51 protein-coding genes, 1 tRNA gene, 3 rRNA genes and 1 other annotated feature (1 of these 56 cut by a window edge) are annotated in these 57,671 nt (G+C 69.8%); of the genes, 6 read left to right on the top strand and 49 right to left on the bottom strand.

Translation table 11 applies throughout. The annotated features are described in order from the left end of the window. Window positions 1-7: 7 nt before the first annotated feature. The 4 genes from DEI88_RS04960 to DEI88_RS04945 all read right to left on the bottom strand — a co-directional run bounded on the left by DEI88_RS04960 (window position 8) and on the right by DEI88_RS04945 (window position 2,261). Window positions 8-772: an IS3 family transposase gene (locus DEI88_RS04960; protein ID WP_181441283.1), complete on the bottom strand. Its 765-nt coding sequence runs from the start codon at window positions 770-772 to the stop codon at window positions 8-10. Next, window positions 683-811: a sequence feature (AL1L pseudoknot), on the bottom strand. (Overlaps the previous gene by 90 nt.) After that, window positions 769-1,095 carry a transposase gene (locus DEI88_RS04955; RefSeq protein WP_111072620.1) on the bottom strand — a complete coding sequence of 109 codons (327 nt, stop codon included), beginning with the start codon at window positions 1,093-1,095 and terminating at the stop codon, window positions 769-771. Its footprint overlaps the feature before it by 43 nt. The genes DEI88_RS04960 and DEI88_RS04955 overlap by 4 nt, the downstream gene beginning before the upstream one ends. A 169-nt stretch (window positions 1,096-1,264) precedes the next feature. Beyond that, window positions 1,265-1,338, bottom strand: a tRNA-Pro gene (locus DEI88_RS04950). 131 nt (window positions 1,339-1,469) lie between these two features. After that, on the bottom strand, window positions 1,470-2,261 hold the full coding sequence (locus tag DEI88_RS04945; protein ID WP_111072632.1) for an alpha/beta fold hydrolase: 792 nt from the start codon (window positions 2,259-2,261) through the stop codon (window positions 1,470-1,472). A 79-nt stretch (window positions 2,262-2,340) separates the two neighbouring features. Between DEI88_RS04945 and DEI88_RS04940 the strand changes: the two genes are divergently transcribed. Next, window positions 2,341-2,634 carry a DUF503 domain-containing protein gene (locus DEI88_RS04940; RefSeq protein ID WP_111011354.1) on the top strand — a complete coding sequence of 98 codons (294 nt, stop codon included), beginning with the start codon at window positions 2,341-2,343 and terminating at the stop codon, window positions 2,632-2,634. 82 nt (window positions 2,635-2,716) lie between these two features. Then, entirely contained in the window at window positions 2,717-4,861 is a 2,145-nt protein-coding gene (locus DEI88_RS04935; protein ID WP_111072621.1) for a RecQ family ATP-dependent DNA helicase, read from the top strand. 59 nt (window positions 4,862-4,920) lie between these two features. Here the strand turns inward: DEI88_RS04935 and DEI88_RS04930 are convergent, their stop codons facing one another. The 20 genes from DEI88_RS04930 to DEI88_RS04835 form a co-directional block, all read right to left on the bottom strand. Beyond that, window positions 4,921-5,505 carry a hypothetical protein gene (locus DEI88_RS04930; RefSeq protein WP_111072622.1) on the bottom strand — a complete coding sequence of 195 codons (585 nt, stop codon included), beginning with the start codon at window positions 5,503-5,505 and terminating at the stop codon, window positions 4,921-4,923. 162 nt (window positions 5,506-5,667) lie between these two features. Then, on the bottom strand, window positions 5,668-6,126 hold the full coding sequence (locus DEI88_RS04925) for a hypothetical protein (RefSeq protein WP_146242950.1): 459 nt from the start codon (window positions 6,124-6,126) through the stop codon (window positions 5,668-5,670). Window positions 6,127-6,200: 74 nt separating this feature from the next. Then, on the bottom strand, window positions 6,201-7,961 hold the full coding sequence (locus tag DEI88_RS04920; RefSeq protein WP_111072623.1) for a coiled-coil domain-containing protein: 1,761 nt from the start codon (window positions 7,959-7,961) through the stop codon (window positions 6,201-6,203). Next, complete coding sequence (locus DEI88_RS04915) at window positions 7,958-8,251, bottom strand: hypothetical protein (protein WP_111012816.1); 294 nt, start codon at window positions 8,249-8,251, stop codon at window positions 7,958-7,960. Before DEI88_RS04915 ends, DEI88_RS04920 begins: the two co-directional genes overlap by 4 nt. A 228-nt stretch (window positions 8,252-8,479) precedes the next feature. Beyond that, the gene (der, locus tag DEI88_RS04910) at window positions 8,480-10,027 is read right to left on the bottom strand and encodes a ribosome biogenesis GTPase Der (protein ID WP_111012817.1); all 1,548 of its coding nucleotides are present in this window, start codon (window positions 10,025-10,027) and stop codon (window positions 8,480-8,482) included. Window positions 10,028-10,030: 3 nt separating this feature from the next. Continuing rightward, window positions 10,031-10,747, bottom strand: a complete 717-nt coding sequence (gene cmk, locus DEI88_RS04905; RefSeq protein ID WP_111012895.1) for a (d)CMP kinase — start codon at window positions 10,745-10,747, stop codon at window positions 10,031-10,033. Between the two features lie 239 nt (window positions 10,748-10,986). After that, on the bottom strand, window positions 10,987-12,147 hold the full coding sequence (locus DEI88_RS04900; RefSeq protein WP_111049763.1) for a prephenate dehydrogenase: 1,161 nt from the start codon (window positions 12,145-12,147) through the stop codon (window positions 10,987-10,989). 123 nt (window positions 12,148-12,270) lie between these two features. Further along, window positions 12,271-13,014 carry a pseudouridine synthase gene (locus tag DEI88_RS04895; protein WP_111072633.1) on the bottom strand — a complete coding sequence of 248 codons (744 nt, stop codon included), beginning with the start codon at window positions 13,012-13,014 and terminating at the stop codon, window positions 12,271-12,273. A gap of 898 nt (window positions 13,015-13,912) precedes the next feature. Next, window positions 13,913-14,629, bottom strand: a complete 717-nt coding sequence (gene scpB / locus DEI88_RS04890) for an SMC-Scp complex subunit ScpB (protein WP_111072625.1) — start codon at window positions 14,627-14,629, stop codon at window positions 13,913-13,915. Continuing rightward, window positions 14,619-15,473 carry a segregation and condensation protein A gene (locus tag DEI88_RS04885; protein WP_111012821.1) on the bottom strand — a complete coding sequence of 285 codons (855 nt, stop codon included), beginning with the start codon at window positions 15,471-15,473 and terminating at the stop codon, window positions 14,619-14,621. The genes scpB and DEI88_RS04885 overlap by 11 nt, the downstream gene beginning before the upstream one ends. Next, window positions 15,457-16,320: a ParA family protein gene (locus DEI88_RS04880; RefSeq protein WP_111011364.1), complete on the bottom strand. Its 864-nt coding sequence runs from the start codon at window positions 16,318-16,320 to the stop codon at window positions 15,457-15,459. The genes DEI88_RS04885 and DEI88_RS04880 overlap by 17 nt, the downstream gene beginning before the upstream one ends. A gap of 86 nt (window positions 16,321-16,406) precedes the next feature. Beyond that, entirely contained in the window at window positions 16,407-17,408 is a 1,002-nt protein-coding gene (locus tag DEI88_RS04875; protein ID WP_258375157.1) for a site-specific tyrosine recombinase XerD, read from the bottom strand. Window positions 17,409-17,541: 133 nt separating this feature from the next. Beyond that, the gene (locus tag DEI88_RS04870; RefSeq protein WP_258375158.1) at window positions 17,542-18,147 is read right to left on the bottom strand and encodes an NUDIX domain-containing protein; all 606 of its coding nucleotides are present in this window, start codon (window positions 18,145-18,147) and stop codon (window positions 17,542-17,544) included. Window positions 18,148-18,295: 148 nt separating this feature from the next. Further along, window positions 18,296-20,020 (bottom strand): CTP synthase, encoded by a 1,725-nt coding sequence (gene pyrG / locus DEI88_RS04865; protein ID WP_284158620.1) that lies wholly within the window; start codon window positions 20,018-20,020, stop codon window positions 18,296-18,298. A 177-nt stretch (window positions 20,021-20,197) separates the two neighbouring features. After that, window positions 20,198-21,892, bottom strand: coding sequence for a DNA repair protein RecN (gene recN, locus DEI88_RS04860; RefSeq protein ID WP_111072626.1), 1,695 nt, complete (start codon window positions 21,890-21,892; stop codon window positions 20,198-20,200). Continuing rightward, the gene (locus DEI88_RS04855; protein WP_111011366.1) at window positions 21,889-22,812 is read right to left on the bottom strand and encodes an NAD kinase; all 924 of its coding nucleotides are present in this window, start codon (window positions 22,810-22,812) and stop codon (window positions 21,889-21,891) included. Before DEI88_RS04855 ends, recN begins: the two co-directional genes overlap by 4 nt. Next, the gene (locus DEI88_RS04850; RefSeq protein WP_258372098.1) at window positions 22,809-23,696 is read right to left on the bottom strand and encodes a TlyA family RNA methyltransferase; all 888 of its coding nucleotides are present in this window, start codon (window positions 23,694-23,696) and stop codon (window positions 22,809-22,811) included. Before DEI88_RS04850 ends, DEI88_RS04855 begins: the two co-directional genes overlap by 4 nt. A gap of 166 nt (window positions 23,697-23,862) precedes the next feature. Further along, entirely contained in the window at window positions 23,863-24,012 is a 150-nt protein-coding gene (locus tag DEI88_RS04845) for a hypothetical protein (protein WP_181435248.1), read from the bottom strand. A gap of 10 nt (window positions 24,013-24,022) precedes the next feature. Next, window positions 24,023-25,009, bottom strand: coding sequence for an HAD-IIA family hydrolase (locus DEI88_RS04840; RefSeq protein ID WP_258372097.1), 987 nt, complete (start codon window positions 25,007-25,009; stop codon window positions 24,023-24,025). Window positions 25,010-25,106: 97 nt separating this feature from the next. Beyond that, window positions 25,107-25,847: a tetratricopeptide repeat protein gene (locus DEI88_RS04835; protein WP_258376547.1), complete on the bottom strand. Its 741-nt coding sequence runs from the start codon at window positions 25,845-25,847 to the stop codon at window positions 25,107-25,109. 42 nt (window positions 25,848-25,889) lie between these two features. Here DEI88_RS04835 and DEI88_RS04830 point away from each other — a divergent pair, with 42 nt between their 5' ends. Beyond that, complete coding sequence (locus DEI88_RS04830) at window positions 25,890-26,957, top strand: hypothetical protein (protein ID WP_284183588.1); 1,068 nt, start codon at window positions 25,890-25,892, stop codon at window positions 26,955-26,957. Window positions 26,958-27,295: 338 nt separating this feature from the next. Here DEI88_RS04830 and rrf read toward each other — a convergent pair. The 18 genes from rrf to infC form a co-directional block, all read right to left on the bottom strand. Continuing rightward, window positions 27,296-27,412, bottom strand: a 5S ribosomal RNA gene (gene rrf, locus DEI88_RS04825). A gap of 107 nt (window positions 27,413-27,519) precedes the next feature. Next, window positions 27,520-30,648, bottom strand: a 23S ribosomal RNA gene (locus DEI88_RS04820). A gap of 502 nt (window positions 30,649-31,150) precedes the next feature. Beyond that, window positions 31,151-32,670, bottom strand: a 16S ribosomal RNA gene (locus DEI88_RS04815). The 16S, 23S and 5S rRNA genes sit together here, the layout of an rRNA operon. A gap of 600 nt (window positions 32,671-33,270) precedes the next feature. Then, on the bottom strand, window positions 33,271-34,581 hold the full coding sequence (gene tyrS / locus DEI88_RS04810; protein ID WP_111037315.1) for a tyrosine--tRNA ligase: 1,311 nt from the start codon (window positions 34,579-34,581) through the stop codon (window positions 33,271-33,273). A gap of 37 nt (window positions 34,582-34,618) precedes the next feature. Then, on the bottom strand, window positions 34,619-35,278 hold the full coding sequence (locus tag DEI88_RS04805) for a DNA-3-methyladenine glycosylase (RefSeq protein ID WP_258370218.1): 660 nt from the start codon (window positions 35,276-35,278) through the stop codon (window positions 34,619-34,621). Beyond that, the gene (gene argH, locus DEI88_RS04800; protein WP_111013996.1) at window positions 35,275-36,714 is read right to left on the bottom strand and encodes an argininosuccinate lyase; all 1,440 of its coding nucleotides are present in this window, start codon (window positions 36,712-36,714) and stop codon (window positions 35,275-35,277) included. The genes DEI88_RS04805 and argH overlap by 4 nt, the downstream gene beginning before the upstream one ends. Before the next feature lie 14 nt (window positions 36,715-36,728). Next, the gene (locus DEI88_RS04795; RefSeq protein ID WP_111011138.1) at window positions 36,729-37,925 is read right to left on the bottom strand and encodes an argininosuccinate synthase; all 1,197 of its coding nucleotides are present in this window, start codon (window positions 37,923-37,925) and stop codon (window positions 36,729-36,731) included. A gap of 56 nt (window positions 37,926-37,981) precedes the next feature. Next, complete coding sequence (argF, locus tag DEI88_RS04790) at window positions 37,982-38,911, bottom strand: ornithine carbamoyltransferase (RefSeq protein WP_111072315.1); 930 nt, start codon at window positions 38,909-38,911, stop codon at window positions 37,982-37,984. Then, window positions 38,908-40,104, bottom strand: a complete 1,197-nt coding sequence (locus DEI88_RS04785; RefSeq protein ID WP_111011136.1) for an acetylornithine transaminase — start codon at window positions 40,102-40,104, stop codon at window positions 38,908-38,910. Before DEI88_RS04785 ends, argF begins: the two co-directional genes overlap by 4 nt. Then, entirely contained in the window at window positions 40,101-41,078 is a 978-nt protein-coding gene (gene argB / locus DEI88_RS04780; RefSeq protein ID WP_111049626.1) for an acetylglutamate kinase, read from the bottom strand. The genes DEI88_RS04785 and argB overlap by 4 nt, the downstream gene beginning before the upstream one ends. After that, window positions 41,078-42,274, bottom strand: coding sequence for a bifunctional glutamate N-acetyltransferase/amino-acid acetyltransferase ArgJ (argJ, locus tag DEI88_RS04775; protein ID WP_258375128.1), 1,197 nt, complete (start codon window positions 42,272-42,274; stop codon window positions 41,078-41,080). Before argJ ends, argB begins: the two co-directional genes overlap by 1 nt. After that, a complete protein-coding gene (gene argC / locus DEI88_RS04770; protein ID WP_111011134.1) occupies window positions 42,271-43,329 on the bottom strand; it encodes an N-acetyl-gamma-glutamyl-phosphate reductase in 1,059 nt (352 codons plus the stop codon). Before argC ends, argJ begins: the two co-directional genes overlap by 4 nt. Window positions 43,330-43,406: 77 nt before the next feature. Then, window positions 43,407-45,899: a phenylalanine--tRNA ligase subunit beta gene (gene pheT, locus DEI88_RS04765; protein WP_111072316.1), complete on the bottom strand. Its 2,493-nt coding sequence runs from the start codon at window positions 45,897-45,899 to the stop codon at window positions 43,407-43,409. After that, entirely contained in the window at window positions 45,899-46,939 is a 1,041-nt protein-coding gene (gene pheS, locus DEI88_RS04760; protein ID WP_111072317.1) for a phenylalanine--tRNA ligase subunit alpha, read from the bottom strand. The genes pheT and pheS overlap by 1 nt, the downstream gene beginning before the upstream one ends. A 98-nt stretch (window positions 46,940-47,037) precedes the next feature. After that, window positions 47,038-47,859 carry a TrmH family RNA methyltransferase gene (locus DEI88_RS04755; protein WP_111011150.1) on the bottom strand — a complete coding sequence of 274 codons (822 nt, stop codon included), beginning with the start codon at window positions 47,857-47,859 and terminating at the stop codon, window positions 47,038-47,040. A 184-nt stretch (window positions 47,860-48,043) separates the two neighbouring features. After that, window positions 48,044-48,430 carry a 50S ribosomal protein L20 gene (rplT, locus tag DEI88_RS04750; RefSeq protein WP_111011131.1) on the bottom strand — a complete coding sequence of 129 codons (387 nt, stop codon included), beginning with the start codon at window positions 48,428-48,430 and terminating at the stop codon, window positions 48,044-48,046. Window positions 48,431-48,476: 46 nt separating this feature from the next. After that, complete coding sequence (gene rpmI, locus DEI88_RS04745; protein ID WP_111011130.1) at window positions 48,477-48,671, bottom strand: 50S ribosomal protein L35; 195 nt, start codon at window positions 48,669-48,671, stop codon at window positions 48,477-48,479. An 88-nt stretch (window positions 48,672-48,759) separates the two neighbouring features. Next, on the bottom strand, window positions 48,760-49,392 hold the full coding sequence (gene infC, locus DEI88_RS04740; RefSeq protein WP_111014025.1) for a translation initiation factor IF-3: 633 nt from the start codon (window positions 49,390-49,392) through the stop codon (window positions 48,760-48,762). Between the two features lie 324 nt (window positions 49,393-49,716). On the opposite strand from infC, the gene DEI88_RS04735 reads away from it, so the two are divergent. Next, a complete protein-coding gene (locus tag DEI88_RS04735) occupies window positions 49,717-50,064 on the top strand; it encodes a DUF1844 domain-containing protein (protein WP_111011148.1) in 348 nt (115 codons plus the stop codon). 144 nt (window positions 50,065-50,208) lie between these two features. Here DEI88_RS04735 and DEI88_RS04730 read toward each other — a convergent pair whose 3' ends face one another. The 6 genes from DEI88_RS04730 to DEI88_RS04705 form a co-directional block, all read right to left on the bottom strand. Continuing rightward, the gene (locus tag DEI88_RS04730; RefSeq protein ID WP_111072377.1) at window positions 50,209-50,964 is read right to left on the bottom strand and encodes an SseB family protein; all 756 of its coding nucleotides are present in this window, start codon (window positions 50,962-50,964) and stop codon (window positions 50,209-50,211) included. 72 nt (window positions 50,965-51,036) lie between these two features. Further along, window positions 51,037-51,783 carry a bifunctional 1-(5-phosphoribosyl)-5-((5-phosphoribosylamino)methylideneamino)imidazole-4-carboxamide isomerase/phosphoribosylanthranilate isomerase PriA gene (gene priA, locus DEI88_RS04725; RefSeq protein WP_111013998.1) on the bottom strand — a complete coding sequence of 249 codons (747 nt, stop codon included), beginning with the start codon at window positions 51,781-51,783 and terminating at the stop codon, window positions 51,037-51,039. Window positions 51,784-51,804: 21 nt separating this feature from the next. Continuing rightward, window positions 51,805-52,440, bottom strand: a complete 636-nt coding sequence (hisH, locus tag DEI88_RS04720; protein WP_111072318.1) for an imidazole glycerol phosphate synthase subunit HisH — start codon at window positions 52,438-52,440, stop codon at window positions 51,805-51,807. Continuing rightward, a complete protein-coding gene (gene hisB, locus DEI88_RS04715) occupies window positions 52,437-53,042 on the bottom strand; it encodes an imidazoleglycerol-phosphate dehydratase HisB (protein ID WP_111013999.1) in 606 nt (201 codons plus the stop codon). The genes hisH and hisB overlap by 4 nt, the downstream gene beginning before the upstream one ends. Beyond that, complete coding sequence (locus DEI88_RS04710; RefSeq protein WP_111072319.1) at window positions 53,039-54,133, bottom strand: histidinol-phosphate transaminase; 1,095 nt, start codon at window positions 54,131-54,133, stop codon at window positions 53,039-53,041. The genes hisB and DEI88_RS04710 overlap by 4 nt, the downstream gene beginning before the upstream one ends. Before the next feature lie 84 nt (window positions 54,134-54,217). Continuing rightward, complete coding sequence (locus DEI88_RS04705) at window positions 54,218-54,571, bottom strand: LysM peptidoglycan-binding domain-containing protein (RefSeq protein WP_258368719.1); 354 nt, start codon at window positions 54,569-54,571, stop codon at window positions 54,218-54,220. A gap of 255 nt (window positions 54,572-54,826) precedes the next feature. Here DEI88_RS04705 and lexA point away from each other — a divergent pair, with 255 nt between their 5' ends. Next, window positions 54,827-55,480, top strand: coding sequence for a transcriptional repressor LexA (gene lexA / locus DEI88_RS04700; RefSeq protein WP_111011124.1), 654 nt, complete (start codon window positions 54,827-54,829; stop codon window positions 55,478-55,480). A gap of 90 nt (window positions 55,481-55,570) precedes the next feature. On the opposite strand, the gene hflX is transcribed toward lexA, so the two are convergent. Beyond that, window positions 55,571-57,118, bottom strand: a complete 1,548-nt coding sequence (gene hflX / locus DEI88_RS04695; protein ID WP_181434949.1) for a GTPase HflX — start codon at window positions 57,116-57,118, stop codon at window positions 55,571-55,573. Between the two features lie 59 nt (window positions 57,119-57,177). On the opposite strand from hflX, the gene DEI88_RS04690 reads away from it, so the two are divergent. Continuing rightward, window positions 57,178-57,671, top strand: the 5' portion of a protein-coding gene (locus tag DEI88_RS04690) for a class I SAM-dependent methyltransferase (RefSeq protein WP_111011123.1). The gene runs 118 nt beyond the window's last position; the window shows 494 of its 612 coding nt (coding positions 1-494); it begins with the start codon at window positions 57,178-57,180; its stop codon lies beyond the right edge, outside the window.

The following is a 57,671-nucleotide window of genomic DNA, read 5'->3' as shown; positions in this document are numbered from 1 at the left end:
GCAAGGGTCAGGCCGCCGCGGCCAGGACTTCCAGATCGAGTCTCGACCCAGCAGAAACAGACTGACAATCGTACGAATCACCCACGGTCCCGATCGATGCGACCGCGCCAACCTCGGCGAGACGGTCGGAGTAGCACAGCGCCGCGTACTGCGACCCGGCATCCGAATGTTGCACGACGCCCGTGATGTCCTCGCCGGCGCGATCGCGGACCCACAGCGCCATCTCGAGCGCGTCGAGCGGCAGGTCGGTCGGCATCCGGTTCATCGTCCGCCACCCCACGATCCGGCGCGAGAACACGACCGTGACGAAGGCAGTGAACGCCATCCCCGACCACGTCGGCACATAGGTGAAGTCAACGACCCAGAGTTCGTTCGGCCGATCCGCGCGGAAACAGCGCTGCACGTGATCCGGCGGCCGCAGCGCACGTTCGTCCGGTTTCGTCGTGACGAACTGCTTGCTCCGCCGAACATCCCGCAGCCCCTGCCGACGCATCAGCCGCTCCACGGTGCAGCGGGCGACGGTGGTGCCTTCACGGCGCAGCAGCCGCCAAATCTTCCGCGCGCCACTGATGCCACGGCCCAGGTTCCGGTCCCAAAATACCCGCTCGATCTCCACCAGCAGGTCATCGTCCGCGATGGACCGGGCAGAGCGGGGCCGGGTCTTGAACGCGTAGTAGCCGGAAGGGGCGATCGTGACGCCGTGCTCGGTGAGCACGCGACAGATCGGCTCGACCCCGAACCGGTTCCGGTGTTCGTCAATGAACTGGGTCACCACGGCAGTCGCGGGTCGAGCTCCCGCGCGAAGAACGAGGACGCCGCCAACAAGATCTCGTTGGCGCGTTTGAGTTCCCGGTTCTCCGCCTCGAGCGCTTTGATGCGAGCCGCGTCGGTGCTCGTGGTCCCGGGACGCTCACCGGCATCGATCGAGGCCTGCTTGCACCAGCCGCGCAACGTGTCGGGGTTCACCCCCGTGCGCGACCCGATCCGGATCACGGCCGCGTTCAACGACAGCGAAGAGTCTTCCTTCTGCGCCTCTTGCACGAGCCGCATCGCACGCTCCCGCAGTTCTTGCGGATACTTCCTCGGTGCTGGCATGGTCCGATCCTCTCGGGGAATCAGAGCCTCCACCAGACCCGGGGCGATTCACAACAGGAACCCCGCACGCCAGCACAAGCCCACACAAGACGAAGAAGCCCACCGAGATTCTCGGTGGGCTTCTTCGTTGTGAACAGTTCTTAAGACGATTACTAACTCGCCCCTTCGGTCGGGCTGACAGGATTTGAACCTGCGACCCCTTGACCCCCAGTCAAGTGCGCTACCAAGCTGCGCCACAGCCCGAGAGCCCGACGAGCGGACTCTGGTGCCGCTCCGACCAGAGCGACCCGACAAGCATAGCGGACCGGCGCCTCCCGGCCGCGCACGCCAGCCAGCGGGCGCTCGGCGGGCCAGACCGCCGGGGAGGACCGTCCTCAGCCGCGGAGGAACGACGCAGCTCTCGCGCCCCACCCCCGGATCGTGTCCGGCGTCCCAGCGACCTCGAGCGTGGCGGACGGCAGCAGCTCGGCGAGCCGTTCGGCCGTGCTCACCGGATGCCCCGAGTCCGTCGCCCACGGCAGCAGCAGCGTCTCGTATCCGATCGTGGCGACGGCGTCGGCATCGGGGAAGTCCGACCCGGCGGCGCCGCGGAACACCGACGGCAGCAAGTCCGCACGCACATCGGGGTCGCGATCGAACGCCCACCCGCCCTGCTCCAGGATCGGCACCGACGGAGCTGCCGCCATGGCACGGCGCCACCCGTCCATCCCCTCGCGTTCGACGAGGTCGGCACCCGCCCGGTACAGGTTGCCCTGGTTGGCCCGTGTCTCCCACGCCGTCGGCGGGATGCTGAGCACGAGGCGACGGAACCGTTCTGGGCGTCGCGTGGCTGCCCAGATGATCGTCGCTGTGCCCATCGACGCACCGATGGCATCAACTGGTGCATCCGGAGACACGGCGTCCGCGAGCGCCAGCAGGTCGTCGGCGAGCGCCGCCCATCGGTAGTCGGACGGCTGCGCACGACCGGTGGAGACCCCGTGGCCGCGAGCGTCGTACCGGACGAGGCGGGCGTCCGCGGCGACCGCGGACCAGTCGAACACGCCCTCGGCGTCCTCCGCCGCCCGGCTGGCGCCGAGGCCGTGCGCGACGATGACGACGCGGTCACCGGCGCCCGAGATGTCGTACGCGAGCCGGGAGCCGGGGATGTCGAGGTGTCGATCGCTCATGCCACCACGGTAGGACGAGTCCGCGACGAGCGCCGTGCCTCCCGACGGATCCTGTGGACTCCGGTGGAGACTGGAGCGCATGTGGACGGGGACCTTGGAGTTCGACCTGCTGCTCGGTGATGTGCATTCCCTCAAGGAGAAGCGTGCGGTCGTCCGTCCCATCGTCGCGGAGCTCCGCCGCCGTTTCGCCGTGAGCGCTGCGGAGACCGACCATCTCGACCTGCACCGCCGCGCGGGCGTCGGGCTGGCGGCCGTGGCTGCCTCCGCCGGGCACGTCGTCGAGGTACTCGACGCGGCCGAGCAGTGGATGGCCGAGCGGCCGGAGGTCGACCTGCTGTCGGCACGACGCCGCCTGATCAGCTCCGAGGACTGATCCCACAGAGCGCCTACCCGCCTCGTTGTCCACAGGATGGCCGGGAGGCCCAGGTGTTGTCGGCCCCGCCTGTCACCATGGAGTGGTGACCAGCGATCCCGCCACCGTCGTGGCCCCGTCCGAAGCCCTCCGCGCCGAGGCGCTCGAGGCGCTGCACGCCCTGACCGGGCGGCAGGACGCCGTGTTCCACGACGGCCAGCTCGAGGCGATCAGTGCGCTCGTCGAACACCGGCAGCGTGCGCTCGTGGTGCAGCGAACCGGGTGGGGAAAATCGGCGGTCTACTTCCTCGCCACGTTGTTGCTGCGGCGCCGCGGCGCCGGTCCGACCGTCCTCGTCTCGCCACTGCTGGCGCTCATGCGGGATCAGGTGGCGGCCGCGGCACGGGCCGGCGTTCGAGCGATGGCGATCAACTCGGCGAACGCGCACGAGTGGGGCGACATCACCGCCGCGCTCCGCGCCGACGAGGTCGACGTGCTCCTCGTCTCCCCCGAACGCCTCAACAACCCGCGCTTCCGAGACGAACAGCTCCCGACCCTGGTCGAACGGCTCGGCCTGCTCGTCGTCGACGAGGCCCACTGCATCTCCGACTGGGGTCACGACTTCCGCCCCGACTACCGGCGTCTCGCCGACCTGATCCGAGCCCTGCCGGACGGGGTTCCCGTCCTCGCGACGACCGCGACCGCGAATGCCCGGGTGGTGGCCGACGTCGAGGAACAGCTCACGGTCACACCCGACGCACCGGTGTTCACGATCCGGGGTTCGCTCGCGCGAGCGTCGCTGCGTCTCGGTGTGCTGGACCTCCCGGACGCGCGTGCTCGCCTCGGTTGGCTCATCGCGCACCTGCAGGACCTGCCGGGCAGCGGGATCATCTACACGCTGACGGTGTCGGCGGCCGAGGACATCGCTCGCCTCCTCCGCGAGGCCGGCCATGCCGTCCGGGCCTACACCGGTCGCACCGACGCCGAGGAACGCGCGCAGCTCGAGCAGCAGCTGAAGGACAACGAACTCCGCGCCCTCGTCGCCACGAGCGCCCTCGGGATGGGGTTCGACAAGCCGGACCTGGGGTTCGTCGTCCACGTCGGGGCGCCGTCCTCGCCGGTCGCGTACTACCAGCAGATCGGGCGTGCAGGTCGGGCCACCCCGAACGCCGACGTCTTGCTGCTCCCCGGTCGCGAGGACCGCGAGATCTGGCAGTACTTCGCGAACGCCTCGATGCCGTCCGAGGACCGTGCGAACGCTGTGCTCCGGCAACTCGAGCGGGATCGGGCGTTCTCGACGGTGGCGCTCGAAGGCCTCGTCGACATCAAGCGATCGACGCTCGAGCTGTTGCTCAAGGTCTTGGACGTCGATGGCGCGGTCCGCCGCGTGTCCGGCGGCTGGGTCGCCACGGGTGAACCGTGGCAGTACGACGCCGAGCGGTACGCACGAGTCGCGCAGGCGCGCATCGCCGAGCAGGAGTCGATGATCCGGTACGAGCACGCGACGACGTGCCGGATGCAGATGCTGCAGCAGGACCTCGACGACCCGACGGCGGAACCCTGCGGCCGCTGCGACATCTGCGCAGGCGCGTGGTACCCGACCGATGTGGCTGCAGCCGCCTCGTCCGAGGCGGCTCGCACGCTCGACCAGGTCGGCGTCGAGATCCCGCCGCGACTCCAGTGGCCGTCCGGGATGGACCGGCTCCACGTCCCCGTCAAGGGCAAGATCACTCCAGCCGAACAGGTCGCGACGGGCCGGGCCGTCGCGCGCCTCACCGACCTCGGCTGGGGTGGCCCGCTCCGCGCGCTGTTCGCGCCGGACAGCGCCGACGCCCCGATCAGCGCGGAGCTCATGCAGGGCTGCGTCCGCGCGCTGCGCGACTGGCCCTGGGAGGCCCGACCCACCGGTGTCGTCGCGCTTCCGTCACGGACGCGACCGCTCCTGGTCGCTTCGCTCGCGGGGGAGCTCGCGCGGATCGGCAAGCTGCGGTTCCTCGGGACTCTCGAGCGGACGGGCGGCACCATGCGCGCGGACGGCGCGACGAACAGTGCGTATCGACTCGCCGGCATCTGGGACAGCGTGCGCGTCGGACCAGACCTCGGAGCCGCGCTCGAGGAACACCACGGGCCGGTGTTGCTCGTCGACGACCTCGTGGACAGCCGGTGGACCATGACCGTCGCCGGACGAGTGCTGCGGCAGGCCGGAGTCGAGCAGGTCCTGCCATTCGCACTCGCTGTGGTGGCCTGACCGAGCACCCGGAACGCCAGCGCGACGGATCAGCGCGAGCCGCATCAGCTCCGGCTGCCTCAGCTCCGTTCCCGCCGGCTCCTGATCCGCGGCGCGGGCTTCGGGAACGCGGCGCGCATGTGGTCCGACGTCAAGAAGTCACCGATCCCGATCATGAGCAGCGAGAACAGGATCTGCTCGACGACCATCCAGAACGGGTACAGGCCGGGGATCGCGGCGATGACGAGCGTGACGACGGGGAAGATCCTGCTGAACAGCCGCAGCCGTGAGTACGCCCAGTAGTACCCGAGCTGCGCCCGCCACGCGAACACGGAGAGGGTCAGGGTGATCAGGAGCACAACGGTCGCCCGGAACCACACTGCCCATGGAACGGCGACGCCGGCCCGTGTGAGCACGACCGCGATGACGATGGCGGTGAGCCCCACGAGCGTCTCCGTCACGAGGAGCCAACGGATCCATCGGAACGCGCGCACCGTCCGCGGATGCCGCCGCATGTCCTCACGGATCACGTACCCGGCCTGACGCCCACCGGCGAGGCGGTCGAGGCGCAACCGGCACCACGCCCGGTCCGCGAGCGCTGCGAGTCCGTGCAGACCGTTGCGCTGGCCGTGGCCGAGTGCACCGCCGTGCGACGCCTGCGTCATCCTCGTTCTGCCCTCCGGGTCGATCCCGAGCATCAATGGTGCCGCATCGGTCGCTGAGAGAACGGTTGACACGGGTGGTCGCGCGACCGGCGACGCGAGCCAAGCGTCCGCACGACCCCCAGCACGATGACCGGCCGCACGGCACGGCACGGCAGCGATGCATCAGTAGGAGTCGCCGGGCAGCACACCCCCCGGCAGCACGACGCACCGCGAGAACGAGTCGATCCAGATCGCCGTCGGGTCCGAATCCGGCCCGGGTCCGATCAGGTACTGCTCGTCGTGGGGCAGGGTCAAGGTGACCCCGCGATCACCGGCAGCGTCCGTTCGTATCGACACGACGCCGTCTCCGGCCTCGACGAGCGCCCGCCGGATCATCTCGACCGCAGGGCGGACCTGATCGGCGTCATGCAGGTACACCCACGTCCGGCCCGTCCAGGATTGTCGGCCGTCGGCGCAGCTCAGGAATGAGCCCTCGTCCAGCGACCGCGTGCGGTCGACGAGTTCGGCGGGGACGAGATCAGCGATCTGGTGCTCCCGGCGCTGCACGCCGGCCTTGACCTCAGCGATCGTCGGTTCGCCCGGGGTCCGGGTCGGCGTGGGTGGCGAGGGTGGTTGGATCACGGCGCAGCCTCCGAGTGCGGTCAGTACGGCGATCGCGCAGACGGTACCGGCGAACGAGTTCGTCAGCGGACCGGTCAACGCAGCACCTGCCGGTCGAGGTCCTGGAGGAGCGGGCGGTTGGCCGGCGCGTTCGACGCAACCAGCGAATGGTTGCTCGTGAGGGCACCGAGCTCTGCTTCGACCCTCGCGGCGAGCCCGGGTGTGCGATCCGCGGCGTCGTCAGCGGGGCTGCGGTAGTACGGACCGTGCTCGAACGCCGGCTCGTGCCGCGGGTTGACACCCTGCCAGACGGCATCGAGCACGGGCGCCTGGAGCACCTGCAGGACGTCGTTGTACGAGTAGTCGAAGTACTCGGTGGCCGGGTCCGCGCGCCAGTCCAGCGGCATCCCCGCACCGGAGAGGGAGACGACGGCGTCGTACCGACTTCCGGCGACCTCGGACGCGGCGACGTTCGCCAGGCCCCAGCTGTGTCCGATCGCCGTCGACCGGGCAGCGGCGAGGACTGGGTCGGACTCAACGCCGCGGGTGAACGACGCCAACTGTCGGCCACTGCGGAGCGCGAAGGCCGTGTCGTTGGCCTCGATCACGAAGCCCCTCGCGGTCGTTGTCCCGTCGGGCTCCACGACTCCGGGGAATCGGCCGTCCTTGTACACGAACACGACCGCGTCCTCCTGGTGTCGCCTCGACAGGTACGCGGGCACCTGCCGCACTCCCCCGCCGTACATGGCGTCGAGGTTGGTGAAGGTCCCGGGCACGTAGGTGATCACGTGCCTCGTCGCGGGGCTCGGCGTCCCGAGGACCTCGATGATGCGGCTGTGGTCGATGTCCAGCAGGTACGTCCGTCGGCGTCCGGCCACGACGAGTGCCAGGTACGCGCGTTCCGCGTCGAGCTGGGCGATGCGCTGTCGGAGGTCCCCCTCGCCGCGGCGGCCACGCGCGACGAGGGCGGCACGCTCATGGTCCAACCGACGGATGCGGCGCACCGCCACGTGCCGGTTCGCGGCGACGCGCGCCTCCACCGGGACCCCGTCGCGCGACCCGAAGAACGACGGCAGTGCTGCGAGCAGCGCCGACTGGACGGCCGTGGTGCCATCACTGACGCCCATGCTGTCCCAGCGGCGCCTGACCGCGTCGGCGCCGCCGGAGAAGGCAGCCCGCACGAGCGCACGGTGCGCGTCTGCGTAGGACCTCACCTGCTCAGGCGTCATCGCGGCGAGCAAGGCGACGAGGTCCGTGGCCGATGCCGCCACGCCTGCGCGCCGGACCACGGCGTTCGCATCGTCAGCGTCGTGCAGCGCCTCGACGAAGGCGCCGTCGAGGCGACGCCTCCGGACGCGGAGGTCCTCAAGCGCCGATTCCACGTCTGCGCGCTCCCGTTCGGCGAGCGCCGCCGTGTCCTCGGCACGAGCGCGCTGCTGACGGAGGTCCGCGAGGTCCCCGGGTTCACCCGCACCGAGTGCCGTGACGCGGTAGAACTGGTCGTCGAGGTCCAGGAGCCATGTCCGCTCGGACCCGATGGTCGCCTCGGCCTCGGCGAGCTGACGGAGGGCTTCGCGCTGTTCCTCCTGGATCGCAGCGACGCCGTCCGCGTACCGGGCGAGCGCCGTTTCGTGGAACTGGAGACCGGCCTCCAGGACGAGTGCCGAGGCCAGGACGGACGGCACGGTCGCGGCGAAGGCGTCCGCGGCCGACCCCGCCCATGCGGTGTGGTCGAACTCGGTTGCCGAGCGGACGGCGCGGACCGCAGCCGAGGTGGCACGCAGGACCGCATCACGGTTGCGCGCCAACGATCGGAGCTGACCTGGGTCTCCCGCGCCCGGGTCGTCGTCGGTCATCGCGCCGCGACGGCCAACAGCCCGTCGCATTCCGCCATCCGGTCAGCGGTGGTCCGCGCAAAGGCACCGAGGTGGTGGAGGTCGTCGGCACACGCGCGCGATCGCGCCACCTGTCGAGCGACCACGTCGTCGAGTTCCGCGACCACGTCGGCTCGCCCGACCGCGTCGTCGTGCGGGCCGAGCATGCGCGGGTCGATCAGCACGCGGTCCGCGGCCTCGTCCAGCGTGCGTGCGAGTGCCTCCAGTTCCGCGCGGCTGATGCGGAGTTCGTCCGTCGTCGATCCCGCCATGGTTCCCCCTCGTCCCGTCGCCCACGTCTGCTGTGCTGCCGGGCCGGTGACAGACCCGGCAGCACCCGCGGGGCCCCCGTCCCGCTCCCTCAGGCTAGCCGACCGATCGACTGATATTTGACCAACGGCTGCGAGGACATCGAGCAGGCGGGACAGCCGAGGACGCCCGCGGGCATCGAGGAGGGGGTGCCGTCGTGACGACGGCACCCCCTCCTCGATGTTCCGGACCTACGGCCGCTTCCGCCGCTCGCGCACGCGCATGTTGACGGTGATCGGGGTCCCCTCGAAGCCCCAGACCTCACGGAGGCGTCGGGTGATGAAGCGCCGGTACTGCGGGTCCAGGAACCCGGTGGTGAACAGGACGAATGTCGGGGGTCGCGAGGACGCTTGCGTCCCGAACAGGATCCGCGGCTGCTTGCCGCCGCGGACGGGGTGGGGGTGTTCTTGGACGAGTTCCGCGATGAAGGCGTTGACCTTCCCGGTGGGGATGCGCGTGTCCCACGAGTCGAGCGCGACCGTCAGCGCGGGCACCAGCTTCTCGAGGTGCCGACCGGTCCGAGCCGAGATGTTGACACGCGGCGCCCAGGCCACGTGTGCCAGGTCCTGCTCGATCTCACGCTCCAGGTACCGCCGGCGGTCGTCATCGAGCAGGTCCCACTTGTTGAACGCGAGCACGAGCGCGCGGCCGGACTCGAGGACGAGGTCGATGATCCGCAGGTCCTGCACCGAGATCGGCTCGGTCACGTCGAGGATGACGACCGCGACCTCGGCCTTCTCGAGCGCCGCCGTGGTGCGGAGCGACGCGTAGAAGTCGGCGCCCTGCTGCATGTGCACCCGCTTGCGGATGCCCGCCGTGTCGACGAAGCGCCAGACCCGGCCGCCCAGCTCGATCTGCTCGTCGACGGGATCGCGCGTCGTCCCGGCGAGGTCGTTGACCACCACCCGTTCCTCGCCCGCCGCCTTGTTGAGCAGCGAGCTCTTGCCGACGTTCGGTCGGCCGAGGATCGCGACGCGACGGGGGCCGCCCACCTCTTGCTTGGCGACCGCGGAGGTGTCGGGCAGCGTCGTCACGACGAGGTCCAGCAGGTCGGCGACGCCGCGACCGTGCAGGGCCGACACCGGGTGCGGCTCGCCGAGGCCCAGGTTCCACAACTCGTGGACGTCGAGCTCGCGGCGCTCGTCGTCGACCTTGTTCGCGGCGACGATGACCGGCTTGTCGGTTCCCCGGAGCATCCGCACGACGTGCTCGTCCGTCGCGGTCGCGCCGACGGTGGCGTCCACGACGAACAGGACGGCGTCCGCCAGGTCCACGGCGACCTCTGCCTGCGCCGCCACGGACGCGTTGATGCCCGTGGCGTCGGGCTCCCACCCGCCGGTGTCGACGAGCGTGAAGCGCTTGCCGTTCCATTCCGCCTTGTAGGAAACCCGGTCGCGCGTCACACCCGGGACGTCCTGGACGACTGCTTCGCGGCGGCCGAGGATCCGGTTGACCAGCGCCGACTTGCCGACGTTCGGACGTCCCACGATCGCGAGCACCGGCAGGGCCGGCAGATAGGTCTGGCCGTCCTCACCGAGTTCGGCGCCGTCGAGGAGCTCGATGTCCTCCTCGTCGAGGTCGTAGTCCTCGAGTCCAGCCCGGAGCGCGTTCGCCCGCTGTTCCGCGTCGGCGTCGTCGAGCTGGTCGAGCCGCTCGCCGAGCGCGCGGTCGTACTCGGGGAACGAGTCCCCGCCGGAGGAGTCGGCGACGTCGTCGCTCAGGTCGTCGGGATGCGCCATGTGTCAGTCCTGTGGGGTGGTGGCCGTTCGGGCCAGATCGACCACCGCCTGCACGGTCTGGTCGAAGTCGAGATCGGTGGAGTCGACGGTGGTGACACCGTCCGCGGCGTTCATGAAGTCGACGACCCGAGCATCGGCCTGGTCACGTCGCGCCAGGGCACGGGCCGTCTCCTCGGGTGTCTGCGTCGTCACCTCAGCAGAACGTCGGGCCATTCTAACCGACTCGTCCGCCGTGAGCAGGATCCGCACCTCGGCGTCCGGCGCGACGACCGTCGTGATGTCGCGCCCCTCGGTGATGATCCCCGGCGCGTCCGCACGGCGCATCACGTCGCGGAACAACTGCACGAGCTTGGCCCGGACGGCCGGGAGCTTGGCGATGTGCGCAACCGCAGCGGTCACCTCGGGTGTCCGGATCGCCTCGGTGACGTCCGTGTCGCCCACGCGGACGAAGTAGTCGTCGGGGTCGGTGCCGATCTGGTAGCGGAACGTGTCCCAGGACGCCACGACGGCTGCCGGGTCGTCCAGGTCGACGCCGGACCGGAGCGCGTGCCACGCGAGCGCCCGGTAGGCGGCTCCCGTGTCCTGGTAGTCGAAGCCCAGCACCCGCGCCGCCGCCCGCGACACGCTCGACTTGCCGCTCCCCGCCGGACCGTCCACGGCGACCACGAACTTCGCGACGTACGCGCCCTGCGGCAGACCCGCGGGCAGGGGGTCCCGCATCGAACCCGGCTCGCCGGCCGGACCGTCCGGAGCGCCGCCGAGCACGTCACTGATCCCGCCACCGGGAGCACCGCCGCCCGGTGTCGCCGGACCGGGCGCACCACCCGGAGTCGGGAGGCCGGCGTCGGGGCCGTCCGGACCACCGGTCACGCCGCTGTCGCCGAGCGCCGTGTCGCCCATCGCCGCGGTGCCCGTCTCGTCGGTGCCCATCTCGTCGGTGCCCATTTCGTCGGTGCCGTTCATGCCCATGCCGCTGCGATCCTCCATCCACGGCGCTCGAGCTCGTCGAGCAGCCGCTGTTCTTCCTCCGGTACCACCGAGACCTCGACGATGCCGATGGGCGCTCCCGGAGAGTGCTCGAGGCGCAGGTCCTCGAGGTTGACGCCGATCTGCCCGATCTCGGTCAGCAGGCGGGCCAGTTGGCCGGGCTGGTCATCGATGAGCACGACGACCTGGCTGTACCGCCGGGTCGTGCCGTGTTTGCCGGGCAGCCGGGCCACGCCGAGGTTGCCGGCGGCCATCGCGCCCGCGATCGTCCTGGGGGCTCCCGGAGCGGTGGGCTCGGCGAGCGCGGCGATGACGGCGTCGAGTTCAGCGCGGAACGCCTCGAGCACCGGCCGGATCCGCGGCGCGTTCGCACCGAGGATCTGGACCCAGAGGCCGGGATCGCTTGCGGCCACCCGGGTGACGTCGCGAACGCCGCCACCCGCGAGACCGAGCGACGTGTCAGGAGCGTTGCGCAGCTGCGAGGCCATCAGCGTCGACACGAGTTGGGGCGCGTGGGACACCAGGGCGACGGCCTCGTCGTGGGTGTCGACGTCCATCTCGACGACGGTCGCGCCGAGGTCCAGCGCGAGGTCCTCGACGGCCACGGCACGCTGATGCGTGATGCCGTCGTGGCCCGCGATGACCCAGGGCCGTCCGATGAACAGGTCCGCGCGCGCGGCGATGGCGCCGCTGCGCTCGCGACCCGCCATCGGGTGCGATCCCACGTATCGGCTGACGTCCGCTCCGCGCTGTCGGAGCGCTGCCAGCGGACCAGCCTTGACGCTCGAGACATCGGTGACGACCGCGTCCGGGTGTGCGTCCAACTCGCGTGCGACGACCGACGCGGTCACGTCCGGTGGCACCGCGACGACGACGAGGCCGGGGCGGTCACCGTCGGACGCGAGTCGACCGGCCCCGTAGTCCGCGGCGAGCGCGAGCGCTGCAGGCGAGGCGTCGTCGAGGACGACGTCCACGCCCTGTTGCCGGAGCGCGAGTCCGATCGATGCGCCGAGGAGCCCGGTCCCGACGATCCGGACCTGTCCGCTGACCCGACGCTGGCCGGTGGACTCGGGCGCGGCGGTCGGGGCGGTGCGGGAGGGCCCGGACGAGGCCGACGGATCCGTTCGGGTCACGGTCGTGTCCTCTCCATCACACGCAGGGGCCCGAGGACGACGGCGCTCGGGGCGCCCCGGTACCGCGGGCACCACCCGAGCCTACCGATGCCCGACGCGACGGCTCGTCGTGGCCGCAGCGCGTCAGTCCTCCGGGTCCCGCTCCACGCGGTCCGATCCACGGTTCCGATGCCGTCGCGCGATGGTGAGCAGCGCTCCGAGCTCCTGCGCCGTCAACGCACGCTGCCGGCCCACGCCGAGCGTGCCGAGGTGGAGCGGCCCGAACGACCGACGCACGAGCTCCTCGACCGGGTGACCGACCGCGTCGAGCATGCGACGCACGATCCGGTTCCGTCCGGAGTGCAACGTGATCTCGACCAGGGAGGACCCGCGCGCGTTCTCGAGCAACCGCGCCTTGTCCGCCGCGATCGGACCGTCCTCGAGTTCGACACCGTCGATGAGGCGCTGGATCGTCGCGGGCGTGACGCCGCCCTCGACCTTCGCGATGTAGGTCTTGGTCACGCCGAACGACGGGTGGGCGAGGACGTGCGCGAGCGCACCGTCGTTCGTGAGGACTAGGAGGCCCGAGGTCTCGGCATCGAGCCGCCCGACGTTGAACAGTCGCTCGTCGTACCGGTCGGCGTACTGCGACAGGTCGGGCCGTCCGTGCTCGTCGTGCATGCTCGAGACGACGCCCGTCGGTTTGTTGAGCATCACGTATCGACGCGAGGTGTCCACCTGCACCGCGAGACCGTCGACGGCGATCTCGTCGTGCTCGGGGTCCACGCGTCGGCCGAGAGCATCGACGACCTCGCCGTTGACCGTGACGCGTCCCTCGGCGATGAGGTTCTCGGCCACCCGCCGACTCGCGATCCCCGCTGCCGCCATCACCTTCTGCAGGCGCTCTCCCTGGGGCAGATCGCCGGCCGGGAGGCCCGCCCCATCCGGACCTCCACGCCCGGTTCCCGAGCCGGTCGCGTCGTCCCACTCGGGGATGATGGGGCGCTCCGGCGTCCCCTCGAGCGGGAGCCCTCGTTCATCCACGGCACCAGGCCGGAGCGGGGTGGTGTCCGGCCGAGCGGCGGGAGTGCGGCGCCCCGGTCGTCCATCGTCGTCACGGCGCTGGTTCCGTGGGTTCGCGGTGCCGCCGACGTACCGACGACCGTTGTGCCACACCCGCGAGTCCGCGGGGTCGGACCGCTGCGCGTCGCGTCGAGGGTCTTGCCCGCGGCCGGCCCGGGGGTCCCGCTCGCGGCCGCCCCGGTCGTCCTGTCGGCGATCGTCACGCCCGGCTCGCGGCCGGGAGTCGTCCCCGCCGTGTCGCCCGCCACGGAATCGCTCGTCGCGCGGAACACCCGAACGGTCGCTCTGGTCGTCCCGACGTCGCTCGGGGCCGCCCCCACGGCGACCCTCGCCGCGCGAACCGAAGCCTCCCGTCGGACGGTCGCGGGACGGACGCTGGCCGTTCGGCCGCTCACCGCGGGCGCTGTCGCCGCGACCACGGTCGCCGTACGGCCGACCGTCGTTCGGCCGCTCGCCACGGGCGCTGTCGCCGCGACCACGGTCGCCGTACGGCCGACCGTCGATCGGCCGGTCACCACGGGCGCCGTCACCGCGTCCACGGTCGCTGTACGGCCGGCCGCGATCGGGACGGCCGCGATCCGGACCGTCTCGATCCGGACGACCACGATCAGCGCCTCCGGCACCGGGACGAGCGCGGCCGTGCCCGTTCCGGTCCGGCCTCGATCGGTCGGACCGATCCCGCCCCCTCGGGTCCCGGTCGTCGTCATGCGCGGCCATCGGCGAATCCTTCCGTGCCGTCCTCGAGGAGCGGCGAGATGAGCGGCAGCTCCTCGAGCGTGTTGATCCCGAGCTGGGTGAGCAGCAGGTCCGTGGTCACGTAGTTGATCGCGCCGGTCTCGCTGTCGGTGAAGGACTCCGCGATGAGTCCGCGAGCCACGAGGGTCCGAACGACACCGTCCACGTTCACGGCGCGGATCGACGCGATCTGAGCACGTGTGATCGGTTGCTTGTAGGCGACGACCGCCAGGGTTTCCAGCGCTGCTTGCGAGAGACGGGCGGGACGTTCGGCGCGCACGAACTGCTCCACCACCGGGTCGAGTTCGGACCGGACGTAGAAGCGCCAACCGCCGCCGACCTCACGGAGTTCGAACCCGCGGCGGACCCCGCCGTCCGCCCCGTCGAAGTCATGGACGAGGCGCTCGATGGCCTGCCGGACCGCGGGCACGGGCGCGCCGACCGCGGTCGCGAGCGCGATCGGGGTCTGGGGTTCGTCCGCGATCATCAGGATCGCCTCGATCTGACGGTCGATCGGCACGTCGAGGCCTGCCGCGCCACTCCGAGCATCGTCGGCGCCGTTCGCGGCGTCCGCTGCCTCGCCGTCACGAAGCTCCTGCTCGGCGAAGCGGGCCTCGGCGATCTCGTCGGCGCCGCCGGGCTCGTCGGAGCCGCCGGCACGACCGCCGCTGCTGTCATCCGTCATAGTCGGCTCCCAAGTTGGCGAGGCTCTCGTCGGACCAGTGGTCCGCGGTCCAGCGGATGGTGAGCTCCCCGAGGGGCTCGAGCTGTTCGAACGCGATGGAGGCGTTCCGGTACAACTCGAGGATCGCCAGGAAGCGAGCCACCACGATACCCGTCTCGGTCACGCCGGCGATCAGTTGCCGGAACGTCACCTCGCCGCCGTTGCGGAGCATCGACACGACGATCGCGGCCTGCTCGCGGATGCTGACGAGCGGCGCGTGGAGGTGGTCGAGCCCCACCGTCGGGATCTCCCGCGGGGCGAGTGCGACGGCCGCGAGCGCCGCGAAGTCCTGCACGGACAGTGTCCAGACGAGCTCCGGGGTCCGAGCCCGGAACCGCTCCTCCAGCCGCACGGACCGGACGTGCCGGCGCACCTCGGTGTCCCACTGCGCCCCGAACCAGTGCGCGGCCTGCTTGAACGCCCGGTACTGCAGCAGCCGCGCGAACAGCAGGTCGCGTGCTTCGAGCAGGGCGACGTCCTCGGCATCGACGAGTTCGCCCTGTGGCAGCAGCCCCGCGATCTTCAGGTCGAGCAGGGTGGCGGCGACGACCAGGAACTCGCTCGCCTCGTCGAGCTCCTCAGCGCTCTCGGCCGCCCGCACGTATGCGATGAACTCGGTGGTCACGGCGCTGAGCGCGACCTCGGTGATGTCGAGTTCACGCTTGGTGATGAGCGACAGGAGCAGGTCGAACGGCCCGTCGAAGTTCGCCAGCGTCACCCGGAACCCCGGGCGCCCGTCGGTCTCGGTGGCCGACGCGGTCAGGGCCTCCGGTGCCGTCCGCGTCGGGTCAGGCGACGGCGCCACGGAAGACGAGTTCCCGCGCGAGCGCCCGGTACGCAGCCGCTGCGGGGTGGTCGGGCGCGGTCTGGGTGATCGGTCGCGCGGAGACCGTGGCGTCGGGGAACTTCACGGTGCGCCCGATGACGGTCTCGAACACCTTGTCGCCGAACGCGTCGACGACCCGCTCCATGACCTCGCGCGAGTGCAGCGTCCGGGAGTCGTACATGGTGGCGAGGATGCCGTCGAGCATGAGCGCCGGGTTGAGCCGGTCGCGCACCTTGTCGATGGTCTCGATGAGCAGCGCCACCCCGCGCAGCGCGAAGAACTCGCACTCGAGTGGGATGAGCACGCCGTGCGCGGCCGTGAGGGCGTTGACGGTGAGCAGTCCGAGCGAGGGCTGGCAGTCGACGAGGATGACGTCGTAGTCGCGCGAGACCTTCCGCAGGACCCCGGCGAGGATCTGCTCGCGAGCGACTTCGCTGACCAGGTGGACCTCGGCTGCGGACAGGTCGATGTTCGCGGGGATGACGTCGAGCCCGGGCGTCCCCGTGCCCTGGATGATCGTGTTGGGGTCCTTCACCGTGCCGATGAGCAGGTCGTAGACGGTGGGGACGTCGTGCGTGCGGACACCGAGTCCCGCCGACAGCGCACCCTGCGGATCGAAGTCGACGGCGAGCACGCGGCGTCCGTACTCGGCGAGCGCTGCGCCGAGGTTGATCGAGGTCGTCGTCTTGCCGACGCCGCCCTTCTGGTTGCACAGGGTGATGATGCGGGCGGGCCCGTGGCCGTCGAGTTCTTCGGGCACGGGGAACGTCCGAACGGGTCGCCCGGTCGGACCGATCGCGGGCTGGGTCGTCGGGTTCGTGGGCACGCTGCAATCGTAGCGGCGGCCGACGACGCGGCCGGGAGGCGCACCCCACCCCGCCCCGCGCCGCACGCTCGGCGACGCGTGCCCGATCAGGCCCGGGTGCCGCCGGTGTGCACACCTGTCGGTCGTCGCGCCCGCGGGTGGCTCGTGACGTAGACGTCGTGGAGCATGTCGGCGGTCACGAGCGTGTAGATCTGCGTGGTCGCCACCGACGCGTGGCCGAGCAGCTCCTGCACGACCCGGACGTCGGCCCCGCCTTCGAGCAGGTGCGTCGCGAACGAGTGCCGGAACGTGTGGGGCGAGACGTGCGCGGTCAGGTGGGCGCGTTCGGCAGCGGCCTGGATCACCAGCCATGCACTCTGCCGGGACATGCGCGCCCCGCGAACGCCGAGGAACAGCGCGGGGGTCGCCGTGCCGCGCGCGGCGAACACCGGCCGAGCCCGGACCAGGTAGGCGTCGATGGCGGCTCGCGCGTAGCTGCCGAGCGGCACGATCCGCTGCTTGTTGCCCTTGCCGGTCACCCGGACCACGGCGATCTCCGACTCGTCCCCGTCCTCGTCGTCATCGTCGGGCGGCAGGGCCGTGACGTCGTCGACGCTGAGGCCGACCGCCTCGGAGATCCGGGCCCCCGTCGCGTACAGGAGTTCGAGCAACGCGCGATCGCGGAGCTGCACGGGATCGTCTCCGTCGACGGCGGCGAGGAGTGCGCCCATCTGGTCGATCGTGATCGCCTTCGGCAGTCGCATGGGGGACTTCGGCGGTCGCACGGACGCGGCGGGATCCGCGGGCAGGACGCCCTCCGCAGCGGTGAACGCCGAGAACGACCGGATCGACGACAGCATCCGGGCGATGCTCCGGGGCGCGAGCGGCCCCTCGGGCCGGGTGGCCAGGGAGGTGACGAAGTCGGACACGTGCGACTTGGTGAGACGTCGGACGTCCTCGACCACGACCGCCCCGTCCGGGTCCGACTCCAGCCACTGTCCGAACGCCGTCAGGTCTCGTCGGTAGGCCGCGAGCGTGTGCTCGGACAGTCCCCGCTCCACGGCGACGTGGCGCAGGTAGCTCCCCACGGCAGCGTCGTACGTCGTCACGGCATCCAGGCTAGGCGACCGAGGTCCCGGTCCGCCCGACGCGGACCCACCCCGCGGACCCACCCCGCGAGGTCGAGCGGGCCTCCGACGTGGCCCGAGCCCGCGATCCCGACCCTGCCCTCGGTCCTCCGCGTCAGCGGGACTCGACCCGGTCCACGGCGAGCGCCGCCAGCGACAGGATCGCGTTGCCGAGCCGACCACCGAGCACGCCCTGCACGACGTCCTCGCGCGGCACCCACCGCTTCACGATGTCGGCCTCCTCGAAGGAGCGCTCGAACGCCTCGTCCTTGGCACGGACGCCGCGGGCACGGTAGACGATGATCACCTCGTCGCTGCCGCCCGGCGAGGGGGTGAAGCGGAGCAGTTCCGACCAGTCGTCGGCCTCGAGGTCGGCTTCCTCGCCGAGTTCGCGCTTCGCGGCGTCGAGCGGGTCCTCCCCCTGCTGGTCGAGCAGCCCGGCGGGCAGCTCCCAGTCCCGCTTGCGGATCGGGTGCCGGTACTGCTGGATGACGAGGACCCGGCCTTCGTCGTCCTCGGCGTAGATGGCGACGGCGCCGGTGTGCGCGATGTACTCGCGCACCATGTCCTCGCCGTTGTAGTCGACCGTGTCCTTCCGGATGTCCCAGACGGCGCCCTCGTACACGACCTCGGACGCCTTGAGCGGTGGTTCCAGGTGCTCGTCGGCGAGCGGGGTCTCAGCGGGCGTGGGTTCGGGGTCGTTCGTCGCGGTCTCGGTCACCCGTCCATCCTGCACCTCGTCGGCAGGACGGCGCCCGCCCGCTGCGAGCGGCGGTGGAGCGAGCGGCACGGCGGGGAGCTGTGGACGACGAACGACGGGAGGGACGACGCCAGCCGGCACCGTCCCTCCCGTCACCGTCGCACGACGGTCAGACCGATTCGGTCTCCGGCTCCTGCACCTCGAACAGCCGCGAGGCCTCCTGACGGTCCAGCGCCGCGGCGACGAGGCCGGCGAAGAGCGGGTGCGCGTGGTTCGGCCGCGACCGCAGCTCCGGGTGCGCCTGGGTGCCGATGTAGAAGGGGTGCACGGACCGGTCGAGCTCCACGTACTCGACCAGCGTGCCGTCGGGCGACGTCCCCGAGAACACGAGACCGGCGTCGGCGATCTGGTCGCGGTACTTGTTGTTCACCTCGTAGCGGTGACGGTGTCGCTCGGATGCCTCCGCCGCGGCGTACAGGTCGCGGGCGAGCGTGCCCTCGCCGAGCTCGGCCGGGTACAGGCCGAGCCGCATCGTCCCGCCGAGGTCGCCGCCGGCGATGATGTCGACCTGCTCGGCCATGGTGGCGATCACGGGGAACGGCGTCTCCGGGTCGAACTCGGACGACGACGCGTGCGGCAGACCCGCCTCGTTGCGCGCGTACTCGATGACCATGCACTGCAGACCGAGGCACAGACCGAGGGTCGGGATCCCGTTCTCGCGGGCGAACCGCAGCGCACCGAGCTTGCCCTCGATCCCGCGGACGCCGAAACCGCCCGGCACACAGATGCCGTCGACGTCACCCAGGTGCTTCGCCGCACCCTCGGGCGTCTGGCACTCGTCCGACACGACCCACTTCAGCAGCACCTTGGTGTTGTGCGCGAAGCCGCCGGCCCGCAACGCCTCGGTGACGGACAGGTAGGCGTCCGGCAGGTCGATGTACTTGCCGACCAGTCCGATGGTGACCTCACGCTTCGGCTCGTGCACCGCGCGGAGCACCTCGTTCCAGCTCGACCAGTCCACCGGGCCCGCGGACAGCCCGAGCGCGTCGATGATGTACGCGTCGAGGCCCTGGTTGTGCAGCATGGTCGGGATGTCGTAGATCGACGGCACGTCCACCGCGTTCACGACCGCGCCCTCGTCGACGTCGCACATGAGCGCGATCTTCCGCTTGTTCGAGTCCGACACGGGGCGGTCCGAGCGGAGCACGAGCGCATCGGGCTGGATCCCGATCGAGCGCAGCGCGGCGACGGAGTGCTGCGTCGGCTTCGTCTTCTGCTCGCCCGAGGCGTTCATGAAGGGCACGAGGGAGACGTGCACGAAGAACACGTTCGCCCGCCCGAGCTCGTGTCGCACCTGGCGGGCCGACTCGATGAACGGCTGCGACTCGATGTCGCCGACGGTGCCGCCGACCTCCGTGATGATCACGTCGGGCTGCGGGTCGTTGCTCGCCTGCTCCCGCATCCGGCGCTTGATCTCGTCCGTGATGTGCGGGATCACCTGCACCGTGTCGCCGAGGTACTCGCCCCGGCGCTCCTTGGCGATGACCGACGAGTAGACCTGCCCCGTCGTGACGTTCGCGGACTGCGACAGGTTGATGTCGAGGAACCGCTCGTAGTGGCCGATGTCGAGGTCCGTCTCGGCACCGTCGTCGGTGACGAAGACCTCGCCGTGTTGGAACGGGTTCATGGTGCCCGGGTCGACGTTGAGGTACGGGTCGAGCTTCTGCATCACGACGCGCAGGCCCCGCGCGGTGAGGAGGTTGCCGAGGCTCGCGGCGGTGAGGCCCTTGCCGAGCGAGGAGACCACGCCACCGGTGACGAAGATGTGCTTCGTGACCTTGGAGGGCTGGTCAGGAGAAGAGGATCGAGTACCGCCGCTGAAGATGTCCGCCACGGGCTTCCATTGTATGGCACGGGGCGTCACCCCGTCGATGCCGCCCGGAGCGGCGGGCGGTGCCGGCGGCGGTCCGGGTGTGTCGCGGCGCCACGCCCCGGGAAGCGACGCCGACGGAGCGCTCGTCCGGTCCGCACAGCGCCCGCAGGATGCCGGGAGGCCCGACCGCCGCCCGCCTCAGACGCTCGCCGCCGCCATCTGCAGCAGTTCGCGCGCGTGCTCGATACCGCTCTCGCTCTCGTCGAGTCCGGACAACAACCGCGCCATCTCCTGCAGTCGGTCCTCACCCTGCAGACGCTGGACGCTGCTCGAGGTGACGGCACCCGAGGCGTCCTTGACGACCCGCAGGTGGTTCGTGGCGAAGGCCGCCACCTGCGCGAGGTGCGTGACCACGACGACCTGGGTCGTCCGCGCGAGGCGGGCCAGGCGGCGTCCGATCTCGATCGCCGCCGCTCCCCCGACCCCGGCGTCGACCTCGTCGAAGACGAACGTCGGCACGGTGGTCGTGCCGGCCATGACGACCTCGATCGCGAGCATCACGCGGGACAGCTCGCCGCCGGACGCACCCCGGCCGATCGGCCGCGGGTCGGATCCCGAGTGCGGCTGCAGCAGGATCGCGACCTGGTCCCGTCCGGCCTGCCGGTACTCGCCGGCATCCGTCACCTCGACGACGAGTCGAGCCCCGGACATCGCGAGCGACGCCAGCTCGTCGGTCACCCGTGCGGCGAGGTCCTCGGCCGCGGTCGTCCGTGCGGCGGTGAGTGCGGTCGCCGTCTCCTCGAGCACGGCGAGGTCCGACTCCACCGCGGCCTCGAGCGCCACGATCCGGTCGTCGTCCCCGTCGAGTTCGAGCAGACGGTCGGACGCCCGCCGCCCGAACGCGATGATGTCGTCGACGTCGTCCCCGTACTTCCGGACGAGCGCGGCGAGCACGGCCCGTCGCTCGTTGACGAGTTCGAGGTCGTGCGCAGCATCGCCGTCGAGCGAGCCGAGGTAGCTCGACAACGTCGACGCCGCCTCGCCGACCTGGTACCCGATGTCGGTGAGCTGGTCGAGGATCGGCGCGAGTTCCGCGTCGAAGCCGACCACCCGTTCGACGGCACGGCGCGCCGCCTCGACCAGCCCGACCACGTCGGGTGTGCCGTCGAGCGCCTCGCTCGAGAGCGCCTCGTGGGCCAGGCCGGCGGAGAGGCGGAGCTCCTCGAGGTTGCCGAGCCGCTCGGCGCGTTCCGTGAGCTCGACGTCCTCGCCGGGTTGTGGGTCGGCCGCCTCGATCTCCGCGCTCGCGGCCCGCAGCGTGTCCGCCTCCCGGATGCGTTCCTCCCGATCGCGCGTCAGGCCCTCGAGGTCCCCCGCATGCTGCTGCCAGCGGTCGTAGGCCGTGGTGTACTCGGCGAGCGCGTCGCGGAGTGCCGAGCCGCCGAAGGCGTCGAGCGCGGCGCGCTGCGCGGTCGCCGAGGTCAAGCGGATCTGGTCGGACTGCCCGTGCACCGTGACGAGCCGGTCGGCGAGTTCCCCGAGCACCGCGACCGGTGCACTCCGTCCACCGACGGTCGCGCGGCTGCGTCCCTCGGCGGAGACCGTCCGCGTCAGGATGAGCTCGCCGTCCTCGACCGCTCCGCCGGCGTCCTCGACGCGCTCGACGACCGGCGAGTCGGCCTCGATCCGCCAGCGGCCCTCGACGACGGCCGACGCACTCCCCCGCCGTACCGACGACGCGTCGGCACGCGCCCCGAGCAACAGGCCGAGCGCGGTCACGATCATCGTCTTGCCGGCACCCGTCTCACCCGTCACGACCGTGAACCCGGGGCCGAGTTCCAGCGTCGCCTCGCCGATCACCCCGAGGTCCCGGATCCCGATCTCGTCGATCACGATCCGTCCTCGTCGTGCTGGGGCCCACGCCATCCACTGACCGGCAGCTGGAACTTGGCGACGAGCCGGTCGGTGAACGGCGCGTCCTTGAGACGTGCGACCCGGACCGGCTGCGGCGAGCGCCGGACCTCGACGCGCGCGCCGGGAGGCAGGTCGTGGGTCCGTCGTCCATCGCACCAGAGCACGCCCAGGCCGGCCGTCCGGCGCAGGACCTCGACGGCCAACGTGCAGTTCGGACCGACGACGATGGGTCGTTGGAAGAGCGCGTGTGCCCCGAGCGGCACCATAAGGAGCGCGTCGACGTCCGGCCACACGATGGGACCGCCGCCCGAGAACGAGTACGCGGTCGACCCGGTCGGGGTGGACATGACGACACCGTCGCACCCGAACGACGAGAGGGGGCGGCCGTCGACCTCCATGACGACCTCGAGCATCCGCTCGCGGGCGGCCTTCTCGACGGTCGCCTCGTTGAGCGCCCAGGACGAGTAGACGACGTCCTGCCCCAGGATGACGTCGACCTGCAGGGTCACCCGCTCCTCGACGTGGTAGTCGCCGCTCAGCGCACGCTGCACGGTCTCGGCCAATCCGTCGCGCTCGCTCTCGGCGAGGAACCCGACGTGACCGAGATTGACCCCGACGATCGGCGCGTTGACGTCGCGCACCAGTTCCGCCGCGCGGAGGATCGTCCCGTCCCCGCCGAGCACGATCACGATCTCGAGTTCGGACGTCTGCACGTCGACCCCGAGGATGTCGACCTGGCCCACGGAGGCCTCGGCACGCCGGATGTCGGCGTACTCGTCGAACGGCATCACCGGGACGAGGCCTGCGGCGTGCAGCAGGTCGCACACCTCGAGCGCGGCGTCGATCGAGTCCCGCCGGCCGGTGTGCGAGACGAGCAGGATGTGTCGTTCGCCGGTCATCGCGTTTCCTCGTTCCTGTCCGTACCCGTTCGATCCCGCGCGGACGTCGTGCCCCGCACGGACGCCGTGCCCCGCACGGACGTCGTGCCCCGCACGGCGTTCGCTGCGAGCGCCGTCACCCGGGATCGCCACTCCGTGGGCTGTGTCCCGCCGCCCCGCACCAGGTGCACGAGGAACTCGTGGTTCCCGTGCGTACCGAGGATCGGCGACGCCATGACGCCCGCTACGCCGAACCCCAGGTCGTGCGCGGTCCAGAGCACGTTCATGACGGCGTCGTCGCGGAGGTCAGGATCGTGGACGATGCCCTCACGGATGCCCGACCGCCCCACCTCGAACTGCGGTTTCACGAGCAGGACGTGTTCGTCGGCCGGGACCGCGTCGGCCAGCGCCGGGAGCACGAGTCGCAGGCTGATGAACGACAGGTCGGCGACGACCAGACTCGTGGCCGCGGCCCGGGGATCCAGGGCACGGAAGCCATCGGGCTCGAGGTTCCTGGCGTTCATCCCCTCGACGACAACGACGCGGCGGTCCGACGCCACGCGGGGGTCGAGCTGCCCGTGACCGACGTCGAGCGCGATGACCCGGGACGCTCCTCGCTCGAGGAGCACCTGCGTGAAGCCGCCGGTCGATGCCCCGACGTCGAGCGCCACCCTGCCCGCCGGGTCCACCTCGAAGGCGTCGAGCGCCGCGACCAGCTTGTGCGCCGCCCGCGACACCCAGTCGTCGTCCGGTTCGACCGCGAGCGTGGCGTCGGGGCGCACCGGCGACGACGGCTTCACCGCCGTGATGCCGTCGACCGCGACCCGCCCCGCCTGCACCAGCTTCACGGCGGCGGTCCGGGACCGCACGAGTCCCCGCTCGGCGAGCAGCGCGTCGAGCCGCACCGAACGCTCCACGGCACCGGGAGCAGCACCGGAACCAGAACCAGAACCAGAACCAGAACCAGAACCAGAACCAGAACCAGAACCAGAACCAGAACCAGAACCAGAACCAGCGTGCACACCGGCATCGGCGTCACCAGCGGTCCGAGCACCCGCGGCGGGCCGCCCGTCACGCACTCGCGCTGCCACCCTCGAGACGCGTGCGGAGCTCGTCATGGAGCTGCGCGAAGGCGTCGGCGCGCTCGGGGAGCGGCTGGTCCTCGATGAGCCGGACTCGGGAGATCAATGCGTCCCCTCCGGTCTCGTCGTGCTCACCCATACGGTCCAGGCTACTCGCCGCCGTACAGCGCCGGATCGACGTCGAGACCGTAGATCGCGAGCCCCGATTCCCAGATCGCAGTCGCCCCTGCCCGCAGGAGGTCGAGGGAGTCGTCGCCGCGCTCCTCCACGCGAACGACGTGTGCCTGCATCCTCACGCGTGCCCCACCGACCCGCACGATCCGCGCTCCGTCGCGGTCGGTTTCGCGGTGCGTCACCGGGTACGGCTCGGCGAGACCGCGGAGGTCGCCGAGGACCCACGTCGGCCGCGATCGCTCATCCGCGGCGAGGACCTGCTTCGCTTGGTCGATACCGGTGAGCACGAGCACGCTCGGGATACCGGCGTCGTTGGCACCCTTGATGTCCGTGTCGAGCCGGTCGCCGATGAACAGTCGCTGCGTTCCCCCGAACCGCTCGACCGCCGTCTCGAAGATCGCCCGTTCTGGCTTGCCCGCGACGACGGGCATGCGTCCCACCGCGTTGTGCACCGCCGCCACGAGTGTGCCGTTGCCCGGGGCGATGCCGCGCTCGACCGGGATCGACCAGTCCATGTTCGTCGCCACCCAGGGGATGTCCCGGGCCAGGGCGAACGACGCCTCGGCGAGTTGTCGCCACCCGAGATCCGGTGAGAACCCCTGGATCACGGCCGCTGGCTCGTCGTCGGCGGAGTCCGTCACCCGGAAGCCCCCGGCCTCGACGATGCTCGTCAACCCGACTCCACCGATGACGAGGATCGTCGCCCCCGCTGGCACGAGCGTCGACAGGAGCCGGACGCCCGCCTGCGACGAGGTGACGACGTCGTCCGCTCCGACCTCGAGGCCATAGCCACGCAGGTGCTCGGCGACGTCAGCCGGGCGCCGGGACGCGTTGTTCGTGATGTAGCCGACGCGGGCCGTGGCCGACGCCGCGGTGAGTGCCTCGACCGCGTGCGGGATCGCCGCGGAGCCGCGGTACACGACCCCGTCGAGGTCCGTCAGGACGAGGTCGATGCCGTCCAAGGGCGGACGAGCTGCGTCAGCCGAGTCGGTGCGCGCCGATCCGGACCCATCGTCGTGCACATCGACCGCGCCCGCGATCGGTTTCGATCCAGACCGATCAGCGGTCTGCTCCGGATCCGTCGACGTCGATCGGGTCGGCTTCGTCGATCTCGAACGCTTCGTCGTCGATGTCATCCGACTCGATGACGCCGGCGACGTCGGGCCCTTCGTCGATGCCGTCGTCACCGGTGACGCCGTCTCCGCGCTCGACGAGTCCGTCGCTGGGTGCTTCCCCGTCGTCGCTCCCACTGCCATCGGCTCGCCCGGAGTCGACGGGGGCAAGCTCGTCGTCCTCGCCTCGCTCGTCGTCCGCTCCGTCGATCGCTTCCTCGACCACATCCACCGTCTCCCAAGCATCCTCATCAGCAGCCTCGGCGAGCGCCGCGGTAGCACGATCGACACGGGCCCACCATTCGTCGGCCTCGTCTTGGCGGCCGAGCTCTTCGAGCGTCGCCGCGTAAGCACTGTAGAGCGACGGCGACCAGCTGTAGGCCGTCGCCGGGTCCAGCTGTGGAATCTCCAACTCGGCAAGCGCCGCTGTGGGATTCCCGAGGTCGAGCCGGGCTCCGGACATCGCGATCGCGAGTTCCACCTGCACGGGCACGTCGAGTGCCGCACGGTCGACGGACCGTCCCAGCTCGAGTGCGCGCTCCGGACGGCCGAGTCCGCGCTCGCAGTCGACCATCATCGGAAGCTGGTCGTTGCGCCCCGAGATACGGCGGTAGGTCCGGAGTTCCCGGAGGGCAGACGCGAAGTCACCCAGTCGGTAGGACGTGATCGCCAGGGTCTCGCGGACCACGGCGACGCGTCCAGCCCGACGTCCGGCGCTGACCGCGTGCGCGTGCGCGAGTTCCGGGTCGTCGTCGATGAGGAGTGCTGCGGCCACGAGGTGCTTCGCGACCCAGTCCGAGTTGTCCTTGCTCAACGTCTTCAGCTCGGCGCGCGCCTGGATGTCGAGATCACGGGGCTGGATGCCCTCGGGGACGTCCGGGTCGTCGTGACGCGGACGGATGGACCGAGTACCGAACGGATCGCGGTCGACGAAGGCGTCCCGCGACCCCTCACCGAAGCGAGCGCCTGCAGACCGGGAGCCGTCACCGAAGCGCGCACGCTCGCGTCCCCCGGCGCGCCCGTCCTGGCCGCGCGCCCGGTCGTCACGATCGCCGTACGGTCGACCGTCGCGCGGATCCTGACCGCGGCTGGCTCCGCCCGAACGGCCGCCATCGGAACCAGCACGACGGCCGGCCCCGGCAGGCCCGCGGTCATCACGCCGTTCACGGCGGTCGTCGCCGTACGGTCGGCGGTCGTCACCGCGCGTCCGGCGGTCGTCGCCGAAGCGCTTGCCCTCGTCGCTCCGGGCACGTCGGTCGTCGCCGGAGCGTGTGCGGTCGTCGCCGTACGGACGGCGGCCCCCGTCTGCCGGACGGGAGGCCCGGCCACCATCTCGTCCCGCCGCACCCCGACCCACGCCGCCATGATCGGGCCTCGCACCGCCTTGTCCGCGTCCGCGGTCGTCGCGCCATCCCTGGCGGTCCGTACGGGTGCCGTTCGCCCGGAAGTCCCGCCCGTCGCGGCGCGGACGCTCCCCCTCGGAAGGACGTTGAAGGCGCCCAGGACGATCACCGTCGGCACGGCCGGATCCTCGAGGTCCACCCTCGACACCGCGGCCGTTGCCGTCTCGCGGTCCCCCTCGGTACGAACTGCCTCCCCGATCGTCGCGACGCTCGAACTCCCGGGGTCCCCGCACGTACCCGCCGCGCTCAGCGCTCCGGCCTCCTCGGGGACCACGATCGCCGTCGGGGCGCACGACGTCACGCCGCTCACCGTTCTCCCGCCGGTGTCCGGCATCACGCCACGATGCGGTGCCCCGGTCGTCACCCGATCGACCGCGCCGACCGTCAGCCCCTGATCGAGGACCAGCGCCAGAACCGGGTGCCCCAGCGGAACCGTCACCTGTTCGACCACTGCTCGAGCGGGAGGTTCCGTCGCGTCGGTTGCGCCGGTCGTCGCGGGCTTCGTCTTCGGGGCTGTCGGCCACCATGGCTCCTCGTACGTTCATCCGGAGGTCGTACCGGAGTCGGTTCACTGTGTCGTTGTCCACGCTCAGTCCACCACGTGCCGGATGAATCCGCACACATGGCGCGACGGCGCACCGGGTTAAACAGAAATGGCCACCGGCCCTATCGGCATCCCGGGAACGAGTCCCAGGAGTCCGATGGAGGGCCGATGGCCATATCTTCACGTTGAGTCCGGCGGTGTCCTACTCTCCCACAAGGTCCCCCTTGCAGTACCATCGGCGCTGAGAGGCTTAGCTTCCGGGTTCGGAATGTGACCGGGCGTTTCCCTCTCGCTATGACCACCGGAACACCATCGATATTCACGATCATGTTCCGCAGTTGCTACGGATGATCCCCGATCGCATATCGGGAACCACAAAGTGGACGCGAGCCCCACCCGAACGGGTGGGAAGTGTAATCAAGTCATCGGCTTATTAGTACCGGTCAGCTCCACGGGTCGTTAGTCCCCGCTTCCACATCCGGCCTATCAACCCAGTCGTCTACTGGGAGCCTCTCACCCACAAGGGGCATGGAAATCTCATCTCGAAGACGGCTTCCCGCTTAGATGCTTTCAGCGGTTATCCGGTCCGAACGTAGCTAATCAGCGGTGCCCTTGGCAGAACAACTGACACACCAGAGGTTCGTCCATCCCGGTCCTCTCGTACTAGGGATAGATCTTCTCAAATTTCCTACGCGCGCAGCGGATAGGGACCGAACTGTCTCACGACGTTCTAAACCCAGCTCGCGTACCGCTTTAATGGGCGAACAGCCCAACCCTTGGGACCTACTCCAGCCCCAGGATGCGACGAGCCGACATCGAGGTGCCAAACCATGCCGTCGATATGGACTCTTGGGCAAGATCAGCCTGTTATCCCCGAGGTACCTTTTATCCGTTGAGCGACAGCGCTTCCACAAGCCACTGCCGGATCACTAGTCCCGACTTTCGTCCCTGCTCGACTTGTCAGTCTCACAGTCAAGCTCCCTTGTGCACTTACACTCGACACCTGATTGCCAACCAGGTTGAGGGAACCTTTGGGCGCCTCCGTTACTTTTTGGGAGGCAACCGCCCCAGTTAAACTACCCACCAGGCACTGTCCATGAACCCGATCAGGGTCCTACGTTAGACATCCAGAGTGACCAGAGTGGTATTTCAACAACGACTCCACGAACACTGGCGTGCCCGCTTCACAGTCTCCCACCTATCCTACACAAGCCACACCGAACACCAATACCAAGCTGTAGTAAAGGTCACGGGGTCTTTCCGTCCTGCTGCGCGTAACGAGCATCTTTACTCGTAGTGCAATTTCGCCGAGTTCGCGGTTGAGACAGCTGGGAAGTCGTTACGCCATTCGTGCAGGTCGGAACTTACCCGACAAGGAATTTCGCTACCTTAGGATGGTTATAGTTACCACCGCCGTTTACTGGGGCTTAAATTCTGAGCTTCGCCGTGAGGCTAACCCTTCCTCTTAACCTTCCAGCACCGGGCAGGCGTCAGTCCGTATACATCGTCTTGCGACTTCGCACGGACCTGTGTTTTTAGTAAACAGTCGCTTCCCACTGGTCTCTGCGGCCTTCCCCGCTCCCGGAGCAAGTCCGTTCACGGTTCCGGCCCCCCTTCTCCCGAAGTTACGGGGGCATTTTGCCGAGTTCCTTAACCACGATTCTCTCGATCTCCTTGGTATTCTCTACCTGACCACCTGAGTCGGTTTCGGGTACGGGCAGCTGCAACCTCGCGTCGATGCTTTTCTCGGCAGCATAGGATCACTGAATTCCCCATGACGGGTATGCATCGGATCTCAGGCGTACAGACGACGGATTTGCCTATCGTCAGCCCTACATCCTTACACCAGGTTCACCTTACGGATACCATCGCCTGGCTCAGCTACCTTCCTGCGTCACACCTGTTAATACGCTAGCCGCACCAGCATGGGGTCGAGCGTTAGACCGGACGTCCATCACCCCGAAGGGATCAGGATCGAGCCGGGTTAGGACTCTTAGCACCACTGGATTGACTGGGACGGTTGTTCGCCGGTACGGGAATATCAACCCGTTGTCCATCGACTACGCCTGTCGGCCTCGCCTTAGGTCCCGACTTACCCAGGGCGGATTAGCCTGGCCCTGGAACCCTTGGTCTTTCGGAGGACGGGTTTCTCACCCGTCTTTCGCTACTCATGCCTGCATTCTCACTCGTGTGGCGTCCACGGCTGGATCACTCCGCCGCTTCACTCGCCACACGACGCTCTCCTACCACTCCGTACGACTGAACCACGAAGGCTTGTCTGGGTACGAAATCTACAACTTCGGCGGTGTGCTTGAGCCCCGTTACATTGTCGGCGCGGAATCACTTGACCAGTGAGCTATTACGCACTCTTTCAAGGGTGGCTGCTTCTAAGCCAACCTCCTGGTTGTCTGTGCAACTCCACATCCTTTCCCACTTAGCACACGCTTAGGGGCCTTAGTTGGTAGTCTGGGTTGTTTCCCTCTCGACGATGAAGCTTATCCCCCACCGTCTCACTGCTGCGCTCTCACTTACCGGCATTCGGAGTTTGGCTGACGTCAGTAACCTTGTAGGGCCCATCGGCCATCCAGTAGCTCTACCTCCGGCAAGAAACACGCAACGCTGCACCTAAATGCATTTCGGAGAGAACCAGCTATCACGAAGTTTGATTGGCCTTTCACCCCTATCCACAGCTCATCCCCTCCATTTTCAACTGAAGTGGGTTCGGGCCTCCACGACGTCTTACCGTCGCTTCACCCTGGCCATGGATAGATCACTTCGCTTCGGGTCTAGGACATGCGACTGGATCGCCCTATTCAGACTCGCTTTCGCTACGGCTACCCCACACGGGTTAACCTCGCCACATATCGCTAACTCGCAGGCTCATTCTTCAAAAGGCACGCTGTCACCCCAACAAGGAGGCTCCAACGGTTTGTAAGCAAACGGTTTCAGGTACTATTTCACTCCCCTCCCGGGGTACTTTTCACCTTTCCCTCACGGTACTTGTCCGCTATCGGTCATCTGGGAGTATTTAGGCTTATCAGGTGGTCCTGACAGATTCACACGGGATTTCTCGGGCCCCGTGCTACTTGGGATACACATCCGGCCATAACACCATTTCGTCTACGGGGCTGGCACCCACTACGGCCCGGCTTTCAAACCGGTTCGACTATGATGCGCTGTAACCGCCCCAGTCCGGCAGAACTGAGCGACGTGTCCCACAACCCCGACCATGCAACGCCCGCCGGCTATCACACATGATCGGTTTAGCCTCATCCGCTTTCGCTCGCCACTACTCACGGAATCACATGTTGTTTTCTCTTCCTGTGGGTACTGAGATGTTTCACTTCCCCACGTTCCCTCTACCCGCCCTATACATTCAGGCGGGAGTCACCAGGTCGCAAAACGCCTGGCGGGGTTTCCCCATTCGGAAATCCTCGGCTCACAGCTCGATTATCAGCTCCCCGAGGCTTATCGCAGATTTCTACGTCCTTCTTCGGCTCCAGATGCCAAGGCATCCACCGTTTGCTCTTAGAAACTTGACCACAAAGATTGCCGCGCACCGAAAACGATGCACGGCCTCAGTGTTGACTCGTCCCAACGCCAAACGACGTCAGGAGCGAATCGCACTCTTGTGACACCAGCCGACCCACCACCAACCACGAAAGCCGGCGACGAATCAGCAAGCGTCTAAGATGCTCGCGTCCACTGTGTAGTTCTCAACATACGATCGGCACCAGCCCGCCCCGACCAACCGGTCGACTTGGCACTGGCCCAACGAGGGGGCATCAAGCCCCAACCCCCACCACCACACAGGCAGCAGGGAAGCCTGGTCCCTCAGGACCCAACAACGTGCACGGCCCGAACCTCACCCACAGACCCGTTCCAACCGGCCGAAACCGACGTACTAGCATCCACGAGATCCATCCGGACCCACTGTCAATGTTCCACCCATGAGCTACCGGCGAGAACATTCGTCTCGATCCGGCGCCTGGACACCACCCCCAACCCGAACGGGCCAGGCCAGCAGTGCCAGATGCTCCTTAGAAAGGAGGTGATCCAGCCGCACCTTCCGGTACGGCTACCTTGTTACGACTTAGTCCTAATCACCGATCCCACCTTCGACGGCTCCTTCCACAAGGGTTAGGCCACCGGCTTCGGGTGTTACCGACTTTCATGACTTGACGGGCGGTGTGTACAAGGCCCGGGAACGTATTCACCGCAGCGTTGCTGATCTGCGATTACTAGCGACTCCGACTTCATGAGGTCGAGTTGCAGACCTCAATCCGAACTGAGACCGGCTTTTTGGGATTCGCTCCACCTTACGGTATCGCAGCCCTTTGTACCGGCCATTGTAGCATGCGTGAAGCCCAAGACATAAGGGGCATGATGATTTGACGTCATCCCCACCTTCCTCCGAGTTGACCCCGGCAGTCTCCTATGAGTCCCCGGCCGAACCGCTGGCAACATAGAACGAGGGTTGCGCTCGTTGCGGGACTTAACCCAACATCTCACGACACGAGCTGACGACAACCATGCACCACCTGTACACCGACCACAAGGGGGCGACCATCTCTGGCCGTTTCCGGTGTATGTCAAGCCTTGGTAAGGTTCTTCGCGTTGCATCGAATTAATCCGCATGCTCCGCCGCTTGTGCGGGCCCCCGTCAATTCCTTTGAGTTTTAGCCTTGCGGCCGTACTCCCCAGGCGGGGCGCTTAATGCGTTAGCTACGACACAGAAACCGTGGAAAGGTCCCTACATCTAGCGCCCAACGTTTACGGCGTGGACTACCAGGGTATCTAATCCTGTTCGCTCCCCACGCTTTCGCTCCTCAGCGTCAGTTACGGCCCAGAGATCTGCCTTCGCCATCGGTGTTCTTCCTGATATCTGCGCATTCCACCGCTACACCAGGAGTTCCAATCTCCCCTACCGCACTCTAGTCTGCCCGTACCCACTGCAAGCCCGAGGTTGAGCCTCGGGATTTCACAGCAGACGCGACAAACCGCCTACGAGCTCTTTACGCCCAATAATTCCGGACAACGCTTGCACCCTACGTATTACCGCGGCTGCTGGCACGTAGTTAGCCGGTGCTTTTTCTGCAGGTACCGTCACTTTCGCTTCTTCCCTACTAAAAGAGGTTTACAACCCGAAGGCCGTCATCCCTCACGCGGCGTTGCTGCATCAGGCTTTCGCCCATTGTGCAATATTCCCCACTGCTGCCTCCCGTAGGAGTCTGGGCCGTGTCTCAGTCCCAGTGTGGCCGGTCACCCTCTCAGGCCGGCTACCCGTCGTCGGCTTGGTGAGCCATTACCTCACCAACTACCTGATAGGCCGCGAGTCCATCCCCAACCAAAATTCTTTCCACGACCAGACCATGCGATCGGCCGTCATATCCAGTATTAGACGTCGTTTCCAACGCTTATCCCAGAGTCAGGGGCAGGTTACTCACGTGTTACTCACCCGTTCGCCACTAATCCGCCCAGCAAGCTGGGCATCATCGTTCGACTTGCATGTGTTAAGCACGCCGCCAGCGTTCGTCCTGAGCCAGGATCAAACTCTCCGTAAAAAACGTTCCCAACCACTCCGAAGAGCAGAAGGCGAATTTGATGCTGACTGAAAAGACTGTCTACTGACAATCATTCAATCCAAAGGAATCGTCCACGAACGCGCCAACCCGAAGGCCGACACGCACGGGGTCAATAAATTGGCATTGACAATGTGCACGCTGTTGAGTTCTCAAGGACCAGACGCGTCCGCTCATCCACCCGGGAACCCCCGGACATCAGCAACGAAGCTGTGTTCTTGGTTGTGCAACCGATGTGCATCCCCCTACACGAGGTGGATGGCTCATCCCGAAGGAGAGGACCAGTTGCAGGTTTTACATCCTAAGCGTCGAAGCGATCAGGCGCAAGTCCCGATCAGAACCTCGGTGGAGGACGGTCCCGCTTGAGGCCGGCTCGCTCCGGGACACTGTCCCGGCCGCTCCGCCGCACCTTTGGGGTGACGAGTGATTACTTTACGCACCACCCCACCACCCAGCAAACCACCCCACATCCCGGGCGTGTCGCGGCCGCCTTCAGGATGCACCGCCAGTGCTGATGGGCGCCCCAGGTACGACAGAACGCCCGTCCTCACCGGGAGTCCGGGCGTTCGTGGTCGAGGCGGTTCAGCCGATGGTGACGCCGGCCAACGTCTTCTTCCCGCGCCGGAGCACGACCACTCCCCCGGCCAGGACATCAGCGTCGATGCGCGCAGTCGGGTCGGTGACTCGCTGGTTGTTCACCGAGACCCCGCCCTCCTCGATCGCACGCCGGGCCTTGCCGAGGGACTCGACGAGTCCGGTCTCCACCAGCGCGCGTGCGACGTCGACGTCGGGTGCGAGCGTGACCGACGGCAACTCCGCGATCGCGGCGCGGAGGGTCCCCGTGTCCAGGGCGGCGAGGTCACCGTTGCCGAACAGCGCCGACGCGGCCTCGATCGCCGCCCGCGTCGCCGCTTCGCCGTGCACCAGCGACGTCACCGCGAACGCGAGCGCGCGCTGGGCTTCTCGCCGGAAGGGCTCGTCCGCCACCGCGTGCTCGAGCCGCTCGATCTCGGCGCGCGAGAGGAACGTGAACGCCTTGAGCCGCTCGATGACGTCCGCGTCCGCCGTGTTGAGCCAGAACTGGTAGAACGCGTACGGCGTCGTCATCTCCGGGTCGAGCCAGACGGCGTTGCCCTCGCTCTTGCCGAACTTCGTGCCGTCGGAGTTCGTGATGAGCGGAGTCCCGAGCGCGTGGACGACGGCACCCTCGGTGCGGCGGATCAGTTCGGTGCCGCTCGTCAGGTTGCCCCACTGGTCGCTGCCGCCCGTCTGCAACGTGCAGCCGTACTGACGGTGGAGCTCGCGGTAGTCGAGGCCCTGGAGGATCTGGTAGCTGAACTCGGTGTAGCTGATCCCGGCGTCCGAGTTCAGCCGAGCTGCCACCGCGTCCTTGCGGAGCATCGTGTTGACGCGGAAGTACTTGCCGATGTCACGCAGGAAGTCGATGGCGGACAGCGGCGCCGTCCAGTCGAGGTTGTTCACCATGCGCAGCCCGTTCTCGCCGTCGGGGCTGAGGAACCGCGACACCTGCGCGCGGAGGCGCGTCACCCACTCCTCGACGGTCGCGCGGTCGTTGAGGGTCCGTTCGGCGGTCGGTCGGGGGTCACCGATGAGCCCGGTGGACCCACCGACCAGGCCGAGCGGCTTGTGGCCGGCCAGCTGCAGTCGGCGCATGAGCAGGAGCTGGTACAGGTTCCCGCAGTGCAGGCTCGGCGCGGTCGGGTCGAACCCGCAGTAGTACGTCAACGGACCGGCTTCGAGCGCTGCCCGCAATGCGGTCTCGTCGGTCGAGACGTGGACGAGCCCGCGCCACTGCAGTTCGTCCCAGATCGAGTCGAAGGACGGGTCGTTCTGCTGGCGCGTCAGGACCTCGGGAACGGTATCGCTGGGCACCCCGTCATCGTAGTGCGCGTCGCCCACCCGACTGCGCTCAGTCCGTCGCCTGGGGATGGCGCCGGTACGAGGACACGGTCGGTTCGCCCGTCAACCAGAATCGCCAAGGGAACGCGCGCCCTCCCGCCACGCCCCCGACACCGACCCGCGGGCCGACGGAGATCCGCGGTCTGCCGTCCGCGAGGGATTCGTCGAGGAGCGCGGTCGTCGACGAGGCGAGTCGCTCCTCCAGTCCGTCGGCGAAGCGGAGGACGTAGGGTCCGCGGCCGTCGAGCACGCTCGAACCGTCGTCCGCGAGCATCGCGCCGAGCGCCTGACCGAGGTTGCCCGGCCCGCGGGCGAGACCGACGTCGGGCACGCGGTCACCGCGTCGCTCCCGCGCAAGCGAGACGCCCTCGACCACCGCGCCCGCGCGCAGCAACGACCCGGAGGCGAATCCGTCCGGTCCACTGACGACGTTGAGGCAGGTGTGGATGCCGTACGAGCGATAGGCGTACAGGGTCCCTGGCGCACCGAACAGGTGGCGGTTGCGCTGCCGCGGACCGCGGAACGCGTGCGACCCGGGGTCGGTCTCGCCCATGTAGGCCTCGACCTCGGTGATGCGCACGGTCACGCCGCGACCGGTGATGGTCGCACCGAGCAGTGCGGGAGCAGCCGCCAGCGCGGGCTCACCGAGCACCCCCGCCTCGTCGATCACGCGAGCGGCGCCGCCTCGGTCAGCGATCGGATCCGAGCGGTGAGGGCCACGACCTGTTCGGCGACGCGCTCCGGTGCCGTCCCTCCGGCACCAGCGCGACTGGCGACGCTCCCCTCGACGGTCAGGACCGAGCGGACGTCCGGGGTCAGGTGTTCGGAGACGGACCGGTAATCCGCATCACTCGGTTCGTCGAGCTCGAGGCCGCGCTCCTCGCAGAAGCGCACCAAGGCACCCGAGATCTCGTGCGCGTCACGGAACACCACACCGCGGCGCACCAGCCACTCGGCCACGTCCGTCGCGAGGGAGAACCCCTGCGGCGCGAGCGTCGCCATGCGCTGCGTGTCGAACTCGACGGTCGCGACCATGCCGGTGAACGCCGGGAGCAGCACCTCGAGTTGCGTGACGGAGTCGAACACCGGCTCCTTGTCCTCTTGGAGATCGCGGTTGTACGCCAACGGGAGTCCCTTGAGCGTCGCGAGCAGCCCGGTGAGGTTGCCGATGAGGCGGCCGCTCTTGCCGCGCGCGAGCTCCGCGATGTCCGGGTTCTTCTTCTGCGGCATGATGCTCGACCCGGTCGAGAACCCGTCGTGCAGCCGCACGAAGCCGAACTCCTTCGTGTTCCAGACGATGAGTTCCTCGGCCAGCCGCGACACGTCGATCCCGATCTGCGCGGTGACGTAGGCGAATTCCGCCACGACGTCGCGCGACGCCGTCGCGTCGATCGAGTTCTCGGTGGGGCGAGCGAATCCCAGGTCTGCCGCGACCGCGGCGGGATCGAGACCGAGTGAGCTCCCGGCGAGCGCACCCGCGCCGTAGGGGGACGCGGATGCCCGGGAGGCCCAGTCACGGAAGCGCTCGAGGTCACGGACCAGCGGCCAAGCGTGGGCGAGCAGGTGGTGCGCGAGCAACACCGGCTGCGCGTGCTGCAGGTGCGTGCGCCCGGGCATCACGGCGTCACGGTGGGCGTCCGCCTGCGCACTGAGCGCGTCGATGAGGTCCACCAGCAGGTGCCCGATCCGTCGCGCGTGGTCGAGCAGGTACAGCCGCACCAGCGTCGCGATCTGGTCGTTCCGGCTGCGGCCGGCCCGGAGCTTCCCACCGAGGTCGCCCCCGATGTCCTCGATGAGCAGACGCTCGAGCGCCGAGTGCACGTCCTCGTCGTCCTGGCCCGGTCGGGCCGTGCCGGCCGCGACCGCAGCGTCCAGGCGGTCGAGACCGTCCAGCATCCGGCTGAGTTCGTCCTCGGACAGGTACCCGGCCACCGCGAGAGCGCGGGCGTGTGCCCGCGACCCCGCGATGTCGTACGGCGCCAGCTGCCAGTCGAACTGCGTGGACCTGCTCAGTTCGACGAGCTCCGGGGAGGGACCGCTGCTGAACCGCCCGCCCCACAGCGCGCCGGCTTCGCCGGCCCTGCTCGTGCTCTGCTCGTCCGCCATGCCGCCGCTCCGCCTCAGTTGGCCAGGTCGCGCCGAGCGGAGATCTTGCTCGGCAGGGACCAGATCTCGATGAAGCCCTTGGACAGCGACTGGTCGAACGTGTCGCCCGTGTCGTACGTGGCGAGGTCGAAGTCGTACAGGGACTGCTCGCTCCGACGGCCCGTCACGGTCGCACGGCCGCCGTGCAGCTGCAGGCGGATGTCACCGGACACGTACTGCTGGGTGTCCTCGATGAACGCGTCGAGGCTGCGCTTGAGCCCGGAGAACCAGAGACCGTCGTACACGAGGTTCGCCCACTCGGACTCGACCCCGCGCTTGTAGCGGTTGACGTCACGTTCGAGCGTCAGGCTCTCGAGTTCCTCGTGCGCCGCGATGAGCGCCATCGCGGCGGGCGCTTCGTAGACCTCGCGGCTCTTGATGCCGACGAGCCGGTCCTCGACCACGTCGATCCGCCCGACGCCGTGCTTGCCCGCCAGTGCGTTGAGCTCCTGCACGATGCGGAGTGCGCTGAAGCGCTGTCCGTCGATCGCGACCGGTACGCCGTGCTCGAACGTGATGGTGACCTCGTCCGCGGCGCGCTCGACCGTCGGGTCCTGCGTGTACGAGTACAGGTCCTCGATCGGCGGGTTCCAGGGGTCCTCGAGGAACCCGGTCTCCACGGCGCGGCCCCAGACGTTCTGGTCGATCGAGTACGGCGACTTCTTGCTCTGCTCGATGGGCAGGTCGTGCTCCTGCGCGTACACGATCGCCTTGTCGCGCGTGAGTGCGAGGTCCCGGACCGGCGCGACACTCGTCAGGTCGGGGGCGATCGCGGCGACCGCTGCCTCGAACCGGACCTGGTCGTTGCCCTTGCCGGTGCAGCCGTGGGCGACGCTGTCCGCGCCGAGCTGCTTGGCGGTGAGGGCGAGGTGCTTCGCGATGAGCGGCCGGCTCAGGGCGGACACGAGCGGGTACCGCTTCTGGTAGAGGGCGTTCGCCTTGAGCGCCGGCATCAGGTAGTCGTCGGCGAACTCGTCCTTGGCGTCGACGACGATCGACTCGACGGCGCCGCAGTCGAGCGCGCGCTGACGGATGCGGTCCATGTCCTCGCCGCCCTGGCCGACGTCGACGGCGAGTGCCACGACCTCCTTGCCGGTGGCGTCCTTGAGCCATCCGATGCCGACGGAGGTGTCGAGCCCTCCGGAGTACGCGAGTACGACGCGGTCTGCCATGGTTCTCCTTCTCAGGGGATGCGGGGTGCGGGGTGGATGTTCGTCGCGGGCCGAGGTCAGTCGGCCGCGTGGTCGAGGAGCCAGGCGAGAAGGGCCTTCTGCGCGTGCAGTCGGTTCTCGGCCTCGTCCCAGATGATGCTCCGCGGACCGTCGATGACCGCTTCGGTCACCTCGTAGCCGCGGTCGGCGGGCAGGCAGTGCATGAACACGGCGTCGGCGGCGGCGTGCGCCATGAGCTCGTCGTCGACGCGGTACCCGGCGAAGGTCTCGAGGCGCGCTTGCTTCTCGTCCTCCTTGCCCATGGACACCCAGGTGTCGGTGACGACGACGTCGGCACCGCTCACCGCCGCGACGGGATCCGTCACGACGAGGGCGGAGCCACCGGTCCGCGCGCCGACGCGCTCGGCGTCGGCGACGACCTGCCGGTCGGGTGCGAACGCGACGGGGGCCGCGACACGGACGTGCATGCCCGCGGTCGTCCCCGCGAGCAGGTAGGACTGGGCCATGTTGCTCGCGCCGTCGCCGACGAAGGCGATCGTCTGACCGGCGAGCGTGCCCCGGTGCTCGCGGATCGTCAGGAGGTCCGCGAGGAGCTGGCAGGGATGGAAGTCGTCCGACAGCGCGTTCACGACCGGCACCGTGGTCCCGGCGGCCATCTCCTCGAGCCCGGCCTGCGCGTACGTGCGCCAGACGATGGCGGACACCATCCGTTCGAGCACGCGCGCCGTGTCGGACGGGGTCTCCTTGCCGCCGAGCTGACTGTTGGCGGTGGAGATGATGAGCGGGCTGCCCCCGAGGTCGCTGATGCCGACGTGGAACGACACGCGCGTCCGGGTGGAGGACTTGTCGAAGATGACCGCCACGCTCTGCGGCCCCGCCAGCGGCTTCGCGCCCCAGCGGTCGACCTTCATCGCCGCGGCGAGGTCGAGGATCTCGAGCTGCTCCGCCTGGGTGAGGTCGTCGTCCCGGAGGAAATGGCGGGTCATGCCGCTGCCTCCATCGCCTGCGCGAGGATCACCAGGAACTCGTCGATCTCGGCGTCGGACACGATGAGCGGCGGTGCGATCCGGATGGATGACTCGTTCGGAGCGTTGACGATGAGCCCGCGCTCGAGCGCGGCCGTGTTGATCGCGGGGGCGACGGGTCGGGTGAGTCCGATCCCGACGAGGAGGCCCTCGCCCCGCACCTCGTCGACGAGCGGGCTGCCGATGGCTGCGATCCCGGCGCGGATGCGCTCGCCCTTGCCGCGCGCCGCCTCCACGAGCCCGGTGGTCTCGATCTCGCCGAGCACTGCGTTCGCGACCCGCGTCGCCAACGGGTTCCCGCCGAAGGTGGACCCGTGCTGGCCTGCGGAGAACAGGTCGGACGCCCACCCGAACGTGACGAGTGCGCCGATCGGGAAGCCTCCGGCGATGCCCTTCGCGATCGTGATCGCGTCGGGCGTGATCCCGTGCCCCTGGAAGGCGAACCACGACCCGGTGCGTCCCACGCCGGTCTGGATCTCGTCGAGGATGAGCAACGCGCCGTGCTGCTCCGTCAGCGCTCGCGCCGCCGCGAGGAAGCCCTCGGGCAGGTCGACGACGCCGGCCTCGCCCTTGATCGGTTCGAGCACGAGTGCGGCGACATGGTCGTCGATCGCGGCCTCGAGCGCCTCGATGGTGGAGTCGATGTGTTCGACCCCGGGGATCATCGGCTCGAAGTCCTCGCGGAGGGCGGGCTTGCCGGTGAGCGCGAGGGCACCCATCGTGCGTCCGTGGAACGAGTTCTGCAACGCGAGGATCCGCGTGCGGGACCCGTCGCCCTTGTTCAGCCGTGCGAGCTTGAACGCGGCTTCGTTCGCCTCGGCCCCGGAGTTACCGAAGTAGACGCGACCCGCGTCCCCCGCGCCGGTGATGCGCTTGAGGCGTTCCGCGAGCTCGAGCTGCGGCGGCGTGGCGAAGTAGTTCGACACGTGCATGAGCTTCGACGCCTGGTCCGTCACGGCCTCGACCACCGCGGGGTGGGCATGACCGAGCGAGTTCACGGCGATGCCCGCCAGGAAGTCGAGGTACTCCTTGCCGTCGACGTCCCACACCCGGCAGCCGCGGCCACGCTCGAGCATGATCTTCGGTGGGGTCAGCGATCGCATGAGCGACGCGCCGAACCGGTCGTTCCAGCCAGTCTGGGTCGTCATGCTCATGCTTCGTTCCGTTCGTCAGCAGCGGCCAGGTGTCCGGGCGCGCGTCGTTCGTTGGGGATGACCTCGGTGCCGGCACCGCGCAGGGTGAACACCTCGAGGAGGATGGAGTGCGGGATACGGCCGTCGATGATGGTCGCGCCGCCGACGCCCGCGACCACGGCATCGAGACAGGCGGTCATCTTCGGGATCATGCCGGACTCGAGGCTCGGCAGGAGTTCCCGGAGTTCGTCGACCGAGATGAGGTCGATCACGGAGTCCCGGTCGGGCCAGTTCCGGTACAGCCCCGGCACGTCGGTCAGCATCATGAGCTTCGACGCGCGCAGCGCGATCGCCAGGGCTGCCGCCGCGGCGTCGGCGTTCACGTTGAGGGCCTGCTCCGGATCGCTCTCGTCGATCGCGATGCTCGACACCACCGGGATCCGGTTGGCCTCGATCGCGGCGAGCACCTCGGTTGGGTCGACCTCGGTGATGTCGCCGACGTGACCGAGGTCGAACTCCTCGCCGTCGATGACCACACCGCGCTTGTGCCCGGAGAACAACGAGCCGCCGTCGCCGGACACGCCGACCCCGAGTCCGGCGCCGTGCTCGTCGAGCAGGTCGACGATCTCGCGGTTGACCTCACCGGCCAGGACGTCGCGCACGACCGTGATCGCTTCGGTCGTGGTGACGCGGTACCCGCCACGGAACTCCGACGCGATGCCCTGTTGCTCGAGCGCGGCCGAGATCTGCGGGCCGCCACCGTGCACCACCACCGGGTGGAGCCCCGCGTAGCGCAGGTAGACCATGTCCTCGGCGAACGCGCGCTTGAGGTCGTCGTTCACCATCGCGTTGCCGCCGAACTTCACGACGACGACCTTGCCGGAGTAGCGCTTGATCCAGGGCAGCGACTCGATGAGCGTGGCGGCCTTGACCGCGGCGAGTTCCTGGTCCTCGGTGAGGAGTCCGTCGTTGTCCACGTGTGTTCCGTTCGCCATCAGCTCGAGTACGCGCTGTTCTCGTGCACGTAGTCGTGCGTCAGGTCGTTCGTCAGGATCGTCGCCGCGTGGGGGCCGACCCCGAGGTCGATGTGCACGTGCGTGTCGCGCGGCGTCAGGTCGACCTGGTCGCTCGGGCGGTCCGGAGCACCGGCGTGACACACGCGGACCCCGTTCATGCTGACGTCGACCGCGTACGGGTCGAACTCGGCGTCTGTCGTGCCGATCGCCGCGAGCACCCGCCCCCAGTTGGGGTCGTTGCCGAACACGGCGGCCTTGAACAGGTTGTTGCGGGCGACGCTGCGCCCGACCGTCACCGCGTCGTCCTCGCTGGCCGCGCCGACGACCTCGATCGCGATGTCGTGGCTCGCGCCCTCGGCGTCCTGCTGAAGCTGACGCGCGAGGTCCGCGCACACCGCGGTGAGGGCCTCCTGGAAGTCACCGACCTCGGGGGTCGTCCCGGAGGCGCCGGAGGCCATGAGCACGACCGTGTCGTTCGTGGACATGCAGCCGTCGGAGTCGACGCGGTCGAACGTGACGCGTGTTGCCGCGCGGAGGGCCTGGTCCAGCGCGTCCGACGCCAGGTCGGCATCCGTCGTGATCACCACGAGCATCGTCGCGAGCCCGGGCGCGAGCATCCCGGCGCCCTTCGCCATGCCACCGATCGTCCAGCCGTCGACGGACACCACCGACTGCTTGGCGTGCGTGTCGGTGGTGATGATCGCCTCGGCTGCCGCCGGACCGCCGTCGGTGCTGAGCCCGGCGGCAGCCAGTCCGACACCACGGAGCACGCCCTCGCGGAAGGCCTCGCCTCCGACCCCGATGAGGCCGGTCGAGCACACCACGACGTCAGCTGCACCGACACCGATGACGTCGGCCACCGCCTCGGCCGTCTGGTGCGTCGTCTGGAACCCGAAGGACCCGGTGAAGCAGTTCGCACCGCCCGAGTTGAGGACGACCGCACGCGCGACGCCGTCCGCGACGACCTGCTGGGACCAGATGACCGGGTTCGCCTTCGCCCGGTTGCTCGTGAACACCGCGGCGACCGCGTCGGACGGACCGTCGTTGACGACGAGGGCGACGTCCGGCCTGCCACTCGGCTTCAAGCCGGCGGTCACGCCCGTCGCGCGGAACCCGGCCGCGGCCGTGACGCCCTGGAGGGACGGCACCGCGGTCCCGTCGGTCACCGCGCTCACGGGGCGACTCCGTCGATCGAGAGACCGAGCGTCTCCGGCAGACCGAGCGCGATGTTGGTGGACTGCACAGCGGCACCGGCCGTGCCCTTGGCCAAGTTGTCCAGCGCCGAGATCGCGACGACGCGTCGAGCGGCCTCGTCGACCGCGATGCCCACGAGCGCCGTGTTCGCACCGACCGTGTCCGCGACGCGCGGGTACTCGCCCTCGGGCAGGAGGTGGACGAACGGTTCGTCGGCGTACGCCTGTTCCCAGGCCAGCCGGACGTCGTGCGCGCCCACACCGGGCGCGAGCCGCGCGGACGTGGTCGCGAGGATGCCCCGGGCCATCGGGACGAGCACGGGTGTGAAGGACACCCGCACCGACGAGGCCCCGGCGACGCGGAGGTTCTGCTGGATCTCCGGCACGTGCCGGTGCGTGCCCCCGACCGCGTAGGCGGACGCGGACCCCAGGATCTCGGCGGCCAGGTAGGTCGTCGCGAGCTTCTTGCCCGCACCCGACGGCCCGACGCTCAGCACCGCGACGATGTCGTCCGTCTCCACGACGCCCGCGGCGACCCCGGGCGCGATCCCCAGGGTCACGGCGGTGACGTTGCACCCCGGTACTGCGATGCGCTTCGTCCCGACGAGCTCGGACCGTTGCTTGGCGGCGGCGCCCGATCCGCCGGCCCGCACGAGTTCGGGTAGGCCGTACGTCCACGCGCCGTGGTACGCACCGCCGTAGAACGCCGACCAGTCGGCCGGGTCCGTCAGACGGTGGTCCGCACCGCAGTCGACCACGAGGGCGTCGTCCCCGAGCTGCTCGGTGATCGCGCCGGACTGGCCGTGGGGCAGCGCGAGGAACACGACGTCGTGCCCGCGCAGCTGCTCCGGGGTGGTCTCGGTCAGGGTGAGGTGTGCGAGCGAGCGGAGGTGCGGCTGCGTCGCGATGAGCGGTTGTCCGGCGTTCGAGAACGCCGTCACCGTCCTGACGTCGAACTCGGGATGGGCGGAGAGCACGCGCAGGAGCTCCCCACCCGCGTAGCCGCTGGCTCCCGCCACGGCGACGGATACGGACATGGGTTCCACCTTGATGATCGGACTTCGGTCGAGGGAGTCGGAGGCGGCGACCCCGGGCGAGGCTGATCCCGAGTGGATCAGTCGCGCAGGGTCGCCCCGAATCGCTCGCCGGCACGTCGGACGGCGCCGTCTCGGGCCTCGGTGGCCTCGGCGGCGGTCAGCGTGCGGTCCGTGGCGCGGAACCGCAGCGCGAAGGTCAGGGACTTCTGTCCCTCCGTCACGCCGGCGCCCCGGTAGTCGTCCACGAGGCGAGCATACTCCAGCAGCGGACCGGCGCCATCGCGGACGGCGTCGAGCACCGCGCCCGCCGGCACATCCACGTCGACCACCAGGGACAGGTCCTGCGTCGCCGCGGGGTAGGAGACGATCGCCTCGGGCAGGACCGCGGCGGGGGCCGCAGCCACGAGGGCGTCGAGGTCGAGTTCGACGACCGCGACCACGCGCGGCAGGTCGGCGTCGGCCGTCGTCGACGGGAGGAGCTCGCCGACCACGCCGACGGGGTGATCGCCGACCGACACCAGGGCCGCACGGCCGGGATGCATCGACGGGTGTTCCGTCTGCGCGACGGTCAGCTCGGCGCCGACCGCCCACGCGACGGTCCGCGCCACGTCGAGCGCGTCGGCGACGCCGTACGGCTCGGCCGCCACACCGGGCTGCTTGAGGAGCCGCGACCCCGTCAGCAGGGCCGACACGTGGGTGGGCTGCGCCGGGAGCGACGCGGTCATCGCGGCGAGGGTGGCGTCGTCGGGACGCTCCGCACCGCGCGGGATCGTCGTCGTGCCGAGTTCGGCCCCCACGGCGGGCAGGAACACGGAGGCCGCCTCGAACACCGCGACCTCGACGAGGCCTCGCGCCGTGTTGCGACGGGCGATGTCGACGAGCCCGGGTAGACCGGAACGACGGAGCAGGTGCAGCTCGCTGTCGAGTGGGTTCGCCAGTGCGACGCTCGGACCGCCGGCCGCGTCGATCCCGGGGAACGCATCAGCCGTCGCGGTGGAGACGAACGGGGCCGTCACGACCTCGACCAGGCCCTGGGCCGCGAGTGCCGCGACGACGCGGCGACGGGCACGCTGGGCACGGCTGAGGCCACGTCCGGGCGGCGCGACCGGCAGCACGCTCGGGATCCGCGCGTAGCCGACGATGCGCGCGACCTCCTCGATCAGCGAGACGTCGTCGACGAGGTCCGGCCGCCATGACGGCGGCGTGACCGTGAGCAGGTCCGCGTCGGTCGTGACCTCGGCGCCGACGGACCGGAGGGTCTCGACGACCTCGGCCTCGGTGTAGGCCACGCCGACGACGGACTCGGGCGCATCGAGACGCATCGACACCGCCGGGCGGGGCGAGCGATCGACGAGCGTCGATCCGAGGTCGTCCGCGGTGCCACCCGCGAGCTCGACGAGGAGCTCGACGGCGCGGGCCGCCGCAGCCTCGGCCACGAGGGGGTCCACACCCCGCTCGAACCGCTTCGAGGCCTCGCTCGGGAGCTTGTGCCGACGGGCCGACCGAGCGATGGACACCGGATCGAATCCGGCGGCCTCGATGAGGACGTCGGTCGTCCGCGTTCCGATCTCGGTGCGCGCGCCGCCCATGACGCCCGCGAGCCCGACCGGGCCGGCGTCATCGGCGATGACGAGGTCCTCGGGGTCGAGTCGGCGTTCGACGTCGTCCAGGGTCACGAGGGTCTCGCCCGGCGTCGCGCGGCGGACGGTGAGCCCGCCCTGCAGCGCGCCGAGGTCGTAGCCGTGCAGGGGCTGGCCGAGTTCGAACATCACGTAGTTCGTGATGTCCACCGGCAGTGAGATGCTCCGGACGCCGACGAGTCGGAGCCGCGCGATCATCCAGGCGGGCGTCGGGCGGGTCGGGTCGATGCCGCGGACCACGCGCGTCACGAAGGTCCGGGCGCCCACGTTGCCGCGGATCGGTGCGTCGTCCGCGATGGTGACCGCGAAGCCGTCACCCGACCGCGGAGCCGGACGCTCGGCGGGGTCGTGGAAGGTCGCCCCCGTGGCGTGGGCGTACTCGCGCGCCACGCCGCGGATGCTGAACGCGTACCCGCGGTCGGGGGTGACGTTGATCTCGACCGCGGCGTCGTCGAGCCCGAGGAGCGCGATGGCGTCCGCGCCGACCTCGGGCTCCATGCCGAGGTCCGCGAAGCGGAGGATGCCGTCGTGGTCCTCGCCGAGGCCGAGCTCGCGGGCGGAGGCGATCATGCCGTCGGACACGTGTCCGTACGTCTTCCGGGCGGCGATCGGGAACGGACCGGGCAGCACGGCACCAGGCAGCGTGACGACCACGAGGTCACCGACGTCGAAGTTGTGCGCGCCGCAGACGATGCCCCGCGGTTCCGGTTCGCCCACGTCCACCTGGCACCAGTTGATCGTCTTGCCGTTCTTCTGCGGCTCCGGCACGCGTTCGAGGACTCGGCCGACGACGATCGGCCCCGTCAGGTCGAACGCGTGCTCGGCCTCTTCTTCGAACCCGACCGACACGAGGGCGGCGTGGACGTGCTCGAGGGTCGCGTCCTCGGGCAGGTCGACGGACTCACCGAGCCATCGGAGTGGGACGCGCATCAGACCACCGTTCCGAACTGCTGCGAGAAGCGGATGTCGCCCTCGACCATGTCACGCATGTCGTTGAGGTCGTTGCGGAACTGCAGCGTCCGCTCGATCCCCATGCCGAACGCGAAGCCCTGGTACTCGGACGGGTCGATTCCGGCCGAGCGGAGCACGTTCGGGTTGACCATGCCGCACCCACCCCACTCGACCCAGCGCGCGCCGCCCTTGGCGTTCGGCTGCCAGACGTCCATCTCGGCGGAGGGCTCGGTGAACGGGAAGTAGTTGGGCCGGAGCCGGATCTGGGCGTCGGCGCCGAACATCTGCCGCGCGAAGTGCTCGAGCGTGCCGCGCAGGTGCGCCATGGTCAGTCCCCGGTCGACAGCGATGCCCTCGACCTGGGTGAAGACGGGCGTGTGCGTCGCGTCGAGTTCGTCCGACCGGTACACGCGCCCGGGCGCGATGACGTACAGCGGCACACCGCGCCCCAGGAGCGATCGGACCTGGACGGGCGACGTGTGCGTGCGCATGAGCAGGTGCCGCTCGACCGGCTCGACGAACAGCGTGTCCTGCATCGCGCGAGCGGGGTGGTCCTGGTCGAAGTTGAGGGCGTCGAAGTTGAACCACTCGTGCTCGAGCTCGGGGCCCTCGGCGACCTCCCACCCCATGCCGACGAAGATGTCCGCGATCGTCTCCTGCAGCAACGACAGCGGGTGTCGCGCGCCGGGCTGGTGGCGCACCGGCAGCGCCGTGACGTCGACCCGCTCCGACTCGAGGCGGGCGCGCTCCTCGGCCACGGCGAGGACGGCCTCTTGCTCGGCGATCGCCTGGTTCACCCGGGCCCGCGCCTGGCCGACGAGCTTGCCGGCCTCGGCCTTCTGCTCCTTCGGCACCGTCCGCATGGACGCGTTGAGCCGCGCGAGCACCGACTGATCGCCGGTGTGTTCGGCGCGGGCGTGCTTGAGCTCCGCGACCGTCGTCGCGGCGCGGACGGCGACGAGTGCCGACTCCACGGCAGCGGCGACCGCCGGCTCGCTGATCTCGAGTGGTTCTGACACGGTACGCAAGCCTACCGGGCAGGCGTCGGGCCTCCCGGTACACCGTCCGGACCGTGGACAGCGACGTGTGCTGCCCGGCGGTGGAGGACCACCAGCGGTCAGGACCGGTGCGCGAACGCGCTCTCGTACAGACAGACCGACGCCGCCGTCGCGAGGTTCATCGACTCCGCCTGGCCGTAGATGGGCACCCGGACCGCGCGGTCGACGAGGGCCAGGTCCGCGGCGGTGAGTCCGCGGGCCTCGTTGCCGAACACCCAGGCGGTCGGACCGTCGAGCATGCCGTCGCTCCGCACCACCGGGAGTTCGTCGCCCGACACGTCCGCCGCGAGCACGGTGTAGCCCGCGGCGCGTGCTCGGTCCACTGCCGAGGCCAGCTCGACACCGACGGACACGGGGACGTGGAACAGCGACCCCGTCGTCGACCGCACCACCTTGGGGTTGTAGGGGTCGACGCTCCGCCCGGTCATCACGACGGCCTGCGCGCCCGCGGCGTCCGCGGCACGGATGATCGTGCCCGCGTTGCCCGGATCGCGCACCTGTTCGAGGATCGCCACGAGACCGGGCAGACCCGCGTCCTCGCCGGCGCCCGGCCGGAAGACGTCCTTGACCGACGTCGGGAACTGCTCGCACACGGCGACCACACCCTGCGGCGTGACGGTGTCGGCCATCGCCTCGAGGACCTGCTCCGTCACGAACACGACCGGGAGGTCGGCGGCCGCCGCGGCCTCGCCGAGCTCTGGATGGCGCTCGAGAGCCGTGGGGGTCGCGAACAGGTCGTGGAGCAGCTCGGGCCGGAAGCGCAGGGCCTCGGACACTGCCTGGGGCCCCTCGAGCAGGAACCGCCGCGTCTCGGCGCGGACCTCCTTGCGGGACAGCTGTGCGACCGTCCGGACGCGGGAGGAGCGGGGGTTGTCGAGCAGTTCGGTCACCCGCCCAGTGTGGCAGGGACTGCCGTCACGCCCGTCCGAGCCGCGTGCGCCGCGGGCCGGGAGGCGCGGGCCGGGAGGCGCGGGTCGGGCCCGCACCGGACCTCCCGACCGCCCCCGGAACAGCGAGCGGGCCCGACCACGTGACGTGGTCGGGCCCGCTCGGGTGCGCGATGGCTCAGGCAGCGGCCTTCGGCGCGGACGTGTCCGCCGGGAGCGCGTTCTTGGCGGTCTCGACGAGCGCCGCGAAGGTCTCCGGGTTGTTGACCGCGAGGTCGGCGAGGATGCGGCGGTCGACCTCGACACCCGCGAGCCCGAGGCCCTGGATGAGGCGGTTGTAGGTCAGCCCGTTCGCGCGCGACGCGGCGTTGATGCGCTGGATCCAGAGGCGACGGAACTCGCCCTTCTTGGCGCGGCGGTCGCGGTACGCGTAGACGAGGGAGTGGGTGACCTGCTCCTTCGCCTTGCGGTACAGGCGCGACCGCTGACCGCGGTAGCCCTCGGCGCGCTCGAGAACGACGCGACGCTTCTTGGCGGCGTTGACCGCCCGCTTCACTCTTGCCATGGTGGTTTCCTAACGTTCCGGGTCGGCGATGGTCGGCGAGGGCCGATCAGTGGCCGAGGAGCTTCTTGACGGCCTTGACGTCGGCCTTCGCGAGGACCTGGTCCTCGTTGAGGCGGGCCTTGCGCTTGGCGGCCTTGACCTCGAGGTTGTGACGCATACCAGCCTGCTGCTTCATGATCTTGCCGGAGCCGGTGATCTTGAAGCGCTTCTTGGACCCGGAGTGGGTCTTCTGCTTGGGCATGTGGGTGCCTTTCCGTACGGGGTGTGGGGGTCGTGGTGCCGCAGCGCTGCGACGGGGCCGGACGGCCCGGGTGGTGCTCGGAGCGGTGTTACTCGGCGGCGCTCGGCGACTCGGCCTCGGCGGCTGCCTTCGCGCCCTCGGGGTTCGACTGCGCGCGGTTGGCGGCGCGGACGGCGGCCTTCTTGGCGTTCGACTCGGCCTTGGCGTCCGACTTGTTCTTGAGCGGCGAGATCACCATCGTCATGTTGCGGCCGTCCTGGGTCGGTCGCGACTCGACGACGCCGTACTCCGCGATGTCCTCGGCGAAGCGCTGGAGGAGACGCACGCCCTGCTCCGGACGCGACTGCTCACGGCCGCGGAAGAGGATCATGGCCTTCACCTTGTCACCCGCCGCGAGGAAGCCCTCGGCGCGCTTGCGCTTGGTCTCGTAGTCGTGTGCGTCGATCTTCAGACGGAACCGGACCTCTTTGAGGATCGTGTTCGCCTGGTTGCGCCGGGCCTCCTTGGCCTTCTGCGCGGCTTCGTACTTGAACTTGCCGTAGTCCATGATCTTGGCCACGGGCGGCTTCGAGTTCGGAGCAACCTCGACCAGATCCAGCTCTGCCTCTTGCGCGAGGCGGAGGGCGACGGCGATGGGGACAACGCCGACCTGCTCACCACCAGGGCCGACGAGTCGGACCTCGGTGACACGGATTCGGTCGTTGGTACGGGGATCGCTGATGCGGAACTCCTTCGTGAAGTGGTCTCCGTCCGGCGGTTCGGCCGGGACGGGGCACGCGATGCGAGGAGTTCGTACGCACGGATCGACCCGTGGTACCCGCCCGACCCCGACCCGTGGGGCCGGACGACCGTCGGGACGCCCTGTCGGACAGGACGCCACCGTCGGCGGAGCGGTTGTGACCCGGTAACCTGTGGTGCGCGGTCGCGGGTGGGAGAGACTCCTCTTGTTCGCGCTGCTGCCGGTGCGTGAGCACGTGGACAGCAACTGCCGCTCAGAGTCTAGCAGAGGAGCACCGTGACCAACAGCCCGGACGAGGCCCAGCCCATCGCGACGGACGAGTCACCCGAGGAGGGCGGTGCCGCCCGGGACATCGCGGAGGTCCCCGCGGTCGAACTCATCAACACCGTCAGCATCCACCTGCTCAGCGCGGCCGCCGTCAAGGTCGGGCTCGCGGACGACCCGGACTCGCAGACGGACCTCGACGAGGCGCGGAAGCTGATCACGGCCCTGGCCGGGCTGGTCACCGCTGCCGCCCCGGAGATCGGCGACCACCACGCCCGTCCACTCCGCGACGGCCTCCGGAGCGTGCAGCTCGCCTTCCGCGAGGCGTCGAGCATCCCCGATGCGCCGGGGCAGGGACCGGGCGAGAAGTACACCGGGCCGGTCAACTAGGGCGCCGCGGGCCGGTCGACCAGCGCGCCACGGTCCGCTCACGCGGCCCCGCGCGCTCCGGCCGGACGACCCAGCGCTGCGCCCCGACGGCCCAGCGCTCCGCCCGACGGCCCAGCGCTCCGCCCCGACGCCCCAGCGCTCCGCTCAGGCCGCCCGGAGCGCGACGCCGAGGCTGTCGACGTGCTCGGTGATGAACCGGTCCGCCGACCAGCGGGCCTGGAGGCGCGACACGAGTTCGCGCACCGACTCCGCATCCAGACCGGGTACGAGCACGAGACCGACGATGAGTTCGGGGCCCGCGAAGCGGCCGCCGGCGTCGCCGGGGGCCAATTCCACCCGGACGACGTCGGGCTCGTCGGCGAACGACGCGACGAAGGCCTCGCCGACGAGCGGGTCCGCGTAGCTGGGAACCCAGGGGACGTCCTGTCCCAGCGCCCACACGGCCGGACGGCGCACGACGAACTCCGTCGGCGCCGTCGGGTCGAGCACGATGAGCTCCGTGCCCTCACTCGCCGCCGCGAGCGCGACGCGGCGGGACTCGACCGGGACGGGTCGAGCTCGCGGGTCCCACGACCGCATGGCGTCGACCGAGGTGAACGCCGGCATCACGCGGCGCCCGTCCGGCCCCGCCACCGTGACGATCGAGAGCTCCTGCGTCTTGTCCACCGGGCGGCCGTCGGGTCCCACCCCGACGTCACCGGCGTGGGCCACGAGCGGCACGAGCAACCGGGCGCCGCGGAGCGCGTCGAGCACCGTGACGTGCGAGCCCGTCCCCGCGCGGACGCCCTCGAGCGCTGCGGACAGCGCCGGGTCGGCCGTGCCGTCGTCGCCCGCGAACGTCGTGTCGTGCGCCTGGAACGTGCGGCCCGCCCACGGGAGACCCGCGCTGTCGGCCGCCATGCCGGAGGACGCGGATGTGCCGTCGCCACCGTGGTGGTGACCGGCGTGGTCGTGATGGTCGGCGGTCACGCCCTACTCCCCCGCGACCTCGAGCGCCGCGGGCAGGGTGAACGCACCGGAGTACAGCGCCTTGCCGATGATCGCGCCCTCGAGCCCCAGGGGCACGAGTTCGCGGAGCGATCGGAGGTCCTCGAGCGCCGAGACACCGCCCGAGGCGACCACAGGTCGTTCGGTGCGCTCGAGGACCTGCCGCAGGAGGTCGACGTTCGGCCCCTGCAGCGTGCCGTCCTTCGTCACGTCCGTCACGACGTAGCGGGCACACCCGGCGTCCTCGAGCCGCGCGAGGACGGTGAACAGGTCGCCCGCGTCCTCAGTCCACCCACGGGAGGCGAGGGTCGTCCCGCGGACGTCGAGGCCCACGGCGATGCGCTCCCCGTGCTCGCCGATCACGCGAGCGGCCCAGTCCGGGTGCTCGAGCGCCGCTGTGCCGAGGTTGACCCGGGCCGCTCCCGTCGCGAGCGCCGCCTCGAGCGAGGCGTCGTCACGGATGCCTCCGGACAGCTCGACCGACACGCCGTCGACCGCGGCGATGACGCGCCCGATCACATCGCGGTTGTCGCCACGACCGAACGCCGCGTCGAGGTCGACGAGGTGGATCCACTCGGCGCCCTGCTCGCGCCACGCGGCGGCGGCGTCGACGGGGTCGCCGTACCCGGTCTCGCTGCCGGCTTCGCCCCGGGTCAGCCGGACGGCCGTGCCGTCGACGATGTCGACCGCGGGCAGCAGGACGAGGGCCGGTGTGGTGGAGGAATCGCTCATGGTGTTCCCGGGTTCGGAGGGTCAGAGGGTCCGGAGCCAGTTCCGGAGCAGCGCGATGCCCGGCTCGCCCGACTTCTCCGGGTGGAACTGGGTCGCTGCGAGCGCACCGTTCTCGACCGCCGCGACGAAGCGCTCGCCGTGCTCCGCCCACGTCACCTTCGGGGCGGGGAACGGCGGCTGTGCGTCGATGTCGAGGGACGTCGCGCCGTAGGAGTGGACGAAGTAGAACCGCTCGCCGCTCAGACCGTCGAAGAGCACGGAGTCGGCGGGCGGCTGCACGGTGTTCCACCCCATGTGCGGCAGGACCTCCGCGCGCAACTGGTGGATCGTCCCCGGCCACTGCCCGAGTCCCGGCACGTCGGACCCGCGCTCGACGCCCCGCTCGAACATCACCTGCATGCCGACGCACACGCCGAGCACCGGCTTGCCCCCGGCGAGCCGTCGGTCGACGAGGTCGCCGCCCCGCACGATGTCGAGCTGGTCCATCACCGCTCGGAACGCGCCGACCCCAGGGACGACGAGCCCGTCGGCCGCGAGCGCCGCCTGGCGGTCCGCCGTGACCGTGACGTCCGCCCCCGCCCGCTCGAGCGCCTTGGCGGCCGAGTGGATGTTGCCCGACCCGTAGTCGAGCACGACGACGTCCGGACGAGCGCTCACAGCGAACCCTTCGTGGACGGGATGCCGTCCACCCGCGGGTCCGGCTGGACCGCCGCACGCAGTGCCCGCGCGAACGCCTTGAACTCGGCCTCGGCGATGTGGTGCGGGTCACGGCCCGCGAGGACCCGGACGTGCACGGTGAGACCGGCGTGCATCGTCACGGCCTCGAACACGTGCCGGACGAGCGAGCCGGTGAAGTGGCCGCCGATGCGGTGCAACGCGAAGCCCTCGGGCTCCCCCGTGTGGACGAGGTAGGGACGACCCGAGACGTCGACCACGGCCTGGGCGAGCGCCTCGTCCAGGGGCACGAGCGCGTCGCCGTACCGCCCGATCCCGGCGCGGTCGCCGAGCGCCTGCCGCAGCGCCTGCCCGAGGACGATGCCGGTGTCCTCGACGGTGTGGTGCGCGTCGATGTCGGTGTCACCCGATGCCTCGACCTGGAGGTCGATGAGCGAGTGTTTCGCGAACGCGGTGAGCATGTGGTCGTAGAACGGGACCGACGTCGAGACCGAGGAACGACCGGTGCCGTCGAGGTCGAGCGACAACGTGACGCTCGACTCGCTCGTCGCGCGGGTGATCGAAGCGGTGCGCGAGCCGGTCATGCTCCAACCCTAACGGGGTCGATCTCGCGCATCGCCGTGAGGAACGCCGAGGTCTCGTCGGCCGTCCCGGCACTGACCCGAAGGTGCTCGGGGATCCCGAGGTCGCGGACGATGACGTCACGCTCGAGGAGTTCCTCGAACACGCGGCGGGGTTCCGCCACGCCGCCGAAGAGCACGAAGTTGGACCAGGTCTCGTAGGGGCGGAAGCCCATGTCCCCGAGCTCGCGGACCATCCGGTCGCGCTGGACCACGATGTCGTCGACCATCCGGAGCATCTCCGGCGCGTGCCGCAGCGCGGCGACCGCGGCGGCCTGCGTCAGGGCCGACAGGTGGTACGGCAGCCGGACGAGGCGGAGCGCGTCGACCACCGCGGGATCGGCCGCCAGGTAGCCGACGCGCGCGCCCGCGAAGGCGAACGCCTTGCTCATCGTCCGCGACACGACGAGCCGCTCCCGCCCGGGCAGCAGGGTCAGGGCCGAGGGCTGGTCCTTCGGCATGAACTCCGCGTAGGCCTCGTCCACCATGACGATGCCGTCCGTCGCGTCGTAGGCCTCGGCCACGGTGTCGAGCGACAGCGGCGTGCCCGTCGGGTTGTTCGGACCGCAGAAGAACACGAGGTCGGGGCGATGCTCGCGCACCGCCGCGACCGCCGTCGCCGGGCTGATGCCGAACTCGGCGTCCCGCTGCGCGGGCATCCACCGGGTACCGGTACCCGAGGCGATGATGGAGTGCATCGAGTAGGTGGGCGGGAACCCGAGGACGGACCGCCCGGGACCGCCGAACGCCTGCAAGAGCTGCTGGATGACCTCGTTCGAACCGTTCGCCGCCCAGACGTGTTCCGGCGCGAGGCCGTGCCCGAGGTACGAGGCGAGCGACGAGCGCAGCGCGGTGAACTCGCGGTCCGGGTAGCGGTTCACCGTGGCGAGCGCCGCGCCGATCGAGGCGAGGATGTCCTCGGCGACCTCGGGCGGCACGGGATGCGTGTTCTCGTTGACGTTCAGCTGGACGCGGACGTGCTTCTGCGGCGCCCCGTACGGGGTCTGACCACGGAGGTCGTCACGGATGGGGAGGTCGTCCAGGGTGATCGCCACCGGACCATCGTAGGGCGGCGGCTGTCCACGCGGACCGACCAGCCGGACGGGATGACGACGGCGTCACCCCGTCCGGGAGGCCGATCAGGAGCCCGTCGTGTACTGCGTCGGGATGGCGAGCTTCTCGCCCGCCTGGACGGCGGCGCTCGGGAGGTTGTTGAGGTCGACGACGTCCTGCACGAAGTCGCGCGGGTCGACGTTCGGGGCTTCGTCCTGCGCGAGTTGCCACAGGGACTCGCCCGGCTGGATCGTCACCGTCGTGAAGTGCACGTGCGCCGCGTGGTCCCCCGCTGCGGCCTGCCCACCGTTGAGGGCGGCGAGGGCGACCACGAGCAACACGGGGAGTGCACTGACGGTGGTGAGGACGACCCGGCCCCGCCGAGTGATCCGGAGCCGGGGACGGACCGTACCGGCGGATGTGCTGCTGATGGTGCTCATGCTGACGCCTTCCTCGTACATGGGTCGCCTCGGTGGTCCGAAGACCTGTACCGAACATACGTTCGATCCGAAGCGCGCGCAAGTCCTACTGGTGCTGAACGTGGTGTCGGATCGACGACACGCTCGAACAGGTGTTTGGCGCGCCTGGTCCTGGCGGATACAGTTTCGATCGACTGGAGCCAGCCTGACGGGAACCACCGACATTCCCGTCGGACGGGGCGACGACCACTGGCCGGACCGGGGAGCACGACGCACATGGCAGACGACGCACCACGCGAGATGCGCACCCAGAAGCCCCTGACCCCGAAGCAGCAGGCGATCCTCGACGCCATCCGCTCCTCGATCGCGAACCGCGGGTACCCGCCGAGCATGCGCGAGATCGGTGACGCGGTCGGCCTCTCCTCACTGTCGAGCGTCACGCACCAGCTCGGTCAGCTCGAGCTCGGCGGCTGGATCCGCCGCGATCCGAACCGACCGCGCGCGCTCGAGGTCCTCGTGGACGAGCCCCGACCGGAGGACGGACCGGACATCGACGCGACGACGCTCGTTCCCCTCGTCGGCCGGATCGCCGCCGGTATCCCGATCACGGCCGAACAGCACGTCGACGAGATCGTCCCGCTCCCCCGTCAGCTGGTCGGGACCGGTGACCTGTTCATGCTCCGCGTGGTCGGGGACTCCATGGTCGACGCCGCGATCTGCGACGGCGACTGGGTCGTCGTGCGGAGCCAGCAGACCGCCGAGAACGGCGAGATCGTCGCCGCGATGCTCGACGAGGAGGCGACGGTCAAGGTGTTCCGCCAGCGCGACGGCCACACCTGGCTGCTCCCGCGGAACACCGCGTTCGAGCCGATCCTCGGCGACGCGGCCACGGTGCTCGGACGCGTCGTGGCGGTCCTGCGCTCCGTGTGACGTCGCGCACACCCGGGTCCGTCCGCTGGACGCGGAACGGCACGGTGGTGCGCCGGGCCGGTTTCGGGCCTCCCAGCCGCGACGCCCCGCTCAGGCGGAGTGGACCGGCGCGACCACGAACGGCGCGAGCTCGCTGACCTGGCGCGCGAAGACGCGGACGTCCAGGCGGGTGCCGTCGACCACGTACTCGGTCCGCTCCACCGCCCCCTCGTCGTGCAGCCGGGACACGAGGTCGCCTCGGTCGTACGGGACCACGATCGTCAGCTCGACGTCGGGCTCCGGCAGACGCGCCTCGATCGCGGCGAGCAGCTCGGGGATCCCCTCGCCGGTCCGCGCGGACACGAAGACGGCGTCCGGTACGAGGCCGCGGAGGACGAGACGCTGGTCGGCGTCGACGAGATCGGCCTTGTTGAACGCGACCACCTCGGGCACGTCCCGGGCACCGACGTCGGCGATGACGTCGCGGACGGTGCTCAGCTGCGCGCCCGGGTCGGGGTGGGAGCCGTCGACCACGTGCAGCACGACGTCGGCCTCACCGACCTCCTCGAGCGTGGACCGGAAGGCCTCGACGAGCTGGTGCGGCAGGTTCCGGACGAATCCGACGGTGTCGACGAACGTGAACGGGCGGCCGCCCCCGGTCTCGGTCCGCCGGACGGTCGCGTCCAGGGTCGCGAAGAGCTGGTTCTGCACGAGGACGCCCGCGGAGGTCAGGCGGTTGAGCAGGCTCGACTTGCCGGCGTTCGTGTACCCCGCGATGGCGACGCTCGGCACCTCGTTGCGGTGCCGCTCGGCGCGCTTCGCCTCGCGCGCCGGGGCGAACCCCGCGATCTGTCGACGCAACCGGGCCATCCGGGTGTGGATGCGACGCCGATCGAGCTCGATCTTGGTCTCACCGGGACCACGGGACCCCATGCCGGCGCCGGCGCTGCCGACCTGGCCACCCGCCTGACGGGACATCGACTCACCCCAACCACGGAGGCGCGGGAGCAGGTACTCGAGCTGCGCGAGTTCGACCTGTGCCTTGCCCTCGCGGCTCTTGGCGTGCTGGCTGAAGATGTCGAGGATGACGGCGGTGCGGTCGATGACCTTCACCTTGACGACGTCCTCGAGCGCACGGCGCTGGCTCGGCGCGAGTTCCGTGTCGGCGATGACGGTGTCCGCGCCCGTCGCCTTGACGACCATCGCCAGTTCCTCGGCCTTGCCGCGGCCGAGGTACGTGCTCGGGTCCGGGTGCGGGCGGCGCTGGAGCAGACCGTCGAGCACGACCGCGCCCGCCGTCTCCGCGAGGGCAGCGAGCTCACGGATCGAGTTCTCGGCGTCCTGGGCGTCACCCTGCGCGTACACGCCGATGAGGACGACGCGCTCGAGCCGCAGCTGCCGGTACTCGACCTCGGTGACGTCCTCGAGCTCGGTGGACAGACCGGACACGCGACGCAGCGCGGCGCGGTCCTCACGGTCGTACTGTTCGCCGTCGCCCTGCCACCCCACGACCTCGGCGTCGGTGGTCTGGATCGCCTGCGCCGGCGCGAACACCGCCGGGGTCGTCCTGCTCTCGGCGTTCCGCAACACCCGCTCGACCACACCGTCGTGCTGCTGCTCCTCGAGGACACCCTCGACCATGTCGTCCTGCTCCGTCATCGTCCACAGGCTACCTCCGGGCACCCGGCGACACACGGAGATGCCGGTACGGTTCATCCATGGCGAACGAGCACTACTTCTCGGCCCAGCCGGAGAGCGACGCCCGACCGCGGCGCATCACGGTCACCCTGGCCGGGCGGACGCTCACCCTCGCCACCGCCGCGGGCGTCTTCAGCCCGGACCGGCTCGACGCGGGCACGCGGGTGTTGCTGCAGAGCGTGCCGCCACCGCCCGCGACCGGGGCGCTCCTCGACGTCGGCTGCGGGTGGGGTCCGCTCAGCATCGCCATGGCGCTGCAGGCGCCCGAGGCCGAGGTCTGGGGCGTCGACGTCAACGAGCGTGTGCTCGACCTGGCTCGGGCGAACGCGGCGACGGCCGGTGCCCGGAACGTCACGGTGCGTCTGCCGGAGGCGGTGCCGGAGGACCTCCGGTTCGCCACCATCTGGTCGAACCCCCCGATCCGGGTGGGCAAGGACGAGCTCCACTCGATCCTGCTCACGTGGCTCCCGCGCCTGGAACCGGGTGGGGACGCCTGGCTCGTGGTGGCCAAGAA

Origin of the sequence: Curtobacterium sp. MCBD17_003, from assembly GCF_003234885.2 — a bacterium.
Lineage (GTDB): Bacteria > Actinomycetota > Actinomycetes > Actinomycetales > Microbacteriaceae > Curtobacterium.
This window is presented reverse-complemented; position numbering and strand designations above follow the sequence as displayed.

What these genes read in the sequence shown, in the direction of transcription:
- DEI88_RS04705 (WP_258368719.1), bottom strand. Translation starts at nt 54,571, where the DNA reads ATGAGCACCATCAGCAGCACATCCGCCGGTACGGTCCGTCCCCGGCTC.
- DEI88_RS04785 (WP_111011136.1), bottom strand. Translation starts at nt 40,104, where the DNA reads ATGAGCATGACGACCCAGACTGGCTGGAACGACCGGTTCGGCGCGTCG.
- DEI88_RS04930 (WP_111072622.1), bottom strand. Translation starts at nt 5,505, where the DNA reads ATGACGCAGGCGTCGCACGGCGGTGCACTCGGCCACGGCCAGCGCAAC.
- DEI88_RS04915 (WP_111012816.1), bottom strand. Translation starts at nt 8,251, where the DNA reads ATGGCGGGATCGACGACGGACGAACTCCGCATCAGCCGCGCGGAACTG.
- DEI88_RS04795 (WP_111011138.1), bottom strand. Translation starts at nt 37,925, where the DNA reads ATGGCAGACCGCGTCGTACTCGCGTACTCCGGAGGGCTCGACACCTCC.
- rplT (WP_111011131.1), bottom strand. Translation starts at nt 48,430, where the DNA reads ATGGCAAGAGTGAAGCGGGCGGTCAACGCCGCCAAGAAGCGTCGCGTC.
- DEI88_RS04895 (WP_111072633.1), bottom strand. Translation starts at nt 13,014, where the DNA reads ATGGCGGCAGCGGGGATCGCGAGTCGGCGGGTGGCCGAGAACCTCATC.
- cmk (WP_111012895.1), bottom strand. Translation starts at nt 10,747, where the DNA reads ATGCGGGACCCCCTGCCCGCGGGTCTGCCGCAGGGCGCGTACGTCGCG.
- rpmI (WP_111011130.1), bottom strand. Translation starts at nt 48,671, where the DNA reads ATGCCCAAGCAGAAGACCCACTCCGGGTCCAAGAAGCGCTTCAAGATC.
- DEI88_RS04845 (WP_181435248.1), bottom strand. Translation starts at nt 24,012, where the DNA reads ATGGGTGAGCACGACGAGACCGGAGGGGACGCATTGATCTCCCGAGTC.
- DEI88_RS04730 (WP_111072377.1), bottom strand. Translation starts at nt 50,964, where the DNA reads ATGGCGGCCGACAGCGCGGGTCTCCCGTGGGCGGGCCGCACGTTCCAG.
- argH (WP_111013996.1), bottom strand. Translation starts at nt 36,714, where the DNA reads ATGGCGGACGAGCAGAGCACGAGCAGGGCCGGCGAAGCCGGCGCGCTG.
- argF (WP_111072315.1), bottom strand. Translation starts at nt 38,911, where the DNA reads ATGACCCGCCATTTCCTCCGGGACGACGACCTCACCCAGGCGGAGCAG.
- DEI88_RS04955 (WP_111072620.1), bottom strand. Translation starts at nt 1,095, where the DNA reads ATGCCAGCACCGAGGAAGTATCCGCAAGAACTGCGGGAGCGTGCGATG.
- argB (WP_111049626.1), bottom strand. Translation starts at nt 41,078, where the DNA reads ATGGCGAACGGAACACACGTGGACAACGACGGACTCCTCACCGAGGAC.
- hflX (WP_181434949.1), bottom strand. Translation starts at nt 57,118, where the DNA reads ATGACGGAGCAGGACGACATGGTCGAGGGTGTCCTCGAGGAGCAGCAG.
- pheT (WP_111072316.1), bottom strand. Translation starts at nt 45,899, where the DNA reads ATGCGCGTCCCACTCCGATGGCTCGGTGAGTCCGTCGACCTGCCCGAG.
- argC (WP_111011134.1), bottom strand. Translation starts at nt 43,329, where the DNA reads ATGTCCGTATCCGTCGCCGTGGCGGGAGCCAGCGGCTACGCGGGTGGG.
- DEI88_RS04920 (WP_111072623.1), bottom strand. Translation starts at nt 7,961, where the DNA reads ATGACCGACGACGACCCGGGCGCGGGAGACCCAGGTCAGCTCCGATCG.
- DEI88_RS04945 (WP_111072632.1), bottom strand. Translation starts at nt 2,261, where the DNA reads ATGAGCGATCGACACCTCGACATCCCCGGCTCCCGGCTCGCGTACGAC.
- hisB (WP_111013999.1), bottom strand. Translation starts at nt 53,042, where the DNA reads ATGACCGGCTCGCGCACCGCTTCGATCACCCGCGCGACGAGCGAGTCG.
- scpB (WP_111072625.1), bottom strand. Translation starts at nt 14,629, where the DNA reads ATGACGGATGACAGCAGCGGCGGTCGTGCCGGCGGCTCCGACGAGCCC.
- der (WP_111012817.1), bottom strand. Translation starts at nt 10,027, where the DNA reads ATGGCGCATCCCGACGACCTGAGCGACGACGTCGCCGACTCCTCCGGC.
- priA (WP_111013998.1), bottom strand. Translation starts at nt 51,783, where the DNA reads ATGAGCGATTCCTCCACCACACCGGCCCTCGTCCTGCTGCCCGCGGTC.
- DEI88_RS04855 (WP_111011366.1), bottom strand. Translation starts at nt 22,812, where the DNA reads ATGACCGGCGAACGACACATCCTGCTCGTCTCGCACACCGGCCGGCGG.
- DEI88_RS04940 (WP_111011354.1), top strand. Translation starts at nt 2,341, where the DNA reads ATGTGGACGGGGACCTTGGAGTTCGACCTGCTGCTCGGTGATGTGCAT.
- lexA (WP_111011124.1), top strand. Translation starts at nt 54,827, where the DNA reads ATGGCAGACGACGCACCACGCGAGATGCGCACCCAGAAGCCCCTGACC.